The sequence below is a fragment of the Acinetobacter sp. YH12135 genome (assembly GCF_013418565.1).
In the GTDB taxonomy this organism is placed as follows: Bacteria; Pseudomonadota; Gammaproteobacteria; order Pseudomonadales; family Moraxellaceae; genus Acinetobacter; species Acinetobacter towneri.
Genome location: NZ_VPBU01000011.1, coordinates 57,672 through 105,270, shown reverse-complemented (window position 1 = coordinate 105,270; position 47,599 = coordinate 57,672). Strand labels below are relative to the sequence as shown.

The following is a 47,599-nucleotide window of genomic DNA, read 5'->3' as shown; positions in this document are numbered from 1 at the left end:
ATCCTTTGAGCAGATATGGATATTTACGGTGAGCTTGATTAGCCTGGCTTAAATTTGGTTTGCAATATAACGCCTGAATACCCATTTTCTTCATTAAAGTACGTGTATGACGTCGTCCTATATGATGTCCTTGACGATTCAACAAATCACGCATCATACGACTGCCTGCAAAAGGATATTGCATATGTAATTCATCAATACATCGCATCAGCTTCAGATCTGATGCACTCACAGGTTTTGGGCGATAATAATAACAACCACGGGAGACTTTCAGCAGCTTAGCTTGTTTAGATACTGAAATCTGAAGTGAGTCGTCGATTAACTTTTGTGGTTGAAGCGGCCCAGTTTCTTCAACACACCTTCTAAAAAATCAATTTCTAATGCCTGCTCACCGATTTTTGCATGTAGTTTTTTTAGATCGATGGGTGGTTCTGTTGGAGCTTTTGATTGATCGAAAGCTTGCGAGGAAGCTGAGATCAATTGATTTTTCCAGTCAATAATTTGGTTTTGATGAACATCAAATTCAGCACTCAATTCAGCAAGTGTTTTTTCTGCTTTAATCGCAGCAAGTGCTACCTTAGCTTTAAAATCATTTGAATGATTTCTTCTTGGTCTACGTGCCATAAAATACTCCATATATTGATGTTTATAACATCATTTGAGGAGCAGAATATCACTTATAGGAGTTGTTCAAATTTACGGATCCATCTCTAAAAATGTGTGGAGGTGAATTGGTTAGCAAGCGTTATCAATTACTTGGAGATCTAATACTAAAAGATATTAAAACTGGTATTAAATATGATAATTTCTTTTACTATCCTGTTAAATATCAAAAATATAGCACAACTTCAGAAGAAAATAGAGTCTTAACTTTTTTAAATGATGACTCATTTTGTATTATTAATTCAACTAGTAATAATCCTGCTTACATTAAGTTAGAAAGGAATTCTATATCTAACCCCTACAAGGATAATCGCTGTTATGTAAAAAGTAATGTCGGATTATTTACTGCAGAAAAACCTAAGACCCTTATTACAACAGCAAATTTTTTAAATGTAGATGCGGTTAATTCAACGTAAGCGTCCGCTGAACCCCATGCCTATTTTTTAATTCGATTTAGGTTTCCAGCGGTGTGGTAGCAATTCTTCAATCTGAGTCACTTTATGTGTCGGCAACCTTTTCAGCACATCACTTAAATAGGCATAGGGATCCAGCCCATTCAGCTTTGCTGACTGGATTAATGTCATAATATTGGCTGCTCGCTGACCGCTGCGCAGCGAACCTGCAAATAACCAGTTCTTACGTCCCAACGCCCAGGGGCGCATCTGGTTTTCCACCCAGTTATTGCAAATCGGTAGATTGCCATCATCCAGATAGCGGCTTAAAGCTGGCCAACGCTTCAGAGTGTAATTGATCGCCTTGGCGGTTGGAGAACTCGATGGCACAGTCAGTTGATGTTGGTTGAGCCATTCATACAGTTGTTGCATCACCGGTTGACTATGCTGTTGTCGGTATTCGCGGCGCTGTTCTGCTGTACCATCGGTCTTTTTCCTGAGTTCTGCTTCTATGGCATACAGTTTCTGAATCAGCACTAATGCCTGTTCAGCGACCTGACTTTTTTTGGTCACATGCAGTTCATGGAATTTACGACGCGCATGCGCCATGCAGCCCACCTCAATGACCTGACCTGATTTAAAGCGTGCTTTATAACCGCTGTAATCATCACAGACCAGATGGCCCTGCCAGTCTTTCAGGAACGCTTCAGCATGCTGACCTGAACGACTATCCTGAAAGTCATAGATCACGGCTTGAACTGGATTGTACTGTGTAGTGGCATAGGCCCAGACATAACCTTTCTTCGGTTTTTTATCATTCTCACCCATCCGCATGATGGTGACCGGCGTTTCATCGGCATGGATCACCCGCTGTTGCAGCACCACCTGTTTTAAGGCATTGGCCAGAGGTTCCAGTTCCACACCGCAGCGACCAATCCAGTCAGATAACGTGGATCTGGACAGATCAATGCCAGCCCGCTGATAGATCAGGCGCTGACGGTACAGCGGCAAATGATCGGCATACTTCGATACCAGCACATGGCTGAGCAGTTCAGGACTGGCAATACCTTTATCAATCACATAGGCGGGCATCGCTTGCTGAGTCAGGGTGTCGCACTGATCACAGACCCATTTGCCACGTACATGCTGTTCCTTATAGAACTGTGCCGGTCTGAAATGCAGTTTTTCACTGATATCTTCGCCGATACGACGTAACTGGCAGCCACAACTGCATTGGGTTGATGCAGGTTCATGCTCAATACGGATGGTGTGTAGATGATCGGGTAGCAGTCGACGTTTAGGTTTGTTGACTGTGGCTTTCTGTGTCCCTGCATGGGTTTTATCTGCATTTAATCGTTCTAATTCCAGATCAACGGCTGCGATATCTTCTTCGACCGCCTCATCCCACAGATGGATTTGTTTTGCGGTGAGATGTTCGTTTTTACTGCCGAATTTATGCTGTTTAAACAGCGCCAGTTCATGCTCGTATTTTTGATTGAGAATAGAAAGATGCTGAACTTTAGAATCTAATTGCTGATTGGTGACTTCAAGATGTTGAACTTTGGCATCTAATTGTTGATTTGATACTTCCAGATGTTGAACTTGAGCATCTAATTGTTGTTTATCTTCTGCGAGTTGTTGATGCTGCATCGCCAACTGCCGGGTGAATTCCAGCAGTTGTTCATGGGTCAGTTGGCTTAAATCTGGCAGCGTATTCATGACCGCAGTATGCCTGAGGTCATGAGAAGAATGAAATAGAACGTTTGGAGGATGGCAGAATAGCCGAGCTTGGTTTAGAGCATCGTGACCACCTGCTGTCGTCCAATGCGCTGCCAAGGCAAACCCTGGATTAATGCCTGTAACTGTTCCGGGTTGAGAGCTACGCTTTCACCCTGGTGAACTTTAGCCCAGTGGAATTTTCCCTGTTCCAGCCGCCGGGCACACAGCCAGATGCCCAGTCCATCATGTACCAGCACTTTCATGCGATGGCCACGTTTATTACAGAACAGGTAAGCACAATGCGGTTTAATGTAGCCAAAGGCTCTCACCACCTGAGCCATGACAGTATCCATCCCTGCTCGCATATCCAGAGGTTGGGTAGAAAGCCAGATTTCATCGATACGGATCATGTTGCCAGCACCTTGAGTAATTCTGCCAAGGCAGGTATTTCTGATACTTGCCATTTCAAGCCAATTTCTGCTTTTGAGTGGGGTAAAGTAATTTGAACTTTTAACATGTCAGTAGGAGTAGGATCTAATGGTGCAGAGCAAGATAAGGCAATAAATGCAGGTTTATTCGGTAGTGGTGAGCGATCACTCCCTGGCTTAGCATCAATTAAGCGAATCCATTTGGATACAAGATTTGTATTCAATCCATGTTGCAAAGCGACTGAAGCAATTGAAACGTCCGGTGCTTTACAAGCCTGAACGATCTGCTGTTTAAATTCAGCACTGTATGTTCTTCGTTTTTTCGCAAGAGATGCGATGGATGTCTGATGATTTGTAGTCATAAATTTTAGTCCCCACTTGTTTCTAAGTGGGGACTAAATTAAGGCTTATAGGATGAATTCAGAAGGTGTGTTCAGCGGACGCTTACAATTCAACCAGTAGTACTGCATTCCTATCTCAGCTTAATGAAATGGGGAAAAATGGATATAAAATTGTCGCATACAATAATAAGGTGTATGGAAATCAAACTGTAAATAGCTATATGAAGTTAGCTAATCAGAATACTCGCTACTCTGCTATTGTGTCTGATCGAACTGCAAGCTCTATTAGCAATATCTATTTTTCATGGTTAAGTAATCTTAATGAGAATGGAAAATCTGGATACCAATTTCTTCATTCTGTAAGGCCTTCTACTGACTTAAATTTTAAAGACTATTTTTTAAAAAATGAAAATGATAATGCATCATACACTTATGATAGTGGTTATCTTTCCCCACTTGTTGACACTAATCAATTAATAAATGTACTTAATAAATTAGGTCAAGAAGGTTGTCGCATTATTCAATTTAAACAATACTTTACAGGAAATCATGTAGAAATTTTAGATAATAAAGAAAATCAACCTAAGATAGTAACTTGTATAAATAGTAGTAAACATAATGGTACCTACACATATCGATACAAAGATTATCCAACAGAGAGTACAAGACTTGAACGTGCTTTAGCATTGCAAAGTATGATAAATGCTCAGGCTAAGGATGGGTATCGTTTAGTTAGTCGCTCTTTAGATATATCTGCCACTAAAAAAAATGGCTTATTATTTATGAAAGATAGTGAAGAGCTAGATGTAGGAGAATTTAAAGTATTTTCAGAAGAGATTTTCTCAAATACTCCTATCCTTAAATATTTGAATAAACGCTTTAATCAGCAAGGTCAAATAGGCTGGTTGTATACAAATGCAGAATTTGTATACGCAAATAATCCAAAATCTATTCAGGCAGATCTCAATGATTTTCAAATAATTGAATAATTTTAGATGGGCACGATTGCATAAAGAGACTATAAGCAGTAAGCATCCAGTGAACCCCCACTTTCGCTAAAATGCAATGCCCCAATAGTGTCCACTTAAATTTTAGTGGGCACTTATTTATGGGAGGATTACCCTGCCAAATCAGTGGCAACCCGACCAAAATCAAAAAATAGGTATGAGGTTCAGCACACGCTTACACTTAAGCTTATAAATCAGAGTATGTAAATTGACCAGAAAAAGAGTAAGACATAAAAAAAGCCTCTCAAAATGAGAGGCTTTTTTTCAGAATATCAATTAACGATTGTTGTCGTCTTCTTGAGATTCTTCAAATTTAGAATCGTTGTCAAAACCGCTTGCAGACTGACCACCGAAGCCACCTTGACCACCGAAGCCGCCACCTTGACCACCGAAGCCACCTTGACCGCCGAAGCCGCCACCTTGACTACCGAAGCCACCACCTTGACCACCGAAGCCACCTTGACCGCCAAAGCCACCACCTTGAGCACCGAAGCCGCCTTGACCACCGAAGCCACCACCTTGACCACCGAAGCCACCACCTTGACCACCGAAGCCTGCGCCTTGACCGCCTGCTGGTGCACCCGCTGGACGTGGATTACGTGCAGGAACAACTGTAGAAATTGCATGTTTGTAAACCATTTGGCTTACCGTGTTTTTCAATAAAACAACATATTGGTCAAAAGATTCAATATGACCTTGTAGCTTGATACCGTTCACAAGGAAGATAGAAACAGGAATACGTTCTTTACGGAGAGAATTTAAGAACGGATCTTGTAAAGTTTGACCTTTAGACATGTTATAACTCCAAAAATAATTAAAAATCAGCGCAAAAACTATCTTTATTTTTCAATTAAAAATTATAAAAAAGACAGTGTGTAAATTTTGCTTTATCCGTACCAGTTTCGCAAGTCTTCTTGAGCCTGCTTTATCGTAAAATATGTGTGAAATTTATGCGATTCTTGCAACGATCTGAGCCAAGTATATTGACGTTTCGCAAGTTGTCGTGTTGCGAATAGCGCCTTATCCTCCATTTCCTGCATTTTTCCGCGACTTTCATCACCTTTTTGTAAAAACTCTAAAGCTTGACGATAACCGACAGAGCGCATGGAAGGTAAATTTGCATCTAAATCGTATTTTTCAATAAGATGACGCACCTCATTTAAAAAACCCATTTCCCACATGATCTCTAAGCGTTTTTCAATACGCTGATGTAATTCTACCCGATCAGGCACTAAGGCGTGGTTATGAAAAGTGTAACGATATGGTACATTTTTAGGTTGTTCTGCTTGCAATTGGGTAATTGGTGTGCCTGTTAATTTATAAACTTCCAAAGCACGAATAATACGTTGCTTATCGGACACTTTAAACTTTTGTCCCGCCAATGCATCTACCGCACATAATTCTGCATATACAGCCTCCCAACCTTCACGCGCGGCTTTATCTTCAATTTCAGCACGTACTTGGTAATTGGCACTGGGTAAATTTGAAGATAAACCTTCAAGCAATGCCTTAAAATACAGCATGGTTCCGCCCACTAAAATTGGGGTTTTTCCTATCGCGTGCATATCGTCAATCAAGGCGCAGGCATCTTCGACAAATTGTGCAGCAGAATACACTTCAAACGGGCTGATAATATCAATCAAATGATGCGGATAACGCGCCTGTTCCTCTTTAGTTGGTTTGGCTGTACCAATATCCATATCTCGATAAACTAGCGCAGAATCGACTGAAATCAGCTCAAAATGCCCCAATTCATACAGCTCACATGCCAAAGCAGTTTTACCGCTTGCAGTTGGTCCCATTAAATTGATGACCGGCAATTGATTTGACATGTAACGCTACTCTCCTCGAGCAAAAAGTTTATCTAGTTGTGCCAATGGAAAGGCACGCCAAGTCGGGCGACCATGATTACATTGGCTAGCAAATTCGGTTTGTTCCATTTGACGCAATAAGGCATTCATTTCAGAAAGACTTAACATCCGATGTGCACGTACTGCACTATGACATGCCATTCCCGCCAAAATATGATCACGCTTTTGCAACAAGGCTTGCGCCTCATCATTCGGGTCTAAATCATCAAGTAATTCAGGAATTAATTCGGCAAAATCTGCCTTATGCAAAATCGCGGGCACACCGCGCACAATGACCTGTTCATCGCCATATTGGTCTATTTCCAAGCCCAGTCGTGCCAATTGTTCTTTTAAATCATCCACCCGCATGGCTTGCATGCGGCTAATGCTGATAACTTTGGGGATCAGCAATTGCTGCGAAGTCCAAAACTCAGGTTTATCCCAAGCGGCTTTCATCTGTTGCAACACAATTCGTTCATGGGCGGCATGCATATCTACAATAATCAAGCCTTCACTATTTTGCGCCAGAATGTAAATACCATGCAATTGCGCAATTGCAATGCCGAGCGGATGCTCATCCACCGCAGGTGTTGTGTTTGTTTGCGTAAGATTGGCTGAGTCTTGATCTAGATCACGTAAAGGCGCGAGATAGCTTTTTAAAGCATTGTTGAGCTGTTGCGAACCTTGATAATTACTCTGCACAGGTCGGTTATATTGAACTGTCTGCGGCTGACTCTGATTAAAATCGGTAAGTAACTCACTTCCCGCTTGTGAAGCGGGCTGCATCGTGTACGCATCTACTGCATCGTCAGCGGAATTGTAAGGATTTGCCTCGGCATGTTTGTGCAGTAAAAATTGTTCCTGATAACGCGGTTGCACCACATAAGGCGCAGCTTGTTCGACAGGATCAGCTTTCATAGCAGTGGCTAAATCTGCTGTTGCAGTTTGAAATTGCGCCAAGGTTTCTTTGGCATAATGTCGTACAAACTCATGCACTTCCCGCTGATTTAAAAAGCGAATTTCATGCTTGGTCGGATGCACATTGACATCAATATTTTCAGGCTCAACCTCTAAAAACAGTAAATACGCAGCATGCTGATGTCCATGCAAAATACCTTCGTATGCCATACGCAAAGCATGGGAGATGGTCTTGTCTTTTACAATGCGCCCATTCACATACACATACTGCAAGTCGGCTTGCGAACGTGCATCGGAAGGATGCCCCAACCAACCCGATAAGTGCATGGTGACACTGTCAGCATCTATCCAATAGGCATTTTCGACAAAGTTTCGTCCTAAAAGTTGCTGCACGCGCTGAAAACGCAATTCGCCACTGTCTGCAATGGGTAAATTCAGTTTGATGCTGTCGTTGTGTTCCAAAACAAAACGAATATCGAAATGTGTGAGTGCCAAACGACGCACAATTTCTTCAATATGTCCGAATTCTGTACCCGCTTTTTTCAGGAATTTACGTCGTGCAGGCACATTAAAAAATAAATCCTGTACCCGAATATGTGTGCCTTTTTGTGCAGCAACGGCCTGAATATCTTGATGGTCAAAGGCAGTGCCATTGACTTCGACCTGATAACCGACACCATCTTCAGTTTGGCTACTGACCAAAGTCAAACGCGATACTGCTGCAATTGATGCCAGTGCTTCACCACGAAAGCCTAAACTGACAATAGCATGTAAATCATCAGCCGTTTGAATTTTACTGGTCGCGTGACGAGTCACCGCCAAAGGCAAATCTTCAGCATGAATGCCACGACCATTATCAATAATTTCAATGAGTGTACTGCCGCCTTGTGCCACACGAATAATCAGCTCGGTTGCACCTGCATCAATGGAGTTTTCTAGTAACTCTTTGACCACAGAGGCAGGACGCTCAATTACCTCACCCGCAGCAATTTGGTTGGCTAAGGCAGGTTCAAGCGTGTGGATCCGACGTAGATTTAACACATCATTAGGCATGATTAAATTGTTGCTCCAAAGCTTGTTGTAATGCAACCGAAGACGAACTTAGCATTGCTGTACGGCTTAATTCATCTTCCGATTTTTTAATTTCAATGATCAAGTCTGCGGGCGGAATTTCATCGCCACCTTTTGATGGCCATTCAAATAAAAACAAGGCATTTGGGGTTTCTAAATAATCACGAATGCCCATCAGCTCTAATTCATAAGGATCATTTAAACGATATAAATCAAAATGAAAAATATCTTGTCCTTGTATTTGATAAGGTTCCACCAAGGTGTAAGTCGGGCTTTTAACCGCGCCCTGATGCCCCAAATGCTGTAGAAAATAACGCGATAAAGTGGTTTTTCCTGCGCCTAAATCACCAATTAAATAAATCACACCCGACCGAAAATGCGTTGCCAAAACCTGCGCCAGATTTTGGGTATCTTGCTCATTATTTAAAGCCAAATTAAATGAATACTGCATAACGCTCACGACATGATTCAAAAGACCAATTATGATAGCATCGCACTGCTTTAAAGCCTATGTACTGATGGATAAAACTGTGTAAATGTGGACAATTTATAACAATTTTAGACAAGGCAATGAATCAAGATTGTTAAGCTTAGCACCCAAACTGCTTAGGCTATTTTCAATATGATGAAAAAGAAACTCTCACACCTGAATATGAGCAATTTGCAGATGAAGTCGACTCATCCCAACACCTTTGTTCCACCCATGCTAGATGGTGTGAGCGCCAGCAAATTGCATTTACCCAAATTAAGCACACAGCCTGAATCAATTTTTCGTTATTTATGTGCCCAGTTTGCCCATATTTCTGCACAGGAATGGCTGCAACGCTTTGAGGATGGTCTGGTTTATGATGCCGAAGGCAAGCGTTTAGATTTAGATACACCTTATAGCGCACATCAGGATATTTTTTATTATCGTTTTTTAGCGCATGAAGTTGCCGTGCCTTTTCAGCATCAAGTTTTATTTGAAAATGAACACTTATTGGTTGTAGATAAACCACATTTTTTGACCATGAGCCCTACAGGGCAATATGTACAAGAAACCTTATTAGTACGCTTAAAAAAACAAACACAGAATGAGCAGCTCACACCTATTCATCGTTTAGACCGCGAAACTGCGGGTGTGGTGCTGTTTTCCAAACAACCAGAAACTCGGGCGGTGTATCAGCAATTATTTGCAGAACGTCAGGTGCAAAAAACCTACCATGCCATTGCGCCTTATCAAGCTAATTTGTCACTACCATGTACTGTGCAATTACGCATGGAAAAAGGTGAACCTTTTTATTTGATGCACGTCGTGGCAGGCACACCTAACAGCGAAACAGAAATTCGTTTGCTTGAACATAATCAAACATGGGCAAAATATGAATTAAAGCCTACAACAGGCAAGCAGCACCAACTGCGTGTGCATTTAAATAGCTTAGGTATTGCGATTAAGAACGACCCGTTTTATCCCATTTTACAGCACAAACAAGCAGATGATTTTTCTGCACCGCTACAATTGCTTGCCAAGCATTTAAGTTTTTTTGACCCGATTAGCCAGCAACAATTCCACTTTAGCGCACAGCAAGAATTGACATTGTAATATGTTTGTCATTACAAAATAGTGGATTTTCGTTGTAGTCATATTGAAATTACAAATGAATTGTTTACAATATTGCTAAAATTTAAATCTATTTCCTTCTATTAAAAATTATGAGAAAAACTGAAGTCTATCAAGTACGCTTGGACTCTCAAGAGAAAAAACAAGCCTTTGCTGTGTTTAAACAGTTGGGGATTACGCCTGCGCAAGCGGTACGTTTGTTTTTTAAGCAAGTCGTGCTGACTAAATCAATTCCCTTTTCAATTGAAAATCAGAATATTAATCTGGAACAATTGATTAAGTTACGCAAATTAAAACAAGAGCAAAAAGCAACGCTAGTGGATGCAACCCCAAGCAATGAAGCATCTGTAACTGGCAATAATAGTGTTGAAGATTTTGAACTGGATGATGAACATCTAGACTTGTTTGATGAACTCAATGCAATTTTGGGTGAAACTGACAAAAATTAACAGTGTTGCATTTTTAAACAATTCTTTAAAAATTTACTTTAAAAACTTAGCTATGCTTCATGCAAGGACAATAAAAAAGCATGGAGTATCGTAATGATTGTAAGACGTGCCACTTTAGAAGACTTAGACCAGCTTGCTGTATTGTTCGATGAGTATCGTCAGTTTTATGGTGCATCCTCGAATTTAAGCCTTTCAGCAGCATTCTTAAAACAGCGTTTTGAAAATCAGGAAAGTGTGATTTTCATTCATATCAAAGATCAAAAAATCACTGGATTTGTATTACTTTATTTAGGCTTTTCTTCGGTTGCCTGCTCGACCTACTATATTTTAGATGACGTTTATGTCACCCCTGTTTTTAGACGACAAGGTTCGGCCAAACAGCTCATTGATACTGCAATTTTATTTGCACGACATGAAAATGCGCTACGGATTAGCCTTGAAACACAGAAAAGTAATTACCAATCCCACCAATTGTATGAAAAGATGGGTTTTGTCAAAGATGATGAATTTCAAACCTATCACTGCTTTTTAAAATAGTCATCTGATCTGACGATTGCAGAGTTAGACAATGGATTTAAATTTAACCTAGCCCAAGCCATTGCTCATAAGCTATTGATGAAAGCTCAGCTAAACTCATGTTATTCCATACGGCTTTTTGCCAACTCGACATGTTCAGGGCTTAAATACATCCATTCACCCACATCTAAAGCCAAATCAGTCAAGTTTAATGCACCAACTTGCTGACGATGTAATTGTTCTACTTTATTGCCCACTGCTGCCAGCATACGTTTAACTTGGTGATAAACACCTTGATGAATGGTCATCTGCAATTCATGTTCAGCAAGCTGTTGTACCTCTGTTGCAGCAAATGTCCCTGATTCATTGCGCAATGCGACACCCTGCTCAAGTTGCTGGATTTGTGTTGCATTAATCGGGTCTGCGGTGTGCATAGCATACACTTTTGCCACATGCTTTTTAGGATGGGTCAATGCTTGTAAAAACTGTCCATCATCCGTCAGCAATAACAGCCCTGTGGTGTCCTGATCTAAGCGTCCAACACACTGCAAACCACGATTCAGCAATACATCATCAAACAAGTCAAACACACTAAAATGATGGGTCGCCTGATGCGAACACTCATAGCCTTGTGGTTTATGTAAGGCGATATAGACCTTTTCACGATATTGATAATTTTCCCCATACACCGAAAATTGCAAAACCGTTTCAGGCGCAATTTTTATCGCGAATTTAGGATTGGTCTGGGTTTCGCCCATAATGGTGACTGCACCATTTTTAATGAGTTGTTGGCAATGTTTACGTGATCCAAAGCCTTGTGATTGCAACATTTTTTCCAACAACATGATGAGCGACCTAATGATAAAAAGTATAAATATATTTGCTGCTATTCTAAACCAAATACACCGTAAATTCTGAACACATTGCGTACCTTGCCCGCTTGTAGTTCAAAACAGTTACAATAGCTGCACTTTTCCAATTTATTTCCCCTTTTATGGATCACCATGCTCTCTCAATTAGACCTTAACCTGATGGTGCTGATCGTTCTACTCGCATGCGGTATTTTTAGCCAAAATACGGCTGTGACCATTGCCGCAGCAGTACTGATTGTTTTTAGAATTACGCCGCTAAGTGAATTTTTCCCACTATTGCAGCAGCATGGCTTAAATCTGGGCATTATCATTCTCACCATTGGCGTACTGACACCCATTGCCAGTGGCAAACTTCCAGGCGAAGCAATTCTAAAATCTTTCCTGAGTTGGAAATCTTTACTTGCGATTGCAATTGGTGTTTTTGTGGCATGGTTAGGCGGGCGTGGTGTCAAGCTCATGACCAATCAGCCTGATGTGGTCGCAGGCTTATTGATTGGTACAGTCGCAGGTGTTGCTGTGCTACGTGGCGTGCCTGTGGGACCACTGATTGCAGCAGGAATTCTCACCTTGTTTATTGGCTATTCTTAACATAGATTTAGGGACGCTTGGTTTAGATGGTTTTGCTTGAATTCATCGTCTTGTATCAACCAATTTCAATAAAAACCATCCAAATCTAAGCCACTTTGCGAAACAAGATAGATGTTAATATCATTCCCATTGCAGATAAAACGGCCATTAAAATACCAACCCAAAGCCATGTTCCTGTGGCAGATACGATAGCTGCGACCACAGGCGGCAATAAAAATTGTGAAATTGCCGAGCACTGCAACACCAAACCTACGGTGGTACTAATCGCAATCGGTTGTGGTGCAAAATTAAGTACTTGCGCAAATACCACAGCTGCGACTAAACCACCAAATAAAGAGAAATGGATGACCAATAAAAACTGCACAATGAATGGTAAAACATCACGCAAAATATAAAAACTCAGTGCGCATAGCATCAATACCGCAAAACCCATTTGCATCAACACTTGCGCTCTCAGCCCACGCTGTAATAACAACCCACATACAAATGTACCCACCGCATTTGCCATTGCAACCATAGCTGTGAGCACACCTGCGGTTTGTAAAGATATTTGATATTGCTGATAAATGGTCGGCAAAAAACCCACCAAACTGAACCACTGCCCTGCATAAACACCAAAAACCAAAGCCAATATCCATGCGGGTGGATGGCTCAAAGTGCTTTTAATCAGTTCAAAGATGGCAATGGCTTGCGTGCTGATCTGCACACTTGGTACGGCTTTATAAATGATGATTGCGAGCGCAAAGGATAACAATCCCAAACACATCCACACGCCTTGCCAATCCAAGATGGGCAGTAAAAACGGCGTACTTAGTAAACCAATACCCATCCCACCGCCCATATAGGCACTCCACAGCCCCATTTTGGCAGGCAACTGCTCCACTGCAACCAGTTGACGAATAAATGCAGGGCCGCTGAGTGTAATCAGTAAAAAGCCAAAACCTTCAATTACACGCAGACTTAATAGTGCGGAAAAGCTATGTACAAAACCACCAACAAAACTTGCACCTGCCAATAAAGACAAACCCAAAAGTACACAGCGTTTTAAGCCAATTTTTGCGGTATAACTGCCTAGCAACAACGCCAAAGACATGCCCGCAGCTTGTACCAAAGACAGCAAAAAACCTGCCTGAACCAAACTAATTCCGAGTTCAGCTTGTAGGATGGGTACAGTCGGTGGCAACTTGCCAATATGCATTGCTGCCATAAAACCCGCAGCAACAATCCACAAATCCTTTGTCAGCCAACGTACCGAACTCACTGCGCTCTCCCTTAATTTTCGCAAGGCAAGCTTAGCAAGAACATCTCACTGTTTTTAGTGGAGATTTAGATGAGCTTAGTGTTTTTAGCGATAAATTAGCATTCTCTTTACGATGCTGATCGTACGATTTTTAACTTGAATAATACTGCGTGCGTTTTTGGGAAAATTTCTCTAATTGCTTCAAAAAGCCTTCAAAATAGCACTTTTCTTTTTCTTCGCTACGATAACCCGCATACAAGGTACGGCGTAATCCTCCCGCAGCAACGCAGTCTAAACGACGTGAAGTTACCCAGCCTTTTTGCTCATATTCATTCACCACCCAATCTGGCAATGCGCCAATCCCTCGCCCACTCGCCACCAGTTGAATCAACATTTGGGTTAAATCTGTAGTACGAATAGCTTTTGGCTGAATATTGGCTGGAATGAATAGCTTAGACATAATATCTAAACGGTGTTTATCGACAGGATAGGTAATCAGGGTTTCTTCTGCCAACTCCTGTACGGTAATGCGCTCGGCACGTACTAAAGGATGAGTATTTGACAACACCAAACGCGATTCATATTCAAAAATTGGAAAATATTCGATACCTTTTAAGGCAATCGGGTCTGCGGTAATCAATAAATCAAATTCTGCGTTTTGCAATAATTCATGCGGATTGGCTTCAAAACCTGAAGCAAAATCTAAATCTACATCAGGGTATTGCTGACGATATTGATTCAGCAGCGGCATCAACCAGTCAAAGCAACTATGACATTCCGAAGAAAAAATAATTCGCCCCGTTTGACCATGCACAATGCGGGTAATATCAGTTTGGGTGATTTGAATTTGTGGCAGGACATCATCCGCCAGTTTCAATAAACGCTGTCCGACATTGGAAAATGTCACAGGGCGACTACGACGGTTCACCACTTCTACGCCATACCAATGATCTAGTTCTTTGAGTTGATGAGAAATGGCAGATGGCGTCAGACATAAATCATTGGCGGCAGCAACCAAAGAACCATGTTCACGCAGGGCTGATAGCGTTTTTAAGTGGCGAATTTCAAGCATTGCTTGTTCCTAGTTTTTCAAGTTATTGACTGCATGTTTAGACCTAGGTCGCATTTTTATTTTGCAAAATAAGAAACAAAGCCAAACATGATTCAATTTAATAATGAATTAATTTAATCTTAGCATGTAAATAATGAGTTTTCTTCATCTTAGTTTTTATTCGATGATATTTACTACGAAATCAATACAATTCCATAAAAATAATATGGCTTTCAGCAAGCATGTTTTAGGCTTCCAACGTGCAGAGCCAAACTAGAATTGAAATTCTTAACCCAAGCCTCGCTTACTCCGACAACTTCTCTCCACAATGTGGGCAGTATTTATAAGGCTCCTGTTCTAAACGCAGCTCTTCTTCACGACGCTCACGAATTAACTGCAATAAAATATCTTGGGTTTGCTCAGTGGTTAAACCGACTTGTTTGCGTAAATCTTCAATTTTTTCTTGATCATTTAACAGATCAATCTCACTATTTTGCAATAGCTCTCTAAATTTCAACCCTAAATGCTGCTTACGTTGTTCAAGTTCGTTGGCTAAACCTGTGGCTAAAATACCTGCAGGCAATGCTGCCAAGCCGACACCCAATACCGTAATTAACGCACCTAAAATTCTGCCCCAAGGGGTAATTGGTGTGACATCGCCATAACCGACTGTGGTTAAAGTCACCACTGCCCACCACATCGAAGCGGGAATTGAGCTAAAGGCTTCAGGCTGTGCCTTGCTTTCCACCACATACACACCTGCGGCAGACATCACAATCATAATAGAGAGAATAAAAATGACTGCCTGAAATGATCCTTTTTCCCGTTCGATCACTCTTAATAAAATTTGCAATGATACAAAGTAACGTGTCAGTTTTAACAAACGCAGCAAACGTAAAATTCTTAGGAACCGTAAATCTAGATGCACAAAGAAGTTAATATAAGCAGGTAGAATCGCCAACAAATCTATAATTGCCCCACCGCTGGTAAGCCATTTTACACGCTGTTTCCACGGCGAAATAAACGGGTCTTTTTCGGCAATACTCCAAATCCGCAGCAAATATTCAAGCGTAAACACTGCGATGGAAAAGTTTTCAAAATGGTCAAAAAATACCTGATAGGCAAGATAGACATCATTCACCGACTCTAAAATAACCGCACTGGCATTGCCTAAAATCAGTAAAATTAAAAAATAGTTAATGCAACGACTAAACCATGTTTCATAGTCATCGTCGTGTAAGTTGTTATAGACAAATTTTCGAAATGTGTACCACGGTGTAAATGCCATACCGAATATTATATTTTAAGGCTTACAGTGATGGCAGTTTAACCGAAGTTTTTCTCAAAACGATAGTATTTTATGTGACGTTAAGCGGGCATTTTTAATGCAGAATTGCAGTATAAGTCATCATTATCCAAATGACTAAACTACTGAATAAACAGCAATGCTAAACGCACCTGATCATAGCCCATGCGTGGACTAGTCGCTTCAACAATCGGGCGCAGTTTAATTGCGCCATCATCGCTGAAGTGCTCTGCATTTTGACGCTTCATTAATCGCTTATAAATTTTACGGACCTCTTCCACCACTTCTTCACCTGGATGTGCCACTGAAATATCCAGATTTTGTTCTTTTTGCAAACGTGCCAAATGGTTGATAATAGTTGCAGGAGTTAAACCTCGCTCTACTGCAATATCCTGAATATCATAACCTTCTTCAAATAAAGCGCGGGTTTCATCTAACGTGGCAGTCGCATAATTGGTTTTTCCACCTTTGGCAATTTTCTTTTCATTGCGCAAAATTTCGGTTTCGTTCAACGTGCCACCACAGTGACGAATAAATGCATTATGTTGTGGTGTTAAATCCAACAGCTCATAGTGCGTTTCAGCTTCTTCAGACAATTCCTGAAAACGGCGGTCAGCCTTAATCGCTAAACTGTCGAGTTCCAAAGCTTGGCTATTAAATCCCAATAAACGCAAACCGCTTAACGATTTTAATCGTGACAACGCCACATAACCCTGCCCTTTTTCAAAAGTATGGCTAAGATTGATTTCTGCCGCTTCTAAGGTCATACCTTGTGATTTGTGGATGGTAATTGCCCATGCCAAACGCAGCGGAATTTGCTGGAAACTGGCAATGGTTTTGCCTGCATCATTATCCACCGACCAAGTTTCAGGCTCGACCAGTAATACTGTGCCATCGGTCAATTTTACTTTAGGCAAAATACCGTGATCGTCATCTTCTTCAAAGCCAATCACTTCGCCCAAACTGCCGTTGATATAGCCCATATCGAAGTTGTTTTTAACAAACATCACTTTGGCATGTTTTTTTAGATTTAAAATTTCAGGCGCACGTACGGATGATTTCAGCGTTTCAATCAACTTTTCATTGCCATCACACACGGCATCAAACTGCTTGCTCTCAGTTTCAATTTCATTCAGATGCTTAAAGTTGATATTGTCCACGTCCATATTGTGCGTATATAAACGTGTGAAAGTGTCGCCAATATCTTGATGGCGGGTGTGCTCCAAAGCCTGAATATGTTGATGATCAATACTTTGTGCACGAATTGCATTGAGAATGTCATTTAAATAATCGTCGCCCTGACGGTGCTGCTCAGTTAAATAACAGACTCGAAATTTAGCTTCGACCCACGCCTCTGACATAAAACAGAACTTGTCACGATTGCGCTCATCGTTTTTTCCTACAGGCGGTAACTGGAAAAAATCTCCTGCAACAATCACCTGAATGCCGCCAAAGGCTTCATCACTGTCTTTAAAATATTTTAAAACCTGATTGACTAAATTCAGTTGCTTGGCATGCAACATCGAAATTTCATCAATAATCAACACTTGCGCATTTTCTAAATGTTCTTTGAGATATTTGCGCTCTTTCATATTTTTTAGGTCGGCATCGGACAAAAAGTCTTTAATACCAATACCTGCCCACGTGTGAATGGTCATGCCATTCATATGCGTTGCAGCAATACCTGTAGATGCTGTAATGGCTACAGGTACTTTTCGTGCTTTTAAATAATTGATGTATTGATTCAGGGTATAGGTTTTACCCGCACCAGCAGAGCCTGTTAAAAAGACATTTTCGCCTGCTTTTAAAAGTTTAAGTGCAGTTTCCTGTTTCATAAGACCTATACCATTGCTGAACGGCTATAGCCTAACGAGTTTTTGCCTAAAAGTTAAGGCTCAAGTCTGCGAATACGACAACTGTTGTCTTATGCTTTAGCTGGCAATTGTGGATTCAGCCATGCAATAAACTGCTCTGCAATGGTCACCAGTAACTGTTCCGCTTTTTGATTATTCGGATATTCCAACTGATCAAATTCAAGTTGCCCCTGCCGAAAATGACAGCCCAGAGTCAATTGCTGCGCATAATGTGGCGATGCCATGTGAAAAGCCACATATTGCCCTTCACTCATTAGCTTGGCATAGCTAAGTGCCAAACAGTGTTTAAAGTTTTTCGATTCTTCAATAATACGGTCTAAATCGGTCAGTTCTTCAAAACACCAACCTGAAAAGTACAATATTTGCTGCGGGCTTTTCGCCTGCCATGTGCTACACGGAATTTCTTTTTTCAGTTTGGCAAATAGCTCTGCTTTATACACTTGTTGATGCCAACGCACCGCCTGATGAAACAGCCCCAACCAACTCAGACTTTTAGGAATATGCGTATGCGCTGCAAAATATTCCAGTAAATAGTCACGCACATAACTGTCAAACACTGAAACTCGCGTATGCTGCGCCCGTAAATAAAAACGCTGCCTAAAATCATCGGGTTGAAGCTGATAACGCTGCAATACCGTATAAAAGTCACGCTGCTGCTGACTCTCGGGCTGAATATAATCCAACAAAGCGGGTGGTAAATCCTGTGTGATTTGCTGTAAATACAACATATAACTTTGCATGACACGACTCAAACGTCTAAATACATGTTTCACCAAATACTCATCTTGCTGCGCCACTGTTTTTAGCAAACTCATCCATTCATCCAAATACAAAATGGAAGGACTAATCGCAACGCGTGGATCATCTACAGATTGTTTTTCACCATGTGGCATTAGGCTGACATTATGTGCATGCGCAAACCACGCCTGCTGTGTCGCATACACATTACAGCTTTGAATAAACATACGCGCCGCAGAATATTGAAAATATTGCAAAGTTGCCAAAATAATCCGTGGATGTGCCTGACTACAATCGACAAAACTGAGCGCTGTCACTGCGACCCGCACACTGGTGTGCTGCATATTTAAACTGAGCCAATCCAACACTTGTGCAGACTGTTTAAACAGCCAGTTCACCGCTCGTGGATAATCAAATAACGGCAGTTTGGCAACCTTCTTTTGCCAAATTAAAGGACAGGATTTTAAGAAATGCGGTTTTGCCAATGCATCGGAACGCTGCCACACTTCTCGGTGCATTAAACGGGCAAAACCCAGTAAATGACCATGTTCTTCGGCATGCCGATACAACAACTGAATATCATCCTGATGGTCAATTAAATCTTGTAAATTAAAACGCTCAGGAAAGGACACCGCCAAAATACGATACATGGCTTTAGGCAAAAACTGTGCTGCACTAAAACAAAAATCATCATAACTGTGCATTAAGGCTTGCACAGGCAAAAAGGTATCACCCTCAATAAATTCTAAAGCACACAATGCAGATAAAGCAGTCAAAGTTTCCTCTGGAATGACCGCACCATGCTGTACAGCACCTGTAAAAACAGCGTGTTGGGCATAATCAGACTGAATCAAGGCTTGATCTAAAATCTGAGCCTGTACACCATCTAAATGCAGCAGCAACTGTTGAACACGTGCAGCACCATCCACCCACATATAGGCTTGCTGCATAATCAGATGTCGTAATTGCTGCGCCTGATTACGCAAAAATAAGGAGTGTTGTGGCTTTAAATCGCCCGTGTGAAACTGTAAATCATGCAGAAAAAAATCTTCAAACGCTTCTTGATGCAGCCCCGCAAACTCAAACTGCGTCTGAATTAAACTAGGGTTAGATTTAGGCGGATAAAATTCAAGGCTAAATAGACCGTTTAGCAATTCAACCCGATGCTGCAAAGGATCGATCCGAAACAAATTTTGTGCTGTAAAATGTCCAACCAAATCCATTTGATCTTGATAGATTTCTGCGGCCACACTGGAAATACGAACCAATTGCTGTGCAACGGCATGCAACTGGCTATGCTGGCAAATTGGCTGCATATACGCTCCTCATGCTTAAGTGCGGTCTATCTAAGTGTCATCTTATTTTTATTTGATTGCACCGACTAGACCCATCACGTGATACATCCCTATTTTTTGTTTTTTATTTCCATCTGCAAAAAGTGGACAATTCTTCAATCGAGCTTAAGCCACTTATTAATTGAATTACACCTGAAATTTATGTGAACGGTATCTACACCTTAAAATTAGAGATACAAAAACACTATAAACAAGATTTAAGCCCTTGCCTATAGCCTGCGCACAACTTCAGAAAAAATAAAAACCCATTAAAAAACAAATAAATTTCAATTGATTAGTTTGCATTATTTACTCAGAAAATAGGGTTGGTGTTTGGTAGGTAGGATTTCACCACAAAGCATTGAATACTCAAATCACGGTTCAACACCGCGATAACAACACATTATTCCAATACCCAATGCAAGAAGGAATCTGAGCATGGCTTTTAAAAATATTGCAGATCAAACCAACGGTTTTTATATTCCTTGTGTGTCTCTCTTCGGCCCTGGTTGTGCCAAAGAAATTGGCGTAAGAGCGCAAAATTTAGGTGCTAAAAAAGCCCTGATTGTGACAGATGAAGGACTGTTTAAATTTGGCGTAGCCGATACCATTGCAGGCTATCTCAACGAAGCAGGCGTTGCTAGCCATATCTTTGCAGGTGCTGAGCCAAACCCAACCGACATTAACGTACATAAAGGTGTCGATGCCTACAATGCCAATCAATGCGACTTTATTGTGTCTTTAGGTGGTGGTTCTTCACATGACTGCGCCAAAGGCATTGGCTTAGTTACCGCAGGTGGTGGGCATATTCGTGATTATGAAGGCATTGATAAAAGTACCGTGCCAATGACCCCGCTAATTGCCATTAACACCACAGCAGGTACAGCATCGGAAATGACCCGTTTCTGTATCATTACCAACACTGACACGCACGTTAAAATGGCAATTGTCGATTGGCGCTGCACACCACTCATCGCCATTGATGATCCAAAACTCATGATTGCCAAACCTGCAGGTTTAACCGCAGCAACAGGCATGGATGCTTTAACTCACGCTGTAGAAGCCTACGTTTCAACTGCAGCCAATCCTATTACCGATGCCTGTGCGGAAAAAGCTATTCGTATGATTAGCCAGTGGCTCAGCCCTGCTGTGGCAAATGGTGAAAATATTGAAGCACGTGATGCCATGAGCTATGCGCAATATTTGGCAGGTATGGCATTCAACAATGCCTCATTAGGCTATGTGCATGCCATGGCGCATCAACTCGGTGGTTTCTACAACTTGCCGCACGGCGTATGTAATGCAATTTTATTGCCGCATGTTTGCGAGTTTAACCTGATTGCCTGCCCTGAGCGTTATGCAGATATTGCAGAACTGATGGGGGTAAATACTGATGGATTAACTACCACAGAAGCCGCCTATGCCGCAATTGATGCAATTCGTGAATTATCTAGCTCAATTGGTATTCCAACAGGTTTAGCAGAGTTAGGCGTTAAAGAAGATGACTTGGCGATTATGGCTGAAAATGCACAAAAAGATGCCTGCATGCTCACCAACCCACGTAAAGCCAATCATGCACAAGTGGTCGAAATTTTTAAAGCCGCGATGTAATTTGAATCTCCTGCTGAGTGAATCACGATTTGCTCAGCATTTCCCATCCTTTTTTCAATTTTCCTCTGTTGCTGTTTTATTTTTATCCTTCCCTTTGGCAGAACCATCTCAGATGCGTTCTGCTTTTTTTGCTGTTCAGAACAAAATGAACTCTCAGCATAAAACTAAACCGTTATAGATGCAGAGAGTTTGCATAATTCAATTTGACAAATGCGCACAGCTCATCAAGGATATAGACAAAATAAAATGGATGACGAGCACCTTATGCTGTTAAGCAAAAAACAAAAAACAACACCAAGCTATCAACCTGATATTTTGGGTGCAGATTACCAACAAATGACGCTGGATTTTCCATCTGATTATGAAGGCAAAGTGATTGCTACCTTGGTACGCAAAAAAGCTGAACAGGAAACCCGTAAAGCCGTACTTTATATTCATGGTTTTATTGACTATTTCTTTCAAACAGAAATGGCAGACCAGTTTAATCAGCACGGCTACGACTTTTATGCCTTAGATTTGCGCAAATACGGGCGTTCGCATTTGTCACATCAGCATTGGTACAACGTGCGCAGCTTGTCTGAATATGATGCAGAAATTTCCGCTGCACTTGAGCAAATTGCCGCAGAAGAACATGACTCAGTGATTTTGGCGGGACATTCAACAGGTGGATTAATCACCACGTTATATGTGGCACATCATCCCAATCATCCACTGATTCGTGGTTTATGGTGCAACAGCCCTTTTTATGATTTCAATATGAGCGAGATTGAGAAAAAATTCGGCATTCCTCGTTTAAGCCAATTGGGCAAATTGCTGCCAGAAATGAAATTTCCAAGCCGCCTTAATCCATTTTATGTACCAAGTCTACACAAACAATATCATGGTGAATGGTTATTTAATTTGGAATGGAAAAAGCCACGCTATCCTAAAGTACGATTAAGTTTTGTACGTGCAATTCATGAAGCGCAAAAAGAAATTCATGCTAGCGTACATTTGGGTGTACCAACCTTAATTATGCATGCGAGTCAAAGTAGTTATCCACGCCAATGGAATGAGATTGCGCAACGCACTGACGTAATTTTGGATGTTGCAGATATGCAAAAATATGGGCATCACATGCATGGTGATATTCAGCTTTGCCAAATTGAAGATGGCGTGCATGATTTGGTGCTTTCTGCGCCAGAAGTCCGCGCGGAAGTGTATCAGTCCTTGTTTGACTGGTTAAACCGCAAAGGGCTGTAAAAACTAAAAAAAACAGTAAGACTAAAGGACAGTGAAATGAAAGCCTAAAGACTTGATTCGTCATTTAGGCTTTGTATTTTAATAAAATTTGATGTGCAGGATGATGCTTTGGCATCAGTTCAATTAAACGCTCTACCGCATCAATCGCTTCAAGGCTATGCGCCAAATGTTTCAGCAATACATCGGTATCTTGTGCATTAAAAATGGCATCACTCAGGCGTGATTCTAAACAATCTCGCCATGCGCATAAAAATGGACTTTCAGTTTTCGCCAAAAATACCCCTGCACACGTTTGCAAGGCAGACTGCACATAACCTGCATCTAAAGCCTGCTCAGCTTGTAAAAAATCGGCTTCAATATGCGCCAAAACTCGGTAAGGACGCGAGCCGAGCATCCCCCCTAAAATATCGCGTAATTGCGACATTTCAGCTTTTAGCGTTCCCATGCTGACTTTACGCTCACCATATAGTGCTTGGTGTAAAGTGTCTAAACTCATGCCTTGTGGGCAAAGTGCCAAAATCACCAATATTTCAATTTGACGCGGTGTCATCACCACCACTTTGCCATTAAATAACACCTGTGGCACACGAAACGCGCGAATATAAAGCTGCTGTTTTTGCTGTTCCAGCAACGCATTTTGAATTAAAGAAGCACAGCGCTCTGCTGCCAACAAACCCAAACTGTTATGATTTTTCCAAGTGGTCGATAAATCAATCACGCCCAACACTTGTTTGGAATGTGGGTCTAAAATTGGTGCGGCATAACAAACCCAGTCATGTAACGATGACATATAATGTTCACTGGAAAACACACAACTGGCTTGCTGAGTTTTGAGTGACAAAGCCAAAGCATTGGTACCCACCAACTCTTCACGCCACTGTCCACCCTCTACAAAATGTACTCGTTCCGCCACATTACGCATTTGAGCGCTCGCTGCCGTCCAAATAATCGTACTGCCCACATCGCCCACGGCTGCCACCATGTCGGACTGCTGCGCGATATGTTTTAAATCTTCTGCGCAATTTTGCACAGCTCTCTGTAAAGCCGAACCGCCTTGCGGATGCGATAAACTGGAATTTAACGGAGCAGCCTGCCGATCTACAGGAATTTCTGCAATTTCAGAGCGTTGCCAAGAATTTAAAATACTCTGCTGAATTTGCTGCGCATGCAGCGGCGATAAACTACTGCTTTGTCTAAACCGTTCAATATGCAGTTTTTTTTCCAATAGATCTTGTTTTTTCATCATGACTGATTCTCACAATCCTGTGGGCATTACATCCATTGTACTGCTTACTTTTGTAAGGATTTGTTCGCTGCTTGTAAACCTGCAACTTTCCAACCTTTTTCCAACCTTATATTGGTATGCTAATCAAATAACGTACTAAAGTACCTTATACCTTAGCCGTAAATTTAACCTGATTTTAGACACAGGATTGTGATAAAAGGTAAAGATGACGGCAGATTATAAAAAACCATCAAAGGAAGAGAATTATGCGTTACGTAGATCCCAATCAACCCGGTTCAAAAGTTCAATTTAAAGCACAATACGAAAACTTTATTGGTGGCGAGTGGGTCGCCCCTGTAAAAGGCGAATACTTTGAAAATATCTCTCCTGTAGATGGCAAAGTATTTACCAAAGTCCCACGCTCATCGGCAGAAGACATTGAACTGGCTTTAGATGCAGCCCATAAAGCCAAAGCACAATGGAACAGCTCATCTCCAACCACACGCTCCAACATTCTGCTTAAAATTGCAGATCGTTTAGAACAAAATCTAGAATTATTGGCAGTGGCAGAAACATGGGATAATGGTAAGCCTGTTCGGGAAACATTGGCTGCCGACATTCCATTGGCGATTGACCATTTCCGTTATTTTGCAGGCTGTATTCGTGCCCAAGAAGGCGGAATTTCTGAAATTGATGAAGATACCATTGCCTATCACTTTCATGAGCCGTTGGGCGTTGTGGGGCAAATTATTCCATGGAACTTCCCAATTTTAATGGCAACATGGAAACTTGCACCTGCTTTGGCTGCGGGTAACTGTATTGTACTTAAACCTGCGGAGCAAACCCCTGCTAGTATTTTAGTTTTGGTCGAACTGATTCAAGATTTATTGCCAGCAGGCGTATTAAACGTAGTCAATGGTTATGGTGTAGAAGTGGGTCGCCCATTGGCAACCAATCCACGTATTGCCAAAATTGCATTCACAGGTTCAACCCAGGTCGGTCAATTGATCATGCAATACGCCACTGAAAACATCATTCCAGTGACTTTAGAGCTTGGTGGTAAATCTCCAAATATTTTCTTTGAAGATATTATGGCGCAAGATGACGACTACTTAGACAAAGCACTCGAAGGCTTTGCTATGTTTGCGCTGAATCAGGGTGAAATTTGTACTTGTCCATCACGTGCGCTCGTACAGGAAAGTATTGCTGACCGTTTCCTTGAAAAAGCCATTGAACGTGTTAAACGTATTAAAACAGGTCACCCGCTTGATACTGAAACTATGATTGGTGCGCAGGCATCGCAAGAACAACAAAACAAAATCTTGGGTTGTATTGCGACAGGTCGTGCCGAAGGTGCGCAAGTTTTAACAGGTGGCGGTGAACGTCATGAAGTTGGCAGTGGTTTCTATATTGAGCCGACAATTTTCAAAGGCACCAATGACATGAAAATTTTCCAAGAAGAAATTTTCGGCCCAGTGCTTTCTGTGACTACATTTAAAGACTTTGATGAAGCCATTAAAATTGCCAATGACACCATTTACGGTTTAGGTGCAGGTGTTTGGTCACGTTCTGCGCACACTTCTTACCGTGCAGGCCGTGCTATTCAGGCGGGTCGCGTTTGGACGAACTGTTACCACATCTACCCTGCGCATGCCGCTTTCGGTGGTTATAAAAAATCAGGTATTGGCCGTGAAAACCACAAGATGATGTTAGAACATTATCAACAAACCAAGAACTTGTTGGTGAGCTACTCAACTAAACCTGCTGGCTTCTTCTAAGTTGGTTAATTCAACCTTAACATGATGAATGAAAATGCGAACTTCGGTTCGCATTTTTTATGTTTTGGATATACGAATGGACAAAAAGTAAAATAAAAAAGCCATTCATCCAAACAGATTTTAAAGCCATAGACCTCAAGTTGCTGACATTAAAATCATGGATAAAAATCACAGACATAAAAAAGCACCATTTTTAAAATGATGCTTTTTGATCAAATCATTACTACTTATTTTTTAGCAGCTACAGATGCTTCAGTAGTGATATTAACAGTAATTTTATCACCCACGTTTGGTACATAGCTTGCGATACCAAATGCAGAACGGTTGAATGATGTTGTTGCATTAAAACCAACAGTCGCTGCCTGAGTCATTGGGTGTGGACCTTGTTTGTTCAATACTGCGTCAAGTACCACTGGCTTAGTTACACCTTTAACTGTTAAATCACCTGTGATTTTAAAGTTTTTCTTGTCTTGAGTTTCAACTTTTGTACTTTTAAAAGTAATGGTTGGATATTTTGCTGCATCAAACCAATCTGCTGCCATTAAGTGCTCATCTAAAGCTTTTACGTTGGTGTTGATGCTACTTAATGGAATCGTCACATTCACAGATGAGTTAGCAGGTTTTTTCTCATCAATGTTGATAGTACCTTGAATGTCTGAGAAGTTACCTGATGGCGTAGAAAAACCGAAGTGATCCCAAGTAAATACAGTAGCAGTATGCGTTGGGTCAATTTGATAAGCCACTGGTTTAGCCATTGTCATTGTTGCTGCAGACGCGATAGCCAAACCTAAAGCAATTGATTTCATGTTCATATTGTTCATCTCTAAAAGTGTTGATACGTTTCAATGAGGTTTAGTTTATAGATTTTTGCTGCAAATACAGGATTAAAGATAAAACAGTATGTTGCATGACTGAAACGATAAATTTGTAAAAATATGCATGCGCGTTTTACATCGCTGTTGCAGGGCTGCGATATTGAATAAAACCTGTTCTTTTTGCGACACGATCATACAACTGCCGTGCCTGTAAATTATCTTCATGAGTCAGCCAATATACCCGATCACATTCACGCTGTTGCGCTGTTTGATTCACCTGCTGAATAAGCTGCTGAGCAATTCCCATCCCTCTGTACTCAGGCAAGGTATATAAATCTTGCAAATAGGCATAAGGTTTAAGCGTCCAACAACTGTCATGTTCAATTACATGCACAATTGCCACAACTTGAGTTTGATATACGGCAGCAAAACTATAAATATGCGTACTGTGTGGATTAATTAGTTTTGACCACGTATTTTGCGTAACCTCATCACTTAATTGCACCTGATAAAATTGCTGATAACCCTGCCAAAGTGGTTGCCATTGCTCAAATTGAATTTCACTTAACGCTACAATGTCGATGTGCTTAAATTGACGATCTAATATAGTTGTCTGCAAGCTTTGATGTTGCCTGATTATTTTTGCATCGAATCATTTTACTAATTATGCACAATTCATATTATGCTTAGGCTATTTTATAAACTATTTTTCAGCAATAAAAAAAGCTTTACCCTACGCATAGAATAAAGCTATTTTTGACGATACACCATTTAATGCACCGCATTCATCGCAATAGATTAAAGCTTCTCAATCAAAATACGATCAACTTGCTTTAAGCCTGATTGCTTTTCATGGTTCTTACGGCGAATTTTGATTTGCTGATCTTCAGCCAAATCCTGTAACAACAACTCTACCGCCACCATAGCTTCAAGTGGTAAATCTTGTCCAATCCACTTTTGCTCACCCGCATCCATTAAAGTGACTTCATCATTAATTTGCTCGTACAAACTCATTTCTCATCTCACTCAATTACACAGAGGTTTATTCACAAACCTGACTTACACTGACAAAATTTGTTGGATCATCACATCGAATACCAAACAAATATGCAAAAATAAAAGACGTCCCTTTGCAGGAACGCCTTTAAAAACACTGGATTAAAAAATTAAGCTGTTAATTCTTTTACTGCAGCAACAACCGCTTCAGTGGTAATGCCAAAGTACTGATACAAGTCTTTTGCAGGTGCAGATTCACCATAAGTTGTCATACCAATAACTTTACCGTCTAAGCCGACAAACTTCCACCAGTAGTCTACATGCGCTGCTTCAACCGCAACACGTGCACGAATATGTGATGGCAATACCGCTTCACGATATGCTGCATCTTGCTTCACAAATTCTTCTGCACACGGCATAGACACAACACGTACACCTTCAAGCTGCGCGTATGCTTCCATTGCCAAGCCCACTTCTGAACCTGTTGCAATAATAATGGCTTTCAATTCACCTTTTTCTTCAGCCAAGACATAACCACCTTTTGCCACGTTCTCAATTTGCGCTTGAGTACGAGTTTGGAATGGCAAGTTTTGACGTGAGAAAATTAAAGCAGTTGGACCTTCGCTGCGTACTAATGCAGATTTCCAAGAAATAGCCGCTTCAACGGTATCTGCTGGACGCCATGTATTTAAGTTTGGCGTACCACGTAAAGATGCAATTTGTTCAATCGGTTGGTGTGTTGGACCATCTTCACCCAAACCAATCGAGTCGTGGGTATACACATGAATCACACGTTGCTTCATTAATGCAGACATACGCACGGCATTACGCGCATATTCCATAAACATTAAGAATGTTGCAACGTAAGGAATGAAACCACCGTGAAGTGCTACACCATTTGCAATAGCAGTCATACCAAACTCACGTACGCCATAATGCACGTAGTTCCCTGCTGCATTGTCCTGAACGCCTTGGCAACCCTTCCAAAGGGTTAAGTTTGAACCTGCCAAGTCTGCAGAACCACCCAATAATTCAGGCAATAATGGGCCAAATGCTTGCAAAGTATTTTGGCTGGCTTTACGCGTTGCAATAGTTTCAGCTTTAGCATTGGTTTCAGCAATAAACGCATCTGCCTGCGCGATGAATTCTGCAGGTAGTTCACCGCTTAAACGGCGTTTAAGTTCTGCAGCTTCCGTTGGATATTTTGCTGCATAGGCATCAAAAGTTGTATTCCATGCTGCTTCTGCTTCTGCACCTTTCGCTTTAGCATCCCAAGCGGCATATACATCTTTAGGAATAACAAATGCTTCATCTGTCCAGCCTAATGCTTGACGCGTCAAAGCGATTTCATCATGGCCTAATGGCGCACCGTGACAGTCTTCTTTACCTTGTTTGTTTGGCGAACCTAAACCAATAACAGTTTTACAAATAATAATAGTCGGTTTTTGCGTTTCAGCTTTTGCTTCAACCGTTGCAGCACGAATTGCATCGGCATCGTGACCATCAACTTTTAAGACTTGCCAGCCGTAAGATAAGAAACGTTGTTCGGTATCGTCAGAGAACCAGCCTTCTACTTCACCATCAATAGAAATGCCGTTGTCATCATAATAAACAACCAGCTTGCCTAAACCTAAAGTACCTGCCAATGAACATGCTTCGTGTGAAACACCTTCCATTAAGCAACCATCACCCAAGAAACAGTAAGTGAAATGGTCTACAACCTGAATATCTTCTTTATTAAATTGTGCAGCCAGTGTTTTTTCTGCTAAAGCAAAACCAACAGCATTGGCAATCCCCTGACCGAGTGGACCAGTGGTGGTTTCAATCCCTGGTGCATAACCCAATTCTGGGTGGCCAGGTGTTTTAGAGTGTAACTGACGGAACGCTTTTAAATCTTCGATTGAAAGATCATAACCTGTTAAATGCAACAACGCATATTGCAACATTGAACCATGACCATTAGACAATACAAAACGGTCGCGGTTTGCCCATTGTGGATTGGTTGGGTTGTGATTCAAAAATTCACGCCACACCACATCGGCAATATCTGCCATCCCCATCGGTGCACCTGGATGTCCTGAATTTGCTTTTTGCACAGCATCCATTGCCAATACACGAATTGCGTTTGCAATACGACGTTCATTAAGCGGGGTCGTCATAGGTCAGAGTCCACAAAAAATCGTTAAATAGAAGAAGATGAATAGAATTCAAAACAGCCGCTATTCTCTCAAAAAAACGCCTGAGGGGTAAAGCCTATGCAACAATATTTCCGCATTAATTCCCATTCAGGGTATTTTTCGTGCAAATTCAAAGACGTTTTCACGTTTATAACAACAAGAAAATAGCTAATTGCCGTGTTAAGCTCTATTCTTGGCAAAATTCTAAAGTATAGATATTTCAATTTATAGACGCAGGATGGAATTGTGATGTCGCTCTTGCAGCAACTCCAATCAAATGCCTAGCAACAAGTTAAAACACAACAGTATTCTGTAGAAATAATAGACAGATTTTAACACATCTTGAATTTTATTCACTTTTCACACAATAAATTGAATCACAGCCATCGTCCAAAATTTTAAAACAGCTTTTGAAAATGCAGCTTGATGCAGATAAAGTCAATTCAAAGTCTTTAAATTACCCATCTACAATATTGTTTTTAAAAATGATTCACCACTTAAAAACAAGGTGCTCCTTAGTTTAAAATTATGACAGCATACTTTAGCCAACATGAATATTTTTGAGTCACAATATAGTCATACCGATACTTTATCTATTTTTTAGCTAAAAATATGCGATAAAAAGTCATTGAATTGAAATAAATTCAGCCAATTTAGTCGTAATGCGCTAGTCCTAAAGTCTAACTCGATGTAACATATTGCGTCTTTTGAATTTAACTGTGATAGGACTTATGCGCGAGTACGCTGTATTTACCTCGGAATCTGTAAGCGAAGGCCATCCAGATAAAATGGCTGACCAAATCAGTGATGCCATTTTGGATGCAATCTTAAAAGAAGACCCTTATGCGCGGGTTGCTTGTGAAACGCTTGTAAAAACGGGTGCGGTTGTACTGGCAGGTGAAATCACAACAACTGCAAATGTCGATTTTGAAGCCGTTGTTCGTCAAACCGTAAATGGCATTGGTTACCATCATTCTGACTTAGGTTTTGATGGTTCAACCTGTGCGGTCATTAACATGATTGGTAAACAATCACCTGAAATTGCACAAGGTGTAGACCGTCAAAAGCCTGAAGATCAAGGCGCAGGTGACCAAGGTTTGATGTTTGGTTACGCCAGCCGTGAAACTGATGTATTAATGCCTGCCCCAATTTCTTACGCACACCGCTTAATGGAAAAGCAAGCTGAATTACGTCGCAGTGGTGCTTTGCCGTGGTTACGCCCAGATGCAAAAAGTCAGGTGACTTTTGCTTATGAAAATGGTGTGCCTGTACGTTTGGACGCGGTGGTGTTATCTACTCAGCATGATCCTGAAATTTCTCAAATTCAGCTTAAAGAAGCGGTAATTGAAGAAATTGTGAAAAAAGTGATTCCTGCAGAAATGTTCCATGCAGACACCAAATTCCACATCAACCCAACAGGTATGTTTGTGATTGGCGGTCCTGTAGGTGACTGCGGCTTAACAGGTCGTAAAATCATTGTAGATACTTACGGCGGCATGGCGCGTCATGGTGGTGGTGCATTCTCTGGTAAAGACCCATCTAAAGTTGACCGTTCTGCTGCTTATGCAGGCCGTTATGTTGCCAAAAATATTGTGGCAGCTGGCTTGGCAGACAAATGTGAAATTCAGGTGTCTTATGCTATTGGTGTTGCAGAGCCAACATCAATTTCAATCAACACCTTCAACACTGCAAAAGTGGCAGATGAGTTGATTATTGCTTTAGTACGTGAACACTTCGATTTACGTCCATACGGCATTACCAACATGTTGAACCTGTTACAACCGATGTATAAGCAAACTGCAGCCTATGGTCACTTTGGTCGTCAAGGTTCTGACACTGCATTTACATGGGAAAAAACCGACAAAGTTGAGGCGTTAAAAGCTTCTGCAGGTCTGTAATGTAAAACTTTTCAGTTTTATCAAGCTCACTTCGGTGGGCTTTTTTATGCCTAAAATTTAGCTGTCAAACCACAATATACAAAATACGAATATGTTATAGTGAATCATTCCTGAGATTTTTTAAATACTCATCTAAGATAATGATGTAGGAGTTTATTATGGCGGTTATTCTTCAAGTCGATTTCCCTTCTGAAGGCCCATTTGGCGAAAGCATGAGCCAAGCGTACCGTGAACTTGCAGAAAGCATTAACCTAGAAACTGGCATGCTTTGGAAAATTTGGACTGAGAACGGTCAAACACAGGAAGCAGGTGGAATCTATCTGTTTGATCATGCGGCCAATGCTGAACGCTATTTAAAAATGCACACTGCACGTTTAGAAAGTTTTGGCGTGAAGGATATTCGTGGCAAGATTTTTGAGGTGAATGCTGCACTGTCTGCAATCAACCAAGCTGACTTCTTAAGTCGCTAATCTTTTTAAATTGCTCATCCATATTGAAGAATAAAATGGTGAGTCTCTTCAATATTGAAAAAACAGTTGAATAAAATCCTGAGCCATTTAATGATTCAGGATTTTTTGAAATCTTGTATAGACGAAATAAGCGTTAAGCTTGGATGCAGCACTTATTGCGTACGAATCACCTCAAGCACCGATTGTTGCACGGGCACTTCTTGATGATCTTGCAAATAAACATGCACGACTTTAAACACAACGGCTGCTGCCAAGCATGCCAAAATACAGAATAACCAGAAACCATAAGGACTACGAATATTGTGTGAACCACAAGTACCACATTCTTTTTCTGATGATTCCACCACCCGATTGCAACATGCGCAACGATACTGATGATACAGCATAGGTATTCTCCTACTTCACTGTAATTCTTGTTTTTATTGTTACACCATCTACCCTGATGCAGTGTAATTTTGTTTAAGCAACTGTGACACTTTGTAGCCTGCATCCTTTGGATGATTTAACTGACACAATCGCTTGTGAATTAGAATGTCAAAGTTCTGCTATTCGCGCAAATCGTATTTTTGAATAAACAGTCACTTTATCCATCTAAAATAGGTATGCCATGCTAAAATTCTGCATGCTCGATTACTTGAAGTTTAGACTCAAGCTTGGCTTTCAGCACATATTTTTTATTACACGGAGTAAAGTTAAAGTGGTGCAACTCATTAAAAAAGGTGGCTTGCGAGAACGTGCCAACCGTAGTCGTAAATACCAAGGTTCGGAAAATACCGAAGCAACTTTGCAATCAAACCGTACTTATCAGCCCAATCATTTAGATAAAACTGAAAACACGACTGCAACCGAAATACTGAATGAAAAATCGTCAAACTTGGCTTTGGACAACATCAAATCATCTAACTAATTGGCATCAAAACCTATGTTTTAAAACATACGCAGTGCATCTAACCACAACCACACAGCAAATAATAAAAATAATCCGCCCGAGACCATATCAATATAACTGCCTGAACGCTGATATAACTTTTTCATTTTTGGTGTAGAAAGTAGCAACATAAATAGTGTAAATGTCACAAAAGTTTGGATTGGAATAATCACTGCCAATTGGGCTTTCAAAGATGCACTTGCCGATGAACTCAACGCCAAAGCAAATACACTACTAAAATAAATTAAGGTTTTCGGATTAGATAAATTGGTGAATAGCCCCAATAAAAAGTAGTTTTTTGCGGCTGGAATTTGCACTTGAGTATCATCAAACTGTTTGCGCTGCTGCCAACTATGCCAACCGCCCGACAACATGCCCCATCCCATTTTGGCAAGAAATAAACCGCCAATCAGCATTAAGACTTGCTGAATCCAGGGAAATTGCTGCACCAAAACCGTAAAACCTAATAAGGTCAGCACCACCCACACCACAATCCCTGATGAAATACCCGCAATAATCTGCAAGGTATTACGGCGGGTATTGCTGGCTGCACTTTTGGCAATTAATAAAACATCTGGTCCTGGACTAAGCTGTGCCACAAAATGCAGCGCACAAATGGTGAATAACAAAGACATAAATACATCAGGAGAATTGAAAATCCGATTATACCTTGTGCGGTAGGAGAATAAATAAGGCTTTAAATGCACACCTCAATGTTTAAACACTCACGTGCATATTCACCAAAAAATACCCATAAAAAAACCGAATCAGCACGATTCGGTTTGATATCAAGCATCACCTATATTATTTAGGTGGATTGACATCTTTCATTTCAATTTTTTTCGCATCGGGGGTAATTTCACGTGCTTCACCATCAATAATACTGGAATCACGACCACCACCCTGCTGATTTTGCATGTCTTGCATTTGGCGCATTAAATCTGCAAACGGGTTTTGACCTGCTCCGCCCATGCCATTCATATCGCCCATCATGCCACCCATCATTTGATCCATCATGGCTTGCTGACGTTTCATCATGGCTTTCATCATTGCCGCTTTAAAGGCATTTTGTACGGCAGGAATCATCACCAGCAATGCCAAAACATCGCTAATTAATCCTGGAATCATCAATAAAAAACCCGCAAAAATTTTAGGTAAATTATTACTCAGCGCAGGATCGGCACTCATCTGCCCCATTTGCATTTGCTGCATTTGTGGCATCACGCCTGCAGAATATTTACGAATCAGGTTCAAACCAATGAAGAAAGCAGCGACAAACCAAAAGAACACGTACCACATGCTCCCCACTAGGTCGCCCACACCAATCCAGACGAAGACTTCAAGAACTAAGCCAATTAGAACAATAAGAAATAATTTCATGAAAATTAATCTAATCTCAACAAAATAAATAAAATGCAGTAACCAAGTGCTTCATCGGGATCAAGCTTTTTTGATTCGCTGTTGTTTCAATATGGGCATTATTGTATTTTTAAAGGTTAAGTCTGTCATTAATATTTTCATCATCACCCAATAACAGACTTAATACGTCTATATATTTAAACGATAAAGATAAAAATATGCGGCATAAGCCAATAATAACCACAACGCAATAAAAACTGATGCTGCAATATAACTGCTCGGTTTTTGACTGATCGCATCGGCTTGTAAACGACAGCGCTGCATTACCTCTGCAGGTACTAAACGCAATACCAACATGATGCCCAAGGGCACTAAAATCAAATCATCCAAATAACCCAAAACAGGTATAAAGTCTGGAATTAAATCAATGGGAGAAATGGCATAAGCAGCGACCAACAATGCCAAAAGCTTTGCCATAAACGGCGTTTCAGGATCACGTGCGACAAACCAAACCGCATAAACATTTCGTTTAATTTGCTTCGCCCACTGTTTTAGCCTATCAATCCACTTCATTGCCACTCTCATTTGCTACCGTATATAAAATATGCACCTCAAAACTTAAAATAAAATGAAGTCCAAAATTGAAAATGTGGCGTGGGATACATTCCAATGGTTTAAACAGCAGCTTACTGACCGAATGTTTTGAAATTACTCCACACAAAAGAGATTTAAACTCCTATAATTCAACTTGATGTAATTTTTTAAGGCTTGGCATGTCACTTATTATTGGAATCGACCCTGGTTCTCGTCTAACGGGCTACGGCATTATTGAACGTGATGGCGCTAAATTACGTTTTGTAGATGCAGGAACCATTCGCACCGAAACCAGTGAAATGCCTGAACGCTTAAAACGGATTTTTGCAGGGATTGAACGGATTGTGAAATTTCATGGCCCGACTGAAGCTGCAGTTGAACAAGTGTTTATGGCGCAAAACCCAGACTCTGCCTTGAAATTGGGACAGGCTCGTGGTGCAGCGATTGCCGCTTTGGTGAATTTAGATTTACAAGTGGCGGAATATACCGCCCGTCAAATTAAACAATCTGTCGTGGGTTATGGCGCTGCCGATAAAGAACAAGTACAAATGATGGTCATGAAACTATTAAATCTATCCATTAAACCACAACAAGATGCTGCCGATGCTTTGGCTGCTGCAATTTGCCATGCTCATGCATCAGGCAGCATGACCAAATTGGCTGTGCTCAATGCCTTGGGCGGTATGGCTCGCGGGCGCAGTCGCTCAAGCTCCAGACGTCGCTAAATCAGCATCGCCATCGCTTATATTTTACCGATTCACAACCTGATAAATCGCTTGGCTCATGTGCTGTGCCTGTAAACCGCGCATGCCCTGCTGTGCCAATACATCCCCCGCCAAGGCATGTAACATGACAATTTCATGCAATTGAATTTTATGATGAAACTGGGCTTTTAAACTGGCAATCATGCCTGCCAACACATCGCCCATACCACCTGTACCCATACCAGGATTGCCTGCGGTACAAATCCACAATGAACTTGCTTGCGGTTCTGTAGATGCAGCTTGCAAAGTCAAACTACCTGAACCTTTTAACACCCAATCGCCTGCATAGCGTTGCTGCAATTGCTGAATCGCGGCAATACGGTCTGCTTCAATGGCTGCAACCGTAGTATTGAGCAAGGTCGCAGCCTCACCTGAATGTGGTGTGGCATAACTGTTCGGTTTTAGTTGGGCTGGATGATGCGATGAATGCGCTTGTTTCGCCAAAAACCACAAGGCATCGGCATCGTAAACTACTTCTACCTCGGACTGATTTAGTGCGGCAAACCAGTCTGCATAATGCTGTTCTGCCCAAGCATCTCGTCCTAGTCCCATCCCTAAACTCACGGCATCGACCTGTGAAATTAAGTGCTGAATTTCTGCGCCTGTCAGTGCGTCTATATCCCGCAACATTAAATTCGGCGCACGGCTTAATATCGCCACATGATGTTTGGCATGACAGACCACAGTCACTTTCCCTGCACCTGCGCTTGATGCGGCTTCTGCAGCCATCATCACCGCACCACCCATTTGCGCATGTCCGCCCACAATCAACACATGCCCATAACTGCCTTTGTGTCCAAAAGCCTGCCGTGCGGGTAATTGAATCAAATGTGGTGTGAGTTGGGCCAACGCTTTGAGTTCTGCATCGGCTGGAATCAAATCCAGCACATCGACCAGTCCAGTATATTCCTGTGCCTGCCCTGTAAATAACCCTGCTTTCAAACCCAAAGCTGTAAAGGTGTAATCGGCTTTAATTGCACATGGCAATGGCTGCCCCGTGTTGGCATTTAAACCGCTTGGAATATCAACCGCAATTTTTAAACCCGCTTGTTGATTCATTGCGTGAATAAGCGACTGCCACTCATCATTTAAAGGACGATCTAAACCAATACCAAATAATGCATCAATATAGCAGTCATAACTTTGTTGAAATGCAAAACCTTGAATTATATTGACTTGTTCTGTCTGAGCTTCTAAAAAAGCCTGATGTAAATCTGCCGATGAACCGCGTGTTGCGGCATAAATATCGACTTGAAAACCTGCTTGTTTTAAATATTTTGCAGTTAAATAGCCATCGCCTGCGTTATTGCCTTGTCCACAACACACAGCAATTTTTTGTATTGTAGATGGCTGTTTTGCAAAAATTTTGCGAATTTGTAAATGCAGTGTCCACGCCACTTGCTGCATTAAACCGTAAGAACTATTTTGACGGGCAAACCAGCGCTGCTCCCACGCTTGAATACTTTGACTATGATAAACAGGGCTATGGTACACTTGCTGCGGCATTTTCTTCCCTTCTATTTTGTTATGGCAACATCCACCACTTCAGCACATATTTCTCTGCATCAAGACGATCCAGCCGCCTTGAAAGCGTGGATTAAAGCTCAAGCTTTGGCGCTTGGTTTTGCTGATTGTGTCATTGCCAAACCAGATGCTCAAGCAGAATTAGCACGTTTTCAGGAATATTTAAAACGTGGCTATCATGGCGATATGAAGTTTCTAGAAGAAAATTTAGACAAGCGCGCTAATCCCACACTGTTAGTCCCGAATACAAAAAGTATTATTTGTGTGCGGATGAATTATTTGGTGGAAACACCACGTCCACGACACATTCCCGATGCACCTAACTCTGCAATTATTGCCCGTTATGCACGTGGGCGCGATTATCACAAAGTCATGCGCGGACGCCTAAAAACTCTTGCCACCCGTATTCGTGAAAAAGTGGGGAATTTTGAATCACGCCCCTTTGCGGACTCAGCCCCGATTTTTGAAAAGTCACTGGCAGAAAGTGCTGGTATGGGTTGGACAGGTAAACATACCTTACTGATTCATAAAAAATCTGGATCTTTTTTTGTATTGGGCGAGTTGTTTACTTCACTAGATTTGCCTTTTGATCCGCCTGCAACCTCGCATTGCGGTTCTTGCACAGCCTGCATCGACATTTGTCCAACGCAGGCCATTGTTGAACCTTATATGTTGGATGCGCGTAAATGTATTGCTTATTTGACCATTGAATATCAGGGTATCATTCCTGAAGAATTACGTCGTGGTATTGGTAATCGGGTGTTTGGTTGTGATGATTGCCAACTGATTTGTCCGTGGAATAGCTTTGCACAAGTCACCACGGTGGAGGATTTTCATCCCCGACATGCCTTAGATCAGGTCAGCTTGCTAGATTTATGGCAATGGGATGAAAGCACATTTTTAGCCAAAACCGAAGGTAGTCCATTACGTCGTACAGGCTATCAAAGTTTTATGCGTAATATTGCAATCGGGCTTGGAAATGCCCCATTTTCAGCACAGATTTTACAAACTTTGCAGCAAACGCGTGCACAGCATAATGAGATTGTGCAAATCCATATTGATTGGGCGATTCAGGAACAACTCCTTAAACAGTCTAAATTTTAAACAAAAATCATATCCAAAACCGTGCGATATTTTGACTGCAGGTTACTTGCCAATTTATGCAGTTAACTGAATTTTAGTGACCAATTCATTGCAAAATAAAAATCCATAAAAATAAATTTTGCAGCTAAATAACAGTAAAATTGCTTAAGTTTGCGACTAAATCGACTGCATATTTTTGTTTCCACACTGTCGAATATTAGCCATGAAATTGGGAGATTATGCCTTTCTGATTCAAACTATTTGTGTATGATACAGACTATGAATAATAGGGATGATGGACTTTTACTTATGTCAGTACGCAATGATTGGACTCGAGAAGAAATTCAGCAGTTATATGAACAACCTTTTCTGGATTTAGTCTTTGAAGCACAGCGTGTGCATCGCCAACATTTTGCTGCCAATACCGTACAAGTCAGTACCTTATTGTCTATTAAAACAGGCAAATGCCCTGAAGATTGCAAATATTGCTCGCAATCTGCGCATTATGATTCACAGCTTGAAGCTGAAAAACGTATTGCAGTTGATAAAGTCATTCAGGAAGCCAAAGAAGCATTAGCCTCAGGCTCTTCACGTTTTTGTATGGGCGCTGCTTGGCGTAATCCGCATGAACGTGATATGCCGTATGTTTTAGAAATGGTGCGTGAAGTCAAAGCTCTAGGCTTAGAAACTTGCATGACTTTAGGGATGTTGAATCAATCTCAGGCAGAACGCTTAAAAGATGCAGGTTTGGATTATTACAACCACAACCTAGACACATCGCGTGAATATTATCCGAATGTCATTAGTACTCGTAGCTTTGATGACCGCTTAAATACTTTGGATATTGTGCGTCAAACAGGTATGAAAGTGTGTAGTGGCGGTATTGTCGGTTTAGGTGAAGATACCCAAGACCGTATTGGTTTGTTACATGAATTGGCGACTTTACCGTTACACCCTGAATCTGTGCCAATCAATATGTTAGTTCCGATTGAAGGTACACCACTGGCTGAAGTCGAAAAGCTAGATGTGATTGAATGGATTCGTACTATTGCAGTTGCACGTATTATCATGCCAAACAGCTATATTCGTTTGTCTGCAGGGCGTGAATCGTTGTCTGATTCAGATCAGGCATTGGCATTTATGGCAGGTGCGAACTCGTTATTCTCAGGTGAAAAACTTTTAACTACACCAAACGCAGGCGAAGGCAAAGACAAACAATTGTTCCAAAAGTTAGGCTTAGTGCCTGAACGTGCTAAACCAACGGTTTCTGAATTGTCGGTAGATGCGATGGCAATGGCTTAAAGTTTTAGCATCCATCCAAATGTACAAAGTCCCGCAAAGGGACTTTGTTTTTTATGCAGCAAAATAAGTTTATGCGGCAATGCTTTTAAGAGGTGATTAAAATTCCGTAACTGGCATTTAAATACTGCCCTGTTTTAATAATATCTACCCCGTTGGCATGTTCTACCGTCAGTTGTTGCTGAATCGCATCATAATAAAACCGATCATAACAGTCCTGATGATGCAGCAACCACGTCAAAGTATCTGCTAGATTGTCATCTACAATATACGTTTTTTCTTGAAAGTTTTTAGCCATAAATACGGTCAGTTCAATATTTCTAGGTACTGGATTTTAAGCGGAATACCTTGTGGGATAAAGTGTGCGGAGGATAGAAAATTTAATTGTGCACTTGTATAAATCAAACTTCGTACAGCATGAGAAGTCTCCCCACCAAAAGAGGTGGGAATGATATATGTAGTTTTGAAGATGGATAAGTGCAGTCTAATCTATACATGCAGGCAAGACTAAGCAAAATATTCAGGCTATTAGCCTAAAATAAAAAAGTGAGTCATAAAGACTCACTTGGTTTTAATACAGATTCAATACTTAACATTATTGTGTCTTAGAATCCCCACACTTACGACACTCTAAATGCGCCCCGATTTCTTCCATTGCGTCATATTCATAAATATGGATACAGAAAATTTGCTTTAACAGTTTGATCATAAATGACATTCCTTTTGATTTTTATACATCACGTTTGTGATCTCATCCTGAGATACAAATGCCATCAAGGCTGATTGACATAAACTACTATTATCATATTTAAAAAAAATAGCAAATCTAATTTAGGAACTTTCCGACAAATGACAAATTCATCTGCATACTTGCTGAAATTGAGTGCATAAATAGCTGTAAATTCATTCGCTTATATTATTTCAATTTTCAGCGCACTTGAAACAAGAAAAACTGCTCAAAAGCTAATTTATTAAAAACCAAAGAATCGCAATAGCCAATAACATCATGCTTTCTGTTATTTCAATACTCGCACCAACGGTATCGCCCGTAATTCCACCTAAACGCTGCATAAATTTATATCGCAAATACAAGGTGCTAAGGATAAAAGTCAGAACGGTCACCAAACCCGCCCATCCCCAAAGCACTCCTGCAAGCAAGGTCAATGCGATCACAATTTTTGTGCCTGTTTTAGGCAAATGTGCCTGAATAGCAGTGCCTAAACCATTGGCACGTAAATAAGGCGTGCTTAAAAATAAAACCAAAGCGCTTAATCGTCCCAATACGGGTACAAACAGCAAAAATGCCAAATACTGTTGTTCGAGCAATACATACAACGCAGACCATTTTAATAAACAGCAGATCAGTAAGCTCAATACTCCAATCGGGCCGCTGCTTGGGTCTTTCATGATGTTTAAGCTACGTTCAGGATCACCAAAACCGCCGACCCATGCATCGGCAGTATCAGCCAGTCCATCTAAATGTAAACCACCTGTCAGCCAAATCCAGAGCACTAAAATTAAGCTGCTACTCAGAACCAAAGGCAAGAATTGCAATAAATGCGCCATCCCCCACAGCGCAGCTCCAATTAGTAAGCCAACGAGCGGATAAAACAGCAGTGATTGTGCATTTTGCGCTGCAGTTGGCATCTGTTTTAAAGAAACAGGAAAAGTGCTCAGGAATTGCAAGGCAATCCAAAAAGGTGTCATGTTTGCCCCTGCATGCAAATGTTGCCATTGGGATGTAACTGGAATGAACTCAATTGCCCCAACGCTGCAGACATTTTTAAAATATCGTCTAAAGATTTTTTCTGCGCCAATACTTTGAGCAATTTAATTACCCCGCCATGCGTGACCAATAACACACGTTTAGGTTGTTGCTCGAGTTGTTGTAAATATTGGTTGAGATCGGACAGACCTTGCAAAACGCGCTGCTGAAAATTTAGCAAAGATTCTGCTTGTGGCGGACTAAATTGGGTCGGTGTCATCCAAAATTTAGCTAAATCTTCAGGGTATTGTTCATATAAGGTTTGAGTGGAAATAGCTTCCCATGCACCAAAATGCATTTCCTGAAATTGTGCATCAATATACAGTGGCAATTGCTGTGCTTGCGCAAAGGTCTGAGCAACCTGCAGACAACGCTGTAAAGGTGAACTTGCCACAACATCCCATCGCTGTCCTGTAGCTATTGCCGTGTTTAAAGTCTGCTGCATGTCTTGCCAACCTTTTAAAGTCAAAGCATCATCGGTTGAGCCACGCAAAGTATGACCCAATTCTGTTTCGCCATGTCTTAATAGGTCTAGCATGATCATAAAGATACTTTCTCACCAATAACCGCAGCTTCGGCAAAAGTCGCCATTTGATTATGCAAGGCACAGGCCAGTTGGATAATGCCCAATGCCGCGCCCGCACCGCTGCCCTCACCTAAGCGTAAATTTAGATGCAGCAAGGCTTGTGCACCTAATGCTTCTAATAAGCGACGATGTCCATATTCAGCCGATTGATGCCCAAACAACATCCATTCTCGGACTTGAGGATTTAAACGCACTGCAACTAATGCAGCAGCACTGCTGATAAAACCATCCACCACCATCGGCAAGCCCAACTGCGCACAGCGAATATACGCGCCCACCATTGCAGCGACCTCCAATCCACCAACTGCACATAAGGCTTTAAAAGCATCATCTTGCACATAGTTCTGATGTAGAGCTAAAGCAGCATCAATCACCTGTTTTTTATGTTGCAATTGTGCAGTGTCAATTCCTGTGCCTATGCCAGTCAAGGCTTCAGCAGGTTCTTGTAATAAAAAGCAAGACAAGGCTGATGCCGAACAGGTATTTCCAATACCCATTTCACCTGCGACATAAATCGAGGCCTGCTGTGCGATGGCATCTTCCACACTTTGACGTCCAAGTGCCATCGCATCTGCACACTCTTGTTCAGTCATGGCGCGGGTTTTAGCAAAATTCGCTGTGCCTGCACGAATACAATGCCGCTCTACTCCTGCATATTCATACGCTTCCCCGACCGAGCCGCAATCCACCACTTGTAAATGCGCCTGATATTGTCGGGCGATGACGCTGATACATGCCCCACCTGTAGCAAAATTTTGTAGCATTTGCCGAGTCACGGCTTGGGGATAGGCGGAAATATTTTCTTCCATCACGCCATGATCGCCTGCGAAAATACATATCCACGGACGTTCAATATTCGGCTGCGTTGTTCCTTGCAAAGCCGCCAGTTGAATCGCAATATTTTCCAATGCTGCCAATGAACCTGTTGGTTTGGTCAATTGAAGTTGTCGTGCAATTGCCTGTTGTTTCATCTGTTCATTTGGCTTTTGACACGCTGCAAACCACCAAGTCATTTCTTCTCTCCTTTTAAAAGCATTGGAAAACCTGCGACACAGAACTGCACTTTGTCTGCAATTTGTCCCAATTGCTGATGTAATCGCCCTGTTTCATCGACAAATTTTCGGGTTATTTCGCCCATCGGTACAACGCCCAAACCTGTTTCATTGCTCACTAAAATAATATCGGCTTGCAACTGAGGTAAAACTTCGAGCAATGCTGAAATTTGTTGTTCGGCAAAGCTTTCTGCAGATTGCATCAACAAATTACTCATCCACAAGGTCAGACAATCTACTAAAATCACACCATTCGGATGATCTAGCATCTTTAACTGCTCCGCCAAATACAAAGGCTCTTCGCACAATTGCCAAGTCTGCGGACGCTGTTGTTGATGATGCTGAATCCGCGCCTGCATTTCTGCATCGCCCGCTTGTGCAGTTGCTACATAAATGACGGATTTGCCAAGTTGCTGCGCGGTTTGCTCAGCCATACGGCTTTTACCCGAACGCGCACCGCCCAAAATAAGTTGAATCACATGTGCTCCAAAGGAAATTGATGCGTGCTAAATAGCTGACCTTGTAAAGTGTGTGCCTGATAATAACCAAAATTTAAATGATGGATATCTAAATCGAAATATTGCACGGGGAGATTTTGAATACGCTGCAAAATCAAATTGGTTGAACACGCTGTTTGATATAAACCCAAAGTAATATGTGGATGATACTGTAAAGCTGCGATTTCAGCCCCGCCTACGCTAAGTGCCTGACGTATACGCGCCAGTTGCTGTGATTGATCTTGCACTTCTACAAATAAAGCACTATCAAAACTATTGATGCCGCCCACTTTCAGTTGAAAAGGCTCTAGTTGCAACTGCTGTAAGGCTTGAACTTGTTGTTGAAATTGTGACTCGAGAAAGTCATCTTCCCAATGCTTTTTTGCTGCATAAAACCCACAAATATATAAGGTGATATGAAACTGGCGAGTGTTTGGGCGAAATAATACATCTGAAAATTGCTGTTTTAATTGTTGTAAATAACATTCTAAAGCTGGATGTTGAACAGCTAAATACCAAAGCACATAACGCTCACGCCCACGATGCCATTCAGGATAATCATGCTGCTGTGTTGGAATAACGTACTGATTGGCTTGAATAAACACGGGATAATTCAATAAATTAAAACAGCTTATGGTAAAACATTCACAACTGAATAGACATGAAAATCATGCAATTTGAGGTGAATATTTTTCAGTTTGGTATTTTAACCATCTACATCATTTAAATAATTTTGATTTTAATGAGATGGATAAAATTCAGAAGATGGCTGAAACAGGTCTGCAATGTTATGCTGAAATGAAGATGATATTTTCTAATCTACACAAGACACTACATTACTGTGAAGCTTTACCCCATCAGAATCGGTATAACTGGAGTTTATGATGCAACAAGAATTGATCTGTTATAAACAACTTCCTATTTGGAATCATGACTCAATTCCACAAGGGTTTAAAAAACAACACAATACCCAAGTCGGCACATGGGCGAAGTTGACTATTTTAAAAGGCGAATTGCATTTTTCGATGCTGCATGAATCTGGTGAAGTACAATCTGAGCATATTTTTTCCGTGGAAAATCAACCACCATTTATTGAACCGCAAGCGTGGCATAAAATTGTATCTGCCAGTGATGATATTGAGTGCCAGCTTAGTTTTTATTGTTTGCCTCAAGATTATTTTGTCAAAAAATACAAATTAAGCCCAACCCATTCTGAAATTTTAATGACACTTCCACAGTTAACCGTGGGTAAAGCTTTGGATGTTGGCTGTGGTACAGGCCGAAATGCGCTGTATTTGAGCCAAAACGGTTTTCAGGTGGATGCTTGGGATGTGAACCCAGTGAGTATCCAAAAATTAAATGAAATTATTGCTACAGAACAGATTTCATCTATTCAAACTACTGTGCGGGATTTAAATCAGGATGCCACAATTACGGAGGAAGATGACTTCATTAACTGTACAGTGGTGATGATGTTTTTGGCGCCTGAAACCATTCCTACGCTTATTCAGCACATGCAGCAAGCGACCAAACCACAAGGCTTTAACTTAATTGTTTGCGCGATGGATACTGAAGATTACCCCGTGCAACAAGACTTCCCTTTTAGTTTTAAAGCGGGTGAGTTAAGTGCATATTATGCTGATTGGGATATTGTGAAATACAATGAAAATGTCGGTGAGTTGCACCGCACAGATGCAGATGGCAATCGCATTAAACAGCGTTTTGCGACGTTGTTGGCGAGGAAGAAGTAGATGTGCACGTGGAATCTTAAATGAATAAGCTTTTGAGCTGCTCACAGACTACATTTCAATTGCGTACATAAAGCTTAAAATAAAAAACCACTTACGATTAGTGCACGTAAGTGGTTGTTTTATATGGTGGGCCCAGACAGACTTGAACTGTCGACCAACGGATTATGAGTCCGTTAACATAGCAATTAAAAATCAACAAGCTGCAGATATAAAATCAATATTATCATATATTTATATAATTTTAAAATTTTATTATTCACTCTTTTTGTTGATTAATATATATTGATTTTGCTTACTACTTGCTTACCAGACGCTTACTAGAATGAAACTAACAAAACCCACAATTGATAAAATTGATTGCTCAGACCAAACTAAACCAACTTTCTTTTGGGATGAGAAAACACCTGGATTTGGTGTTAAAGTTACACCTAAAAATAATAAAAGCTACATTTTCCAAGGTCGTATTGGTCTTCAAAACCGTCGTATCAAAATTGGTGACGTTGATATATGGAAATTAGATGATGCTCGTAAATATGCACAAGAATTGGCGATTATGTGCCATAAAGGGATTGACCCATTAATCGAGCGTAAGAAAGCTTTAGCTGATAATAAAGAACTGCTAAAACAAGAAAAGCGTAAAACTATTAAATTTAAAGATGTATGGTTTGAATATTTAAAAGCAAGACAACCTAATTGGCGACCAAGAAGCTATCAGGACCACATCGAATTATCTAGAGGTGGTTACGATCCTGAAAATAATAGTGTTTATACTAGTCAACCCATTTTTCAACTCTTTGAGTATAAACTTTCTGAATTGACTGCAGATGTATTTTGCGATTGGCTTGATCACAATAACTTCCGTCCAACAACATCAGCTAAAGCATACCGACTTACACGAGCTTTCCTAAATTGGTGTGAGGAACATGAGGATTATGAAAACTTAGTTCCTCTAAAATCATACAACTCTAAAAAAGTTAAAGATAAAGTGCCTTCTCCCAAAGCCAAAAATGATTGTTTGATGAAACAACATCTAAAACCATGGTTTGAAGAGGTAAATAAGTTAACCAGTAGAAAAATTGCGATTTTTTTAATATGTAGTTTAATCACTGGTTGCCGAAAGAATGAGCTGCTTTCATTAAAATGGACAGATGTTGATTTTCGTTGGAAAACAGCAAAAGTCAGAGATAAAATTGAAGATGAAGGTCGCCTAATCCCTCTAACTGGATATGTTGAAAGCTTATTATTAGAACTAAAGAAAAATTCTGATTCTAAATTCATATTTAGCAGTAAGGGCGCTGAATGTGGCCATATTGTTAATCCTTACGATAGCTTAGAGAAAATATGTAAAAAACTAAATATTGAACTTACTCCCCATGGATTGAGGAGATCATATAAAACGTTAGCTATTTGGGCAAAAATCAATGAAGGATCTTTAGCACAGATATCAGGTCATAAACCAAGTGCATTAGTTGAAAGACACTATATCGTACGACCTATGGATATGCTACGAGAAACACTGCAAGAATATGAGGACTGGATTTTGCAACAAGTGCGAAATGGCATTAATTGAAATACCTCGACACGGAATTAGGTCGACCACTTGCCCAAGTTACGCCTTAAATTCGGCTCAATTAGGGCGCTTTGCATTTCAAATCTTTATGCAACAAAGCCGTATAGATGCCAAAACCCTTCAAATACGCGCTATTCAACTCACTACAAATAATGTGAGTGATTCACAAGTACTTGGTGATTTACTCGATCAGATTCCTCAAGATGAGCAGATTGACTCTGTTTATACCGATGGAGCTTATGACACCAAGCAATGCCGTCAGGTCATTGCAGATCGGCAAGCACATGCGGTGATTCCACCTAGAAAAAATGCGAAACCATGGAAAGATACAAAGAGTAGCTCGCTAGCGCGAAATGAATTACTTCGAACAGTTAAACGTTTAGGCAGGACACTATGGAAAAAATGGTCAGGCTATCATCGCCGCAGTTTGGTGGAAACCAAGATGCATTGCATCAAATTATTAGGCGATAAATTAATGGCAAGAAGCTTTCCTAGTCAGGTGAATGAGATTCATGCACGTGTAGCAGTCCTCAACAGATTTACGGAATTAGGTCGACCAGTTACCCAAGTTACGCCTTAAATTTGGCTCAATTAGGGGCGCTTTGCATTTCAAATCTTTGTGCAACAAAGCCCATCTATACCAATATGAAGTTTACGC

General features: G+C 41.0%; 46 protein-coding genes and 3 pseudogenes (1 of these 49 running past the window's edge). 18 read left to right on the top strand and 31 right to left on the bottom strand.

The features are described from left to right. A pseudogene (locus FTU70_RS08230) lies at nt 1-636 on the bottom strand (IS3-like element ISAba14 family transposase); the annotation flags it as partial. Nucleotides 637-731: 95 nt separating this feature from the next. On the opposite strand from FTU70_RS08230, the gene FTU70_RS08225 reads away from it, so the two are divergent. Continuing rightward, complete coding sequence (locus FTU70_RS08225; protein ID WP_180060433.1) at nt 732-1,079, top strand: hypothetical protein; 348 nt, start codon at nt 732-734, stop codon at nt 1,077-1,079. Nucleotides 1,080-1,106: 27 nt separating this feature from the next. Here FTU70_RS08225 and FTU70_RS08220 read toward each other — a convergent pair whose 3' ends face one another. From FTU70_RS08220 to FTU70_RS08210, 3 genes are all read right to left on the bottom strand, one after another. Continuing rightward, nucleotides 1,107-2,774, bottom strand: coding sequence for an IS66 family transposase (locus tag FTU70_RS08220; protein WP_180060432.1), 1,668 nt, complete (start codon nt 2,772-2,774; stop codon nt 1,107-1,109). A gap of 74 nt (nt 2,775-2,848) precedes the next feature. Further along, nucleotides 2,849-3,184: an IS66 family insertion sequence element accessory protein TnpB gene (gene tnpB / locus FTU70_RS08215; protein WP_004828548.1), complete on the bottom strand. Its 336-nt coding sequence runs from the start codon at nt 3,182-3,184 to the stop codon at nt 2,849-2,851. Then, nucleotides 3,181-3,564, bottom strand: coding sequence for a transposase (locus FTU70_RS08210; protein WP_004828545.1), 384 nt, complete (start codon nt 3,562-3,564; stop codon nt 3,181-3,183). The genes tnpB and FTU70_RS08210 overlap by 4 nt, the downstream gene beginning before the upstream one ends. A gap of 65 nt (nt 3,565-3,629) precedes the next feature. Here FTU70_RS08210 and FTU70_RS08205 point away from each other — a divergent pair, with 65 nt between their 5' ends. After that, nucleotides 3,630-4,532 (top strand): PT dipeptide repeat lipoprotein, encoded by a 903-nt coding sequence (locus FTU70_RS08205; RefSeq protein WP_373685329.1) that lies wholly within the window; start codon nt 3,630-3,632, stop codon nt 4,530-4,532. A 294-nt stretch (nt 4,533-4,826) separates the two neighbouring features. Here FTU70_RS08205 and hfq read toward each other — a convergent pair whose 3' ends face one another. The 4 genes from hfq to tsaE all read right to left on the bottom strand — a co-directional run bounded on the left by hfq (nt 4,827) and on the right by tsaE (nt 8,840). Further along, complete coding sequence (gene hfq, locus FTU70_RS08200; RefSeq protein ID WP_180060430.1) at nt 4,827-5,345, bottom strand: RNA chaperone Hfq; 519 nt, start codon at nt 5,343-5,345, stop codon at nt 4,827-4,829. Between the two features lie 92 nt (nt 5,346-5,437). Continuing rightward, nucleotides 5,438-6,382 carry a tRNA (adenosine(37)-N6)-dimethylallyltransferase MiaA gene (gene miaA, locus FTU70_RS08195; RefSeq protein ID WP_180060429.1) on the bottom strand — a complete coding sequence of 315 codons (945 nt, stop codon included), beginning with the start codon at nt 6,380-6,382 and terminating at the stop codon, nt 5,438-5,440. A 6-nt stretch (nt 6,383-6,388) separates the two neighbouring features. Beyond that, nucleotides 6,389-8,371: a DNA mismatch repair endonuclease MutL gene (mutL, locus tag FTU70_RS08190; protein ID WP_004976842.1), complete on the bottom strand. Its 1,983-nt coding sequence runs from the start codon at nt 8,369-8,371 to the stop codon at nt 6,389-6,391. Then, nucleotides 8,364-8,840 carry a tRNA (adenosine(37)-N6)-threonylcarbamoyltransferase complex ATPase subunit type 1 TsaE gene (tsaE, locus tag FTU70_RS08185; protein ID WP_179988740.1) on the bottom strand — a complete coding sequence of 159 codons (477 nt, stop codon included), beginning with the start codon at nt 8,838-8,840 and terminating at the stop codon, nt 8,364-8,366. The genes mutL and tsaE overlap by 8 nt, the downstream gene beginning before the upstream one ends. A gap of 216 nt (nt 8,841-9,056) precedes the next feature. Between tsaE and FTU70_RS08180 the strand changes: the two genes are divergently transcribed. The 3 genes from FTU70_RS08180 to FTU70_RS08170 all read left to right on the top strand — a co-directional run bounded on the left by FTU70_RS08180 (nt 9,057) and on the right by FTU70_RS08170 (nt 10,975). Continuing rightward, nucleotides 9,057-9,971, top strand: a complete 915-nt coding sequence (locus FTU70_RS08180; RefSeq protein WP_154320807.1) for a pseudouridine synthase — start codon at nt 9,057-9,059, stop codon at nt 9,969-9,971. Nucleotides 9,972-10,081: 110 nt separating this feature from the next. After that, nucleotides 10,082-10,438: a type II toxin-antitoxin system RelB/DinJ family antitoxin gene (locus tag FTU70_RS08175; protein ID WP_004976848.1), complete on the top strand. Its 357-nt coding sequence runs from the start codon at nt 10,082-10,084 to the stop codon at nt 10,436-10,438. A 93-nt stretch (nt 10,439-10,531) separates the two neighbouring features. Continuing rightward, on the top strand, nt 10,532-10,975 hold the full coding sequence (locus tag FTU70_RS08170; RefSeq protein ID WP_004976850.1) for a GNAT family N-acetyltransferase: 444 nt from the start codon (nt 10,532-10,534) through the stop codon (nt 10,973-10,975). Between the two features lie 101 nt (nt 10,976-11,076). On the opposite strand, the gene FTU70_RS08165 is transcribed toward FTU70_RS08170, so the two are convergent. Further along, nucleotides 11,077-11,799, bottom strand: a complete 723-nt coding sequence (locus FTU70_RS08165; protein ID WP_131261624.1) for a pseudouridine synthase — start codon at nt 11,797-11,799, stop codon at nt 11,077-11,079. Nucleotides 11,800-11,958: 159 nt separating this feature from the next. Between FTU70_RS08165 and FTU70_RS08160 the strand changes: the two genes are divergently transcribed. Next, complete coding sequence (locus tag FTU70_RS08160) at nt 11,959-12,414, top strand: DUF441 domain-containing protein (RefSeq protein WP_004976854.1); 456 nt, start codon at nt 11,959-11,961, stop codon at nt 12,412-12,414. 85 nt (nt 12,415-12,499) lie between these two features. Here FTU70_RS08160 and FTU70_RS08155 read toward each other — a convergent pair whose 3' ends face one another. The 5 genes from FTU70_RS08155 to FTU70_RS08135 form a co-directional block, all read right to left on the bottom strand. Beyond that, nucleotides 12,500-13,675 (bottom strand): CynX/NimT family MFS transporter, encoded by a 1,176-nt coding sequence (locus tag FTU70_RS08155; RefSeq protein ID WP_154320808.1) that lies wholly within the window; start codon nt 13,673-13,675, stop codon nt 12,500-12,502. Nucleotides 13,676-13,805: 130 nt separating this feature from the next. Beyond that, nucleotides 13,806-14,726: a LysR family transcriptional regulator gene (locus FTU70_RS08150; RefSeq protein WP_131261626.1), complete on the bottom strand. Its 921-nt coding sequence runs from the start codon at nt 14,724-14,726 to the stop codon at nt 13,806-13,808. A 283-nt stretch (nt 14,727-15,009) separates the two neighbouring features. Continuing rightward, the gene (locus FTU70_RS08145; protein WP_096901190.1) at nt 15,010-15,993 is read right to left on the bottom strand and encodes an ion transporter; all 984 of its coding nucleotides are present in this window, start codon (nt 15,991-15,993) and stop codon (nt 15,010-15,012) included. Nucleotides 15,994-16,133: 140 nt separating this feature from the next. After that, the gene (locus FTU70_RS08140) at nt 16,134-17,846 is read right to left on the bottom strand and encodes an AAA family ATPase (protein ID WP_179990130.1); all 1,713 of its coding nucleotides are present in this window, start codon (nt 17,844-17,846) and stop codon (nt 16,134-16,136) included. An 89-nt stretch (nt 17,847-17,935) separates the two neighbouring features. Further along, nucleotides 17,936-19,939, bottom strand: a complete 2,004-nt coding sequence (locus FTU70_RS08135; RefSeq protein ID WP_131261628.1) for a hypothetical protein — start codon at nt 19,937-19,939, stop codon at nt 17,936-17,938. 456 nt (nt 19,940-20,395) lie between these two features. On the opposite strand from FTU70_RS08135, the gene FTU70_RS08130 reads away from it, so the two are divergent. Further along, complete coding sequence (locus FTU70_RS08130) at nt 20,396-21,568, top strand: iron-containing alcohol dehydrogenase (RefSeq protein ID WP_180060428.1); 1,173 nt, start codon at nt 20,396-20,398, stop codon at nt 21,566-21,568. 246 nt (nt 21,569-21,814) lie between these two features. Continuing rightward, a complete protein-coding gene (locus FTU70_RS08125; protein ID WP_180060427.1) occupies nt 21,815-22,810 on the top strand; it encodes an alpha/beta hydrolase in 996 nt (331 codons plus the stop codon). A 64-nt stretch (nt 22,811-22,874) separates the two neighbouring features. Here FTU70_RS08125 and FTU70_RS08120 read toward each other — a convergent pair whose 3' ends face one another. Then, a complete protein-coding gene (locus FTU70_RS08120) occupies nt 22,875-24,056 on the bottom strand; it encodes a transcriptional regulator (protein WP_180060426.1) in 1,182 nt (393 codons plus the stop codon). Between the two features lie 245 nt (nt 24,057-24,301). On the opposite strand from FTU70_RS08120, the gene FTU70_RS08115 reads away from it, so the two are divergent. Further along, nucleotides 24,302-25,813, top strand: coding sequence for an aldehyde dehydrogenase family protein (locus FTU70_RS08115; RefSeq protein ID WP_004976873.1), 1,512 nt, complete (start codon nt 24,302-24,304; stop codon nt 25,811-25,813). A 227-nt stretch (nt 25,814-26,040) separates the two neighbouring features. Here the strand turns inward: FTU70_RS08115 and FTU70_RS08110 are convergent, their stop codons facing one another. The 4 genes from FTU70_RS08110 to tkt all read right to left on the bottom strand — a co-directional run bounded on the left by FTU70_RS08110 (nt 26,041) and on the right by tkt (nt 29,783). After that, on the bottom strand, nt 26,041-26,625 hold the full coding sequence (locus FTU70_RS08110) for a YceI family protein (RefSeq protein ID WP_004976875.1): 585 nt from the start codon (nt 26,623-26,625) through the stop codon (nt 26,041-26,043). Between the two features lie 136 nt (nt 26,626-26,761). Further along, a complete protein-coding gene (locus tag FTU70_RS08105; protein ID WP_218944566.1) occupies nt 26,762-27,247 on the bottom strand; it encodes a GNAT family N-acetyltransferase in 486 nt (161 codons plus the stop codon). Nucleotides 27,248-27,426: 179 nt separating this feature from the next. Further along, a complete protein-coding gene (locus FTU70_RS08100; RefSeq protein WP_004976879.1) occupies nt 27,427-27,642 on the bottom strand; it encodes a hypothetical protein in 216 nt (71 codons plus the stop codon). A gap of 152 nt (nt 27,643-27,794) precedes the next feature. Further along, a complete protein-coding gene (tkt, locus tag FTU70_RS08095) occupies nt 27,795-29,783 on the bottom strand; it encodes a transketolase (protein ID WP_179990120.1) in 1,989 nt (662 codons plus the stop codon). Between the two features lie 749 nt (nt 29,784-30,532). Between tkt and metK the strand changes: the two genes are divergently transcribed. Both metK and FTU70_RS08085 read left to right on the top strand, forming a co-directional pair. After that, nucleotides 30,533-31,699 carry a methionine adenosyltransferase gene (gene metK, locus FTU70_RS08090; protein ID WP_004976883.1) on the top strand — a complete coding sequence of 389 codons (1,167 nt, stop codon included), beginning with the start codon at nt 30,533-30,535 and terminating at the stop codon, nt 31,697-31,699. 158 nt (nt 31,700-31,857) lie between these two features. Continuing rightward, nucleotides 31,858-32,169, top strand: coding sequence for a monooxygenase (locus FTU70_RS08085; protein WP_096901196.1), 312 nt, complete (start codon nt 31,858-31,860; stop codon nt 32,167-32,169). A gap of 152 nt (nt 32,170-32,321) precedes the next feature. Here FTU70_RS08085 and FTU70_RS08080 read toward each other — a convergent pair whose 3' ends face one another. Then, the gene (locus FTU70_RS08080; RefSeq protein ID WP_372238839.1) at nt 32,322-32,552 is read right to left on the bottom strand and encodes a hypothetical protein; all 231 of its coding nucleotides are present in this window, start codon (nt 32,550-32,552) and stop codon (nt 32,322-32,324) included. Nucleotides 32,553-32,866: 314 nt separating this feature from the next. Here FTU70_RS08080 and FTU70_RS08075 point away from each other — a divergent pair, with 314 nt between their 5' ends. Beyond that, nucleotides 32,867-33,076: a hypothetical protein gene (locus tag FTU70_RS08075; RefSeq protein ID WP_154320816.1), complete on the top strand. Its 210-nt coding sequence runs from the start codon at nt 32,867-32,869 to the stop codon at nt 33,074-33,076. 20 nt (nt 33,077-33,096) lie between these two features. Here FTU70_RS08075 and FTU70_RS08070 read toward each other — a convergent pair whose 3' ends face one another. The 3 genes from FTU70_RS08070 to FTU70_RS08060 form a co-directional block, all read right to left on the bottom strand. Then, nucleotides 33,097-33,732, bottom strand: a complete 636-nt coding sequence (locus FTU70_RS08070; protein ID WP_096901197.1) for a LysE family transporter — start codon at nt 33,730-33,732, stop codon at nt 33,097-33,099. 169 nt (nt 33,733-33,901) lie between these two features. After that, nucleotides 33,902-34,477 carry an FxsA family protein gene (locus FTU70_RS08065; protein ID WP_004976892.1) on the bottom strand — a complete coding sequence of 192 codons (576 nt, stop codon included), beginning with the start codon at nt 34,475-34,477 and terminating at the stop codon, nt 33,902-33,904. A gap of 168 nt (nt 34,478-34,645) precedes the next feature. Next, entirely contained in the window at nt 34,646-35,029 is a 384-nt protein-coding gene (locus FTU70_RS08060) for a YkvA family protein (RefSeq protein ID WP_178318391.1), read from the bottom strand. A gap of 200 nt (nt 35,030-35,229) precedes the next feature. Between FTU70_RS08060 and ruvC the strand changes: the two genes are divergently transcribed. Continuing rightward, nucleotides 35,230-35,775: a crossover junction endodeoxyribonuclease RuvC gene (gene ruvC / locus FTU70_RS08055; protein ID WP_004976895.1), complete on the top strand. Its 546-nt coding sequence runs from the start codon at nt 35,230-35,232 to the stop codon at nt 35,773-35,775. Nucleotides 35,776-35,799: 24 nt separating this feature from the next. Here ruvC and FTU70_RS08050 read toward each other — a convergent pair whose 3' ends face one another. Then, on the bottom strand, nt 35,800-37,320 hold the full coding sequence (locus tag FTU70_RS08050; RefSeq protein WP_104851865.1) for an NAD(P)H-hydrate dehydratase: 1,521 nt from the start codon (nt 37,318-37,320) through the stop codon (nt 35,800-35,802). A gap of 21 nt (nt 37,321-37,341) precedes the next feature. Here FTU70_RS08050 and queG point away from each other — a divergent pair, with 21 nt between their 5' ends. Together queG and bioB are read left to right on the top strand one after the other, a co-directional pair. Continuing rightward, nucleotides 37,342-38,442, top strand: coding sequence for a tRNA epoxyqueuosine(34) reductase QueG (gene queG, locus FTU70_RS08045; protein WP_218946844.1), 1,101 nt, complete (start codon nt 37,342-37,344; stop codon nt 38,440-38,442). Nucleotides 38,443-38,730: 288 nt separating this feature from the next. Next, complete coding sequence (gene bioB, locus FTU70_RS08040) at nt 38,731-39,723, top strand: biotin synthase BioB (RefSeq protein WP_104851863.1); 993 nt, start codon at nt 38,731-38,733, stop codon at nt 39,721-39,723. Nucleotides 39,724-39,808: 85 nt separating this feature from the next. Here bioB and FTU70_RS08035 read toward each other — a convergent pair whose 3' ends face one another. The 6 genes from FTU70_RS08035 to FTU70_RS08010 all read right to left on the bottom strand — a co-directional run bounded on the left by FTU70_RS08035 (nt 39,809) and on the right by FTU70_RS08010 (nt 44,225). Then, on the bottom strand, nt 39,809-40,018 hold the full coding sequence (locus FTU70_RS08035; RefSeq protein WP_004976903.1) for a hypothetical protein: 210 nt from the start codon (nt 40,016-40,018) through the stop codon (nt 39,809-39,811). 665 nt (nt 40,019-40,683) lie between these two features. Beyond that, nucleotides 40,684-41,427 carry an adenosylcobinamide-GDP ribazoletransferase gene (locus tag FTU70_RS08030; protein WP_180060425.1) on the bottom strand — a complete coding sequence of 248 codons (744 nt, stop codon included), beginning with the start codon at nt 41,425-41,427 and terminating at the stop codon, nt 40,684-40,686. After that, nucleotides 41,424-42,029, bottom strand: coding sequence for a histidine phosphatase family protein (locus FTU70_RS08025; protein ID WP_131261637.1), 606 nt, complete (start codon nt 42,027-42,029; stop codon nt 41,424-41,426). The genes FTU70_RS08030 and FTU70_RS08025 overlap by 4 nt, the downstream gene beginning before the upstream one ends. Next, a complete protein-coding gene (gene cobT, locus FTU70_RS08020) occupies nt 42,026-43,084 on the bottom strand; it encodes a nicotinate-nucleotide--dimethylbenzimidazole phosphoribosyltransferase (RefSeq protein ID WP_180060424.1) in 1,059 nt (352 codons plus the stop codon). Before cobT ends, FTU70_RS08025 begins: the two co-directional genes overlap by 4 nt. Further along, on the bottom strand, nt 43,081-43,602 hold the full coding sequence (gene cobU, locus FTU70_RS08015) for a bifunctional adenosylcobinamide kinase/adenosylcobinamide-phosphate guanylyltransferase (protein WP_180060423.1): 522 nt from the start codon (nt 43,600-43,602) through the stop codon (nt 43,081-43,083). Before cobU ends, cobT begins: the two co-directional genes overlap by 4 nt. Then, on the bottom strand, nt 43,599-44,225 hold the full coding sequence (locus FTU70_RS08010; protein WP_096901204.1) for a 2'-5' RNA ligase family protein: 627 nt from the start codon (nt 44,223-44,225) through the stop codon (nt 43,599-43,601). Before FTU70_RS08010 ends, cobU begins: the two co-directional genes overlap by 4 nt. A gap of 279 nt (nt 44,226-44,504) precedes the next feature. On the opposite strand from FTU70_RS08010, the gene tehB reads away from it, so the two are divergent. The 3 genes and pseudogenes from tehB to FTU70_RS07995 form a co-directional block, all read left to right on the top strand. Continuing rightward, on the top strand, nt 44,505-45,371 hold the full coding sequence (tehB, locus tag FTU70_RS08005; RefSeq protein ID WP_180060422.1) for an SAM-dependent methyltransferase TehB: 867 nt from the start codon (nt 44,505-44,507) through the stop codon (nt 45,369-45,371). Nucleotides 45,372-45,693: 322 nt separating this feature from the next. Continuing rightward, nucleotides 45,694-46,941 (top strand): integrase family protein, encoded by a 1,248-nt coding sequence (locus FTU70_RS08000; RefSeq protein WP_019384262.1) that lies wholly within the window; start codon nt 45,694-45,696, stop codon nt 46,939-46,941. A 103-nt stretch (nt 46,942-47,044) separates the two neighbouring features. Beyond that, a pseudogene (locus FTU70_RS07995) lies at nt 47,045-47,521 on the top strand (IS5-like element IS17 family transposase); the annotation flags it as partial. Nucleotides 47,522-47,574: 53 nt separating this feature from the next. Here FTU70_RS07995 and FTU70_RS07990 read toward each other — a convergent pair. Next, nucleotides 47,575-47,599 (bottom strand): annotated as a pseudogene (locus FTU70_RS07990) (IS5-like element IS17 family transposase); its annotated part runs 437 nt beyond the window's last position; the annotation flags it as partial.

Coding starts and splice junctions, on each gene's coding strand:
- tehB (WP_180060422.1), top strand. CDS start 44,505: ATGCAACAAGAATTGATCTGTTATAAACAACTTCCTATTTGGAATCAT.
- FTU70_RS08065 (WP_004976892.1), bottom strand. CDS start 34,477: ATGAAATTATTTCTTATTGTTCTAATTGGCTTAGTTCTTGAAGTCTTC.
- tsaE (WP_179988740.1), bottom strand. CDS start 8,840: ATGCAGTATTCATTTAATTTGGCTTTAAATAATGAGCAAGATACCCAA.
- FTU70_RS08150 (WP_131261626.1), bottom strand. CDS start 14,726: ATGCTTGAAATTCGCCACTTAAAAACGCTATCAGCCCTGCGTGAACAT.
- metK (WP_004976883.1), top strand. CDS start 30,533: ATGCGCGAGTACGCTGTATTTACCTCGGAATCTGTAAGCGAAGGCCAT.
- tkt (WP_179990120.1), bottom strand. CDS start 29,783: ATGACGACCCCGCTTAATGAACGTCGTATTGCAAACGCAATTCGTGTA.
- FTU70_RS08115 (WP_004976873.1), top strand. CDS start 24,302: ATGCGTTACGTAGATCCCAATCAACCCGGTTCAAAAGTTCAATTTAAA.
- FTU70_RS08140 (WP_179990130.1), bottom strand. CDS start 17,846: ATGAAACAGGAAACTGCACTTAAACTTTTAAAAGCAGGCGAAAATGTC.
- FTU70_RS08120 (WP_180060426.1), bottom strand. CDS start 24,056: ATGATGAAAAAACAAGATCTATTGGAAAAAAAACTGCATATTGAACGG.
- miaA (WP_180060429.1), bottom strand. CDS start 6,382: ATGTCAAATCAATTGCCGGTCATCAATTTAATGGGACCAACTGCAAGC.
- hfq (WP_180060430.1), bottom strand. CDS start 5,345: ATGTCTAAAGGTCAAACTTTACAAGATCCGTTCTTAAATTCTCTCCGT.
- bioB (WP_104851863.1), top strand. CDS start 38,731: ATGTCAGTACGCAATGATTGGACTCGAGAAGAAATTCAGCAGTTATAT.
- FTU70_RS08100 (WP_004976879.1), bottom strand. CDS start 27,642: ATGAGTTTGTACGAGCAAATTAATGATGAAGTCACTTTAATGGATGCG.
- FTU70_RS08145 (WP_096901190.1), bottom strand. CDS start 15,993: ATGGCATTTACACCGTGGTACACATTTCGAAAATTTGTCTATAACAAC.
- tnpB (WP_004828548.1), bottom strand. CDS start 3,184: ATGATCCGTATCGATGAAATCTGGCTTTCTACCCAACCTCTGGATATG.
- FTU70_RS08070 (WP_096901197.1), bottom strand. CDS start 33,732: ATGTCTTTGTTATTCACCATTTGTGCGCTGCATTTTGTGGCACAGCTT.
- FTU70_RS08130 (WP_180060428.1), top strand. CDS start 20,396: ATGGCTTTTAAAAATATTGCAGATCAAACCAACGGTTTTTATATTCCT.
- mutL (WP_004976842.1), bottom strand. CDS start 8,371: ATGCCTAATGATGTGTTAAATCTACGTCGGATCCACACGCTTGAACCT.
- FTU70_RS08110 (WP_004976875.1), bottom strand. CDS start 26,625: ATGAACATGAAATCAATTGCTTTAGGTTTGGCTATCGCGTCTGCAGCA.
- ruvC (WP_004976895.1), top strand. CDS start 35,230: ATGTCACTTATTATTGGAATCGACCCTGGTTCTCGTCTAACGGGCTAC.
- FTU70_RS08025 (WP_131261637.1), bottom strand. CDS start 42,029: ATGATCATGCTAGACCTATTAAGACATGGCGAAACAGAATTGGGTCAT.
- FTU70_RS08035 (WP_004976903.1), bottom strand. CDS start 40,018: ATGGCTAAAAACTTTCAAGAAAAAACGTATATTGTAGATGACAATCTA.
- FTU70_RS08125 (WP_180060427.1), top strand. CDS start 21,815: ATGGATGACGAGCACCTTATGCTGTTAAGCAAAAAACAAAAAACAACA.
- FTU70_RS08220 (WP_180060432.1), bottom strand. CDS start 2,774: ATGAATACGCTGCCAGATTTAAGCCAACTGACCCATGAACAACTGCTG.
- FTU70_RS08175 (WP_004976848.1), top strand. CDS start 10,082: ATGAGAAAAACTGAAGTCTATCAAGTACGCTTGGACTCTCAAGAGAAA.
- FTU70_RS08085 (WP_096901196.1), top strand. CDS start 31,858: ATGGCGGTTATTCTTCAAGTCGATTTCCCTTCTGAAGGCCCATTTGGC.
- FTU70_RS08180 (WP_154320807.1), top strand. CDS start 9,057: ATGAAGTCGACTCATCCCAACACCTTTGTTCCACCCATGCTAGATGGT.
- FTU70_RS08160 (WP_004976854.1), top strand. CDS start 11,959: ATGCTCTCTCAATTAGACCTTAACCTGATGGTGCTGATCGTTCTACTC.
- FTU70_RS08060 (WP_178318391.1), bottom strand. CDS start 35,029: ATGAAGTGGATTGATAGGCTAAAACAGTGGGCGAAGCAAATTAAACGA.
- FTU70_RS08165 (WP_131261624.1), bottom strand. CDS start 11,799: ATGTTGTTGGAAAAAATGTTGCAATCACAAGGCTTTGGATCACGTAAA.
- cobT (WP_180060424.1), bottom strand. CDS start 43,084: ATGACTTGGTGGTTTGCAGCGTGTCAAAAGCCAAATGAACAGATGAAA.
- FTU70_RS08050 (WP_104851865.1), bottom strand. CDS start 37,320: ATGCCGCAGCAAGTGTACCATAGCCCTGTTTATCATAGTCAAAGTATT.
- queG (WP_218946844.1), top strand. CDS start 37,342: ATGGCAACATCCACCACTTCAGCACATATTTCTCTGCATCAAGACGAT.
- FTU70_RS08030 (WP_180060425.1), bottom strand. CDS start 41,427: ATGACACCTTTTTGGATTGCCTTGCAATTCCTGAGCACTTTTCCTGTT.
- FTU70_RS08000 (WP_019384262.1), top strand. CDS start 45,694: ATGAAACTAACAAAACCCACAATTGATAAAATTGATTGCTCAGACCAA.
- FTU70_RS08170 (WP_004976850.1), top strand. CDS start 10,532: ATGATTGTAAGACGTGCCACTTTAGAAGACTTAGACCAGCTTGCTGTA.
- FTU70_RS08135 (WP_131261628.1), bottom strand. CDS start 19,939: ATGCAGCCAATTTGCCAGCATAGCCAGTTGCATGCCGTTGCACAGCAA.
- FTU70_RS08210 (WP_004828545.1), bottom strand. CDS start 3,564: ATGACTACAAATCATCAGACATCCATCGCATCTCTTGCGAAAAAACGA.